57 protein-coding genes (2 of these 57 cut by a window edge) are annotated in these 55,668 nt (G+C 59.9%); 23 read left to right on the forward strand and 34 right to left on the reverse strand.

Going from position 1 to position 55,668, the window contains the following annotated elements; all coding sequences use genetic code 11:
• Window positions 1-867, reverse strand: partial view of a catalase gene (locus CYG48_RS19145; protein ID WP_282571529.1) — the 5' portion only. 864 nt of this gene lie to the left of the window's left edge; the window shows 867 of its 1,731 coding nt (coding positions 1-867); it begins with the start codon at window positions 865-867; its stop codon lies beyond the left edge, outside the window.
• 217 nt (window positions 868-1,084) lie between these two features.
• Between CYG48_RS19145 and CYG48_RS19150 the strand changes: the two genes are divergently transcribed.
• The gene (locus tag CYG48_RS19150; protein ID WP_118852130.1) at window positions 1,085-1,981 is read left to right on the forward strand and encodes a DMT family transporter; all 897 of its coding nucleotides are present in this window, start codon (window positions 1,085-1,087) and stop codon (window positions 1,979-1,981) included.
• A 64-nt stretch (window positions 1,982-2,045) separates the two neighbouring features.
• On the opposite strand, the gene bdcA is transcribed toward CYG48_RS19150, so the two are convergent.
• Window positions 2,046-2,759, reverse strand: coding sequence for an SDR family oxidoreductase (gene bdcA / locus CYG48_RS19155; RefSeq protein WP_118852131.1), 714 nt, complete (start codon window positions 2,757-2,759; stop codon window positions 2,046-2,048).
• A gap of 75 nt (window positions 2,760-2,834) precedes the next feature.
• On the opposite strand from bdcA, the gene CYG48_RS19160 reads away from it, so the two are divergent.
• The 3 genes from CYG48_RS19160 to CYG48_RS19170 all read left to right on the forward strand — a co-directional run bounded on the left by CYG48_RS19160 (window position 2,835) and on the right by CYG48_RS19170 (window position 5,514).
• Window positions 2,835-3,428, forward strand: a complete 594-nt coding sequence (locus CYG48_RS19160; protein ID WP_118852132.1) for a TetR/AcrR family transcriptional regulator — start codon at window positions 2,835-2,837, stop codon at window positions 3,426-3,428.
• 229 nt (window positions 3,429-3,657) lie between these two features.
• On the forward strand, window positions 3,658-4,557 hold the full coding sequence (locus tag CYG48_RS19165) for a BKACE family enzyme (RefSeq protein ID WP_118852133.1): 900 nt from the start codon (window positions 3,658-3,660) through the stop codon (window positions 4,555-4,557).
• 45 nt (window positions 4,558-4,602) lie between these two features.
• Window positions 4,603-5,514, forward strand: coding sequence for a hypothetical protein (locus CYG48_RS19170; RefSeq protein ID WP_118852134.1), 912 nt, complete (start codon window positions 4,603-4,605; stop codon window positions 5,512-5,514).
• A 77-nt stretch (window positions 5,515-5,591) separates the two neighbouring features.
• On the opposite strand, the gene CYG48_RS19175 is transcribed toward CYG48_RS19170, so the two are convergent.
• From CYG48_RS19175 to CYG48_RS19215, 9 genes are all read right to left on the reverse strand, one after another.
• Window positions 5,592-6,569 carry a Bug family tripartite tricarboxylate transporter substrate binding protein gene (locus CYG48_RS19175; protein ID WP_118852135.1) on the reverse strand — a complete coding sequence of 326 codons (978 nt, stop codon included), beginning with the start codon at window positions 6,567-6,569 and terminating at the stop codon, window positions 5,592-5,594.
• A gap of 113 nt (window positions 6,570-6,682) precedes the next feature.
• Complete coding sequence (locus CYG48_RS19180) at window positions 6,683-7,306, reverse strand: nuclear transport factor 2 family protein (protein WP_118852136.1); 624 nt, start codon at window positions 7,304-7,306, stop codon at window positions 6,683-6,685.
• A gap of 56 nt (window positions 7,307-7,362) precedes the next feature.
• Window positions 7,363-8,868, reverse strand: coding sequence for a tripartite tricarboxylate transporter permease (locus tag CYG48_RS19185; RefSeq protein ID WP_118852137.1), 1,506 nt, complete (start codon window positions 8,866-8,868; stop codon window positions 7,363-7,365).
• Window positions 8,869-8,886: 18 nt separating this feature from the next.
• The gene (locus CYG48_RS19190; protein WP_118852138.1) at window positions 8,887-9,336 is read right to left on the reverse strand and encodes a tripartite tricarboxylate transporter TctB family protein; all 450 of its coding nucleotides are present in this window, start codon (window positions 9,334-9,336) and stop codon (window positions 8,887-8,889) included.
• Window positions 9,337-9,435: 99 nt separating this feature from the next.
• Window positions 9,436-10,860 carry an aldehyde dehydrogenase family protein gene (locus CYG48_RS19195; protein ID WP_118852139.1) on the reverse strand — a complete coding sequence of 475 codons (1,425 nt, stop codon included), beginning with the start codon at window positions 10,858-10,860 and terminating at the stop codon, window positions 9,436-9,438.
• 126 nt (window positions 10,861-10,986) lie between these two features.
• Window positions 10,987-11,748: an SDR family NAD(P)-dependent oxidoreductase gene (locus tag CYG48_RS19200; RefSeq protein WP_245450609.1), complete on the reverse strand. Its 762-nt coding sequence runs from the start codon at window positions 11,746-11,748 to the stop codon at window positions 10,987-10,989.
• 38 nt (window positions 11,749-11,786) lie between these two features.
• A complete protein-coding gene (locus CYG48_RS19205) occupies window positions 11,787-12,560 on the reverse strand; it encodes an HpcH/HpaI aldolase family protein (protein WP_118852140.1) in 774 nt (257 codons plus the stop codon).
• 7 nt (window positions 12,561-12,567) lie between these two features.
• Entirely contained in the window at window positions 12,568-13,599 is a 1,032-nt protein-coding gene (locus CYG48_RS19210) for an NAD(P)H-quinone oxidoreductase (RefSeq protein ID WP_118852141.1), read from the reverse strand.
• A gap of 21 nt (window positions 13,600-13,620) precedes the next feature.
• On the reverse strand, window positions 13,621-14,568 hold the full coding sequence (locus tag CYG48_RS19215; RefSeq protein ID WP_118852142.1) for a DUF6282 family protein: 948 nt from the start codon (window positions 14,566-14,568) through the stop codon (window positions 13,621-13,623).
• Between the two features lie 116 nt (window positions 14,569-14,684).
• On the opposite strand from CYG48_RS19215, the gene CYG48_RS19220 reads away from it, so the two are divergent.
• Window positions 14,685-15,497 (forward strand): helix-turn-helix domain-containing protein, encoded by an 813-nt coding sequence (locus tag CYG48_RS19220; protein ID WP_118852143.1) that lies wholly within the window; start codon window positions 14,685-14,687, stop codon window positions 15,495-15,497.
• 41 nt (window positions 15,498-15,538) lie between these two features.
• Here the strand turns inward: CYG48_RS19220 and CYG48_RS19225 are convergent, their stop codons facing one another.
• Entirely contained in the window at window positions 15,539-16,243 is a 705-nt protein-coding gene (locus CYG48_RS19225; protein ID WP_118852144.1) for a hypothetical protein, read from the reverse strand.
• Window positions 16,244-16,445: 202 nt separating this feature from the next.
• Here CYG48_RS19225 and CYG48_RS19230 point away from each other — a divergent pair, with 202 nt between their 5' ends.
• The 7 genes from CYG48_RS19230 (at window position 16,446) to CYG48_RS19260 (ending at window position 24,740) form a co-directional block, all read left to right on the forward strand.
• On the forward strand, window positions 16,446-17,837 hold the full coding sequence (locus tag CYG48_RS19230) for an FAD-binding oxidoreductase (RefSeq protein WP_118852145.1): 1,392 nt from the start codon (window positions 16,446-16,448) through the stop codon (window positions 17,835-17,837).
• Between the two features lie 236 nt (window positions 17,838-18,073).
• Window positions 18,074-19,681, forward strand: a complete 1,608-nt coding sequence (locus CYG48_RS19235) for an ABC transporter substrate-binding protein (protein WP_118852146.1) — start codon at window positions 18,074-18,076, stop codon at window positions 19,679-19,681.
• Entirely contained in the window at window positions 19,681-20,835 is a 1,155-nt protein-coding gene (gene argE / locus CYG48_RS19240) for an acetylornithine deacetylase (protein WP_118852147.1), read from the forward strand. Before CYG48_RS19235 ends, argE begins: the two co-directional genes overlap by 1 nt.
• 8 nt (window positions 20,836-20,843) lie before the next feature.
• The gene (locus CYG48_RS19245; protein WP_118852148.1) at window positions 20,844-21,815 is read left to right on the forward strand and encodes an ABC transporter permease; all 972 of its coding nucleotides are present in this window, start codon (window positions 20,844-20,846) and stop codon (window positions 21,813-21,815) included.
• Entirely contained in the window at window positions 21,812-22,756 is a 945-nt protein-coding gene (locus CYG48_RS19250; protein ID WP_118852149.1) for an ABC transporter permease, read from the forward strand. The genes CYG48_RS19245 and CYG48_RS19250 overlap by 4 nt, the downstream gene beginning before the upstream one ends.
• Window positions 22,753-23,733 (forward strand): ABC transporter ATP-binding protein, encoded by a 981-nt coding sequence (locus tag CYG48_RS19255; protein ID WP_118852150.1) that lies wholly within the window; start codon window positions 22,753-22,755, stop codon window positions 23,731-23,733. The genes CYG48_RS19250 and CYG48_RS19255 overlap by 4 nt, the downstream gene beginning before the upstream one ends.
• Window positions 23,730-24,740, forward strand: a complete 1,011-nt coding sequence (locus CYG48_RS19260) for an ABC transporter ATP-binding protein (protein ID WP_118852151.1) — start codon at window positions 23,730-23,732, stop codon at window positions 24,738-24,740. The genes CYG48_RS19255 and CYG48_RS19260 overlap by 4 nt, the downstream gene beginning before the upstream one ends.
• A gap of 109 nt (window positions 24,741-24,849) precedes the next feature.
• Here CYG48_RS19260 and CYG48_RS19265 read toward each other — a convergent pair whose 3' ends face one another.
• Window positions 24,850-26,019: a pyridoxal phosphate-dependent aminotransferase gene (locus CYG48_RS19265; RefSeq protein ID WP_118852152.1), complete on the reverse strand. Its 1,170-nt coding sequence runs from the start codon at window positions 26,017-26,019 to the stop codon at window positions 24,850-24,852.
• A 57-nt stretch (window positions 26,020-26,076) separates the two neighbouring features.
• On the opposite strand from CYG48_RS19265, the gene CYG48_RS19270 reads away from it, so the two are divergent.
• Window positions 26,077-26,970: an alpha/beta hydrolase gene (locus CYG48_RS19270; RefSeq protein ID WP_150132738.1), complete on the forward strand. Its 894-nt coding sequence runs from the start codon at window positions 26,077-26,079 to the stop codon at window positions 26,968-26,970.
• A gap of 43 nt (window positions 26,971-27,013) precedes the next feature.
• On the opposite strand, the gene CYG48_RS19275 is transcribed toward CYG48_RS19270, so the two are convergent.
• From CYG48_RS19275 to CYG48_RS19295, 5 genes are all read right to left on the reverse strand, one after another.
• Window positions 27,014-28,282 carry an ABC transporter substrate-binding protein gene (locus CYG48_RS19275; RefSeq protein WP_118852154.1) on the reverse strand — a complete coding sequence of 423 codons (1,269 nt, stop codon included), beginning with the start codon at window positions 28,280-28,282 and terminating at the stop codon, window positions 27,014-27,016.
• Between the two features lie 131 nt (window positions 28,283-28,413).
• On the reverse strand, window positions 28,414-29,358 hold the full coding sequence (locus tag CYG48_RS19280) for a branched-chain amino acid ABC transporter permease (protein WP_118852155.1): 945 nt from the start codon (window positions 29,356-29,358) through the stop codon (window positions 28,414-28,416).
• Window positions 29,355-30,260: a branched-chain amino acid ABC transporter permease gene (locus CYG48_RS19285; protein ID WP_118852156.1), complete on the reverse strand. Its 906-nt coding sequence runs from the start codon at window positions 30,258-30,260 to the stop codon at window positions 29,355-29,357. The genes CYG48_RS19280 and CYG48_RS19285 overlap by 4 nt, the downstream gene beginning before the upstream one ends.
• Window positions 30,260-30,991 carry an ABC transporter ATP-binding protein gene (locus tag CYG48_RS19290; RefSeq protein WP_118852157.1) on the reverse strand — a complete coding sequence of 244 codons (732 nt, stop codon included), beginning with the start codon at window positions 30,989-30,991 and terminating at the stop codon, window positions 30,260-30,262. The genes CYG48_RS19285 and CYG48_RS19290 overlap by 1 nt, the downstream gene beginning before the upstream one ends.
• Window positions 30,988-31,791: an ABC transporter ATP-binding protein gene (locus CYG48_RS19295; protein WP_118852158.1), complete on the reverse strand. Its 804-nt coding sequence runs from the start codon at window positions 31,789-31,791 to the stop codon at window positions 30,988-30,990. Before CYG48_RS19295 ends, CYG48_RS19290 begins: the two co-directional genes overlap by 4 nt.
• Before the next feature lie 77 nt (window positions 31,792-31,868).
• Between CYG48_RS19295 and CYG48_RS19300 the strand changes: the two genes are divergently transcribed.
• On the forward strand, window positions 31,869-32,270 hold the full coding sequence (locus tag CYG48_RS19300) for a RidA family protein (protein ID WP_118852159.1): 402 nt from the start codon (window positions 31,869-31,871) through the stop codon (window positions 32,268-32,270).
• A 35-nt stretch (window positions 32,271-32,305) separates the two neighbouring features.
• On the opposite strand, the gene CYG48_RS19305 is transcribed toward CYG48_RS19300, so the two are convergent.
• Window positions 32,306-32,962 (reverse strand): GntR family transcriptional regulator, encoded by a 657-nt coding sequence (locus CYG48_RS19305; RefSeq protein WP_118852160.1) that lies wholly within the window; start codon window positions 32,960-32,962, stop codon window positions 32,306-32,308.
• 105 nt (window positions 32,963-33,067) lie between these two features.
• On the opposite strand from CYG48_RS19305, the gene CYG48_RS19310 reads away from it, so the two are divergent.
• Complete coding sequence (locus CYG48_RS19310) at window positions 33,068-34,030, forward strand: dihydrodipicolinate synthase family protein (protein WP_118852161.1); 963 nt, start codon at window positions 33,068-33,070, stop codon at window positions 34,028-34,030.
• 54 nt (window positions 34,031-34,084) lie between these two features.
• Here CYG48_RS19310 and CYG48_RS19315 read toward each other — a convergent pair whose 3' ends face one another.
• Window positions 34,085-34,444, reverse strand: coding sequence for a hypothetical protein (locus CYG48_RS19315; RefSeq protein ID WP_118852162.1), 360 nt, complete (start codon window positions 34,442-34,444; stop codon window positions 34,085-34,087).
• 260 nt (window positions 34,445-34,704) lie between these two features.
• On the opposite strand from CYG48_RS19315, the gene CYG48_RS19320 reads away from it, so the two are divergent.
• Window positions 34,705-35,988 carry an NAD(P)/FAD-dependent oxidoreductase gene (locus tag CYG48_RS19320; protein WP_118852163.1) on the forward strand — a complete coding sequence of 428 codons (1,284 nt, stop codon included), beginning with the start codon at window positions 34,705-34,707 and terminating at the stop codon, window positions 35,986-35,988.
• A gap of 9 nt (window positions 35,989-35,997) precedes the next feature.
• Here CYG48_RS19320 and CYG48_RS19325 read toward each other — a convergent pair whose 3' ends face one another.
• The 3 genes from CYG48_RS19325 to CYG48_RS19335 all read right to left on the reverse strand — a co-directional run bounded on the left by CYG48_RS19325 (window position 35,998) and on the right by CYG48_RS19335 (window position 38,691).
• The gene (locus tag CYG48_RS19325; RefSeq protein ID WP_199925367.1) at window positions 35,998-36,360 is read right to left on the reverse strand and encodes a hypothetical protein; all 363 of its coding nucleotides are present in this window, start codon (window positions 36,358-36,360) and stop codon (window positions 35,998-36,000) included.
• A gap of 314 nt (window positions 36,361-36,674) precedes the next feature.
• Window positions 36,675-37,433, reverse strand: coding sequence for an SDR family NAD(P)-dependent oxidoreductase (locus CYG48_RS19330; protein WP_118852165.1), 759 nt, complete (start codon window positions 37,431-37,433; stop codon window positions 36,675-36,677).
• 31 nt (window positions 37,434-37,464) lie between these two features.
• Complete coding sequence (locus CYG48_RS19335; protein WP_118852166.1) at window positions 37,465-38,691, reverse strand: ROK family transcriptional regulator; 1,227 nt, start codon at window positions 38,689-38,691, stop codon at window positions 37,465-37,467.
• Window positions 38,692-38,881: 190 nt separating this feature from the next.
• Between CYG48_RS19335 and xylF the strand changes: the two genes are divergently transcribed.
• From xylF to CYG48_RS19360, 5 genes are all read left to right on the forward strand, one after another.
• On the forward strand, window positions 38,882-39,922 hold the full coding sequence (gene xylF, locus CYG48_RS19340; RefSeq protein ID WP_118852167.1) for a D-xylose ABC transporter substrate-binding protein: 1,041 nt from the start codon (window positions 38,882-38,884) through the stop codon (window positions 39,920-39,922).
• A gap of 147 nt (window positions 39,923-40,069) precedes the next feature.
• A complete protein-coding gene (locus tag CYG48_RS19345) occupies window positions 40,070-41,389 on the forward strand; it encodes a sugar ABC transporter permease (RefSeq protein ID WP_118852168.1) in 1,320 nt (439 codons plus the stop codon).
• A 25-nt stretch (window positions 41,390-41,414) separates the two neighbouring features.
• Window positions 41,415-42,200: an ATP-binding cassette domain-containing protein gene (locus tag CYG48_RS19350; RefSeq protein ID WP_118852169.1), complete on the forward strand. Its 786-nt coding sequence runs from the start codon at window positions 41,415-41,417 to the stop codon at window positions 42,198-42,200.
• Window positions 42,201-42,248: 48 nt separating this feature from the next.
• Window positions 42,249-42,611 carry a hypothetical protein gene (locus tag CYG48_RS19355; RefSeq protein ID WP_118852170.1) on the forward strand — a complete coding sequence of 121 codons (363 nt, stop codon included), beginning with the start codon at window positions 42,249-42,251 and terminating at the stop codon, window positions 42,609-42,611.
• 1 nt (window position 42,612) lies between these two features.
• Window positions 42,613-43,119: a 2'-5' RNA ligase family protein gene (locus CYG48_RS19360; protein ID WP_118852171.1), complete on the forward strand. Its 507-nt coding sequence runs from the start codon at window positions 42,613-42,615 to the stop codon at window positions 43,117-43,119.
• Here the strand turns inward: CYG48_RS19360 and CYG48_RS19365 are convergent.
• The 4 genes from CYG48_RS19365 to dctP form a co-directional block, all read right to left on the reverse strand.
• Window positions 43,116-43,556: a type II 3-dehydroquinate dehydratase gene (locus CYG48_RS19365; RefSeq protein WP_118852172.1), complete on the reverse strand. Its 441-nt coding sequence runs from the start codon at window positions 43,554-43,556 to the stop codon at window positions 43,116-43,118. The genes CYG48_RS19360 and CYG48_RS19365 overlap by 4 nt on opposite strands.
• A 4-nt stretch (window positions 43,557-43,560) precedes the next feature.
• Window positions 43,561-44,862 carry a TRAP transporter large permease gene (locus CYG48_RS19370; RefSeq protein WP_118852173.1) on the reverse strand — a complete coding sequence of 434 codons (1,302 nt, stop codon included), beginning with the start codon at window positions 44,860-44,862 and terminating at the stop codon, window positions 43,561-43,563.
• Entirely contained in the window at window positions 44,859-45,311 is a 453-nt protein-coding gene (locus CYG48_RS19375; protein WP_445304352.1) for a TRAP transporter small permease, read from the reverse strand. The genes CYG48_RS19370 and CYG48_RS19375 overlap by 4 nt, the downstream gene beginning before the upstream one ends.
• Window positions 45,312-45,469: 158 nt before the next feature.
• The gene (gene dctP, locus CYG48_RS19380; protein WP_118852175.1) at window positions 45,470-46,456 is read right to left on the reverse strand and encodes a TRAP transporter substrate-binding protein DctP; all 987 of its coding nucleotides are present in this window, start codon (window positions 46,454-46,456) and stop codon (window positions 45,470-45,472) included.
• Window positions 46,457-46,664: 208 nt separating this feature from the next.
• Between dctP and CYG48_RS19385 the strand changes: the two genes are divergently transcribed.
• Window positions 46,665-47,327 (forward strand): GntR family transcriptional regulator, encoded by a 663-nt coding sequence (locus CYG48_RS19385; protein WP_445304353.1) that lies wholly within the window; start codon window positions 46,665-46,667, stop codon window positions 47,325-47,327.
• Between the two features lie 23 nt (window positions 47,328-47,350).
• Here CYG48_RS19385 and CYG48_RS19390 read toward each other — a convergent pair whose 3' ends face one another.
• Both CYG48_RS19390 and CYG48_RS19395 read right to left on the reverse strand, forming a co-directional pair.
• A complete protein-coding gene (locus tag CYG48_RS19390) occupies window positions 47,351-49,243 on the reverse strand; it encodes a bifunctional sugar phosphate isomerase/epimerase/4-hydroxyphenylpyruvate dioxygenase family protein (protein ID WP_118852177.1) in 1,893 nt (630 codons plus the stop codon).
• 15 nt (window positions 49,244-49,258) lie between these two features.
• A complete protein-coding gene (locus CYG48_RS19395; RefSeq protein WP_199925306.1) occupies window positions 49,259-50,116 on the reverse strand; it encodes a shikimate dehydrogenase in 858 nt (285 codons plus the stop codon).
• Window positions 50,117-50,323: 207 nt separating this feature from the next.
• Between CYG48_RS19395 and CYG48_RS19400 the strand changes: the two genes are divergently transcribed.
• Window positions 50,324-50,962 (forward strand): TetR family transcriptional regulator, encoded by a 639-nt coding sequence (locus tag CYG48_RS19400; RefSeq protein ID WP_118852179.1) that lies wholly within the window; start codon window positions 50,324-50,326, stop codon window positions 50,960-50,962.
• A gap of 23 nt (window positions 50,963-50,985) precedes the next feature.
• Here the strand turns inward: CYG48_RS19400 and CYG48_RS19405 are convergent, their stop codons facing one another.
• From CYG48_RS19405 to pcaG, 5 genes are all read right to left on the reverse strand, one after another.
• On the reverse strand, window positions 50,986-51,861 hold the full coding sequence (locus tag CYG48_RS19405) for a hypothetical protein (RefSeq protein ID WP_118852858.1): 876 nt from the start codon (window positions 51,859-51,861) through the stop codon (window positions 50,986-50,988).
• A 35-nt stretch (window positions 51,862-51,896) separates the two neighbouring features.
• Window positions 51,897-52,493, reverse strand: a complete 597-nt coding sequence (locus CYG48_RS19410) for an alpha/beta hydrolase (protein WP_118852180.1) — start codon at window positions 52,491-52,493, stop codon at window positions 51,897-51,899.
• A gap of 319 nt (window positions 52,494-52,812) precedes the next feature.
• Window positions 52,813-54,042 (reverse strand): vWA domain-containing protein, encoded by a 1,230-nt coding sequence (locus CYG48_RS19415; protein WP_118852181.1) that lies wholly within the window; start codon window positions 54,040-54,042, stop codon window positions 52,813-52,815.
• A 250-nt stretch (window positions 54,043-54,292) separates the two neighbouring features.
• Window positions 54,293-55,363, reverse strand: coding sequence for a 3-carboxy-cis,cis-muconate cycloisomerase (locus CYG48_RS19420; RefSeq protein ID WP_118852182.1), 1,071 nt, complete (start codon window positions 55,361-55,363; stop codon window positions 54,293-54,295).
• Between the two features lie 21 nt (window positions 55,364-55,384).
• Window positions 55,385-55,668 carry the 3' end of a protocatechuate 3,4-dioxygenase subunit alpha gene (gene pcaG, locus CYG48_RS19425; protein ID WP_118852183.1) on the reverse strand. 334 nt of this gene lie beyond the right edge of the window, so only the last 284 of its 618 coding nucleotides appear in the window; its start codon lies beyond the right edge, outside the window — the gene reads right to left on this strand; its stop codon occupies window positions 55,385-55,387.

Here is a 55,668-nt window from a genome sequence, read left to right on the forward strand (position 1 = left end):
ATGGTCGTGGTCTTCCATGATCTGCACATACATATCCCACTGCGGATACTCGCCGCGCTCGATCGAGGTAAAAAGGTCCTTCGATGCCGACCCGAAATCCTGCCCCTGAACCTTGGCCGCCTCCTCCGCAGTGAGGCTGGCGATGCCGCAGCGCGGGTGGAAATGGTACTTCACGAGCACCGTGTCGCCCTGTGCATTCACCATCTTGTAGGTGTTGACTCCAAAACCTTCCATGTGACGGTAACTCGCCGGAATGCCGCGCGGCGAGAACAGGTGGGTCAGCATATGCATGGATTCCGGGGTCTGCGACATGAAGTCGAAGATGCGGTTCGGCTCCTGCCGGAAGGTCACCGGGTCAGGCTTCAGGGAATGAATGACATCCGGGAACTTGATGGCATCACGGATAAAGAAGATCGCCAGGTTGTTGCCGACCAAGTCCCAATTTCCGTCTTGGGTATAAAACTTGACGGCAAAACCGCGGGGATCGCGAGCGACTTCAGAGGAGTCGCGACCGCCGATCACGGTCGAGAACCGAATTGCGAGCGGCGTCCTTTTGCCCGCCTGCTGGAACAGCTTGGCGCGAGTATACCTAGAGGCCGGCTCGTCGCCGATCTTGCCGGTCGCCTCGAACTCACCGTAACAGACGAAACCGCGCGCATGCACGACGCGCTCGGGAATGCGTTCGCGGTCGAAGTGGGTGATCTTTTCGAGGAACTGGTAGTTCTCCAACGTAGCCGGGCCGCGGGAACCCACGGTGCGCTGCGACTGGTTGTTGGTGATCGGGTGGCCCTGTCGGTTGGTCAGGATGCGGTCGCTGGTGCTTTCATGCATACCATTGCCGCCATGTGACATGTTCTTGTCGTCCATCGTCTTCCGTCCTCTGTGTGTTCCGGATATGAGGCGCGGTGCGTGCGCGCAAACTACCCCGGCAGTGAACTTTTCGCGGCCTAATAGGTTCCCTCTTCTGTCGTCTGGCGATCATGTGGGGTCCGACGAAGAAGAGCACATTGCCCTGGCCACTGGTCATGGCCATGTACGCATCCCGCCCATGTATGACCGCTTCGACCGTCACTCCAGAGATCGTATGACCGATACCATTGCCGTTTCCACCGCTGCCCGTCGCCATCCTCTTCTCTGGCCGCTGCTCGCTACGCTCATGATCATCGGATGGAGCTCCGGCTTCGTCGGGATCCGGTACGCCAACCAGCAAACGAGCGTTATGCTGCTGCTTTTCTGGCGAACCTTGATCTCGGGCCTGATCCTGCTCCCGTTCGCATTGACGATCGGGCCAAGGATTTCACTGCGGGCAATCCGCGACCAGGCACTGTTCGGCGTCATGGCCGTCTTCATCTATCTCGGCGGGTTCGCACTTGCGATCGAGCAACGGGTGCCGACAGGGCTTGTGGCGCTGATCGCAGACCTTCTGCCACTCGCAATCGTGGCGCTTTCGCAACCGGTGCTGGGCGAGACGCTTTCTGCGAAACAGTGGCTGGGCACATTGATCGCCGTGATCGGCGTCCTGATCGTGTCGTTCGACAGCCTCGCGGTCGGTACCGCTCCGCTTTGGGCTTACGGGTTGACCGTCGTGTCGATGCTGGTTTTCGCCGTGGCTTCGGTTCTGCACAGGAAGCGTCGGGCGACGAGCATGCCGGTGCACCAAGGCTTGTGCATCCATTCGCTGACCGGGTCCGTTCTGTTTGGAATATGTGCGTGGACGCAAGGAACGCTCGCGCCACCGATGACGCGCGAGTTCCTGATCGGCATGATGTGGCTGGTACTGATCGCGACCTTCCTTGCCTATGCCGTTTATTACACGAGCCTGCGGCTGTTCCCGGTGGCGAAGGTCAGTGCCGCGATTTACCTGAGTCCGCCGGTGACAATGCTGTGGGCCTGGATGCTGTTTTCCGAGCCGCTGACGGTGGCGATGTTCGTAGGGCTTGGTGTGACACTGGTCGGCGTCTGGATGACGTCACGCAACTGATCCCGAAGGGCTTGTGTGCGCATTAAAGTGCGAGAGGAGCACAGGACTCCCCTCACCGTTTGGGCTAGGCGCCGAACGCACCATCGATCGTATGCATCGCGCCGGTGACGAAGCCTGCTTCGGGTCCGGCAAGCCAGGCCACCATTCCGGCCACTTCTTCCGGGCGACCGTGGCGCTTGATTGCCATGAAGCTGTGCATCAGATCCTTCATCGGGCCATTTTCGGGATTGGCATCCGTATCGATCGGGCCGGGCTGCACGACATTGATGGTGATTCCGCGCGGCCCGAAGTCGCGCCCGAGCCCTCGCGCCAAGCCTTGCAGCGCCGACTTGCTGACGGCATAGGACGCCATGCCTGGAACCGGCATCCGGTCACCGTTGACGGAGCCGATGACGATGATACGGCCACCTTCCGGCATCTGCTTCGCAGCTTCAACGGAGGCATGATAGGGCGTTTGGATGTTGATCTGGAAAAGCCGGTCGATCGTATCCGGATCCTGCTCAAGTGCGTCACCGAAGATGGCGATCCCCGAATTGACGACGAGGATGTCGAGCGGTCCAACCTCACGTACAAGATTGAGCACCGCGTTGCGATCCGCACTATCAGCGCGGACCGCGGTGCTGCCCGTGTCACGTGCCAGCTGTTCTGCAGCTTCCTGCGATGCGCCGTAGGTGAAGGTTACCTTTGCGCCCTCGGCCGTAAACCTTTTGACAATGGCCGCTCCAATGCCGCGGCTGCCACCGAGCACCAATACCGATTTTCCTTGATAAGATGTCATTGTGCTTTTCCTTGAAAATTAACTTAGCGAACGATACATAAATATCGCCCCATCCATTCGTCAAGGCTTTATGTAATGTCGACTACAAAAAATGTGCGTACGCGTGGCCGCCCCCGCCGTTTCGATCCTGATGAAGCGGTGGCAACGGCAAAGCATCTGTTTCATGCGCGCGGATTTGATGCTCTGGGTGTTGCTGAAATCACGTCGGCTCTCGGGATCAACCCACCGAGCTTCTATGCCGCATTCGGCAGCAAGATGGGCCTCTATAACCGGGTTCTGGACCGGTATGCTCAGACGGATGCCATTCCGCTTGCCGAGATCATGCGGCCGGACCGCCCCGTGGCCGACGCGCTTACAGCCGTTCTCGAAGACGCTGCCCGCCGTTATGCGGCTGACCCGGTAGCGACCGGATGCTTGGTCATCGAAGGCACGCGTTGCGATGACGAGGAGGCACGGGCAGCAGCCTGCGCTTTCCACGATGCTGCCGGTGAAATGATCCGCGCCTATGTCGCCGAACGATACCCTGACGATGCCCAACGCATTGCAGACTTTGTATGCTCAACGACGGCTGGTCTGTCAGCCATGGCGCGCAACGGGCTTGACCTAGAGAGGCTCCTGGTTGTGGCACGACTTGCTGGAAAAACGCTGGCGCAAGAGCTCCCGTCGTAGACGTAGCAGACAGCAATCACAACACGGGCGGGTTCGTGCGGTGATTGAAGCCTGCAGGACCACCGCCGATGTCGTGGAGCAGGATGTCTCCCTGTTGCCGCAAGAGGGCTGCAAGCTCCTGTCAGGAGCCGCTGCGGCATTTCTGTCAGTGAAACGCTAGCCAATATCCTTTGCGCCGAGCTGTCGCAGATGCGAGCCAGAGACGGACAATGACAGCCGTCTTGGAAGCATGGAGACAGATTTGGCTAACCCGACGATCATCAGCTGCGCCGTGACCGGCAATATCACCAGCGTCGATTCAACGCCTTATCTGCCGATCACCCCGGAGCAGATTGCCAGTTCCTGCCTTGAGGCTGTGCGCGCCGGTGCAGCCATTGTTCACATCCACGTTCGGCATCCGGATGGCCGGCCAAGCATGGAATTGAAGCACTATCGCGAGGTGATGGATCGTCTGAGGGCGGCCGATGAGGATGTCATCATCAATCTCACCACCGGCCCCGGAGGTCGTTTTGTGCCGGGCGAGCACGAGCCGAGCGTTGCTGGGCCTGGTACTACCTTGTTGCCACCTGAGCGACGCGTCGAGCATATTGCAGCACTTCGTCCGGAAATCTGCAGCCTCGACTTCAACACGATGTATTCCGGCACCTCAGTGGTCATCAACACGCCCCGCAATCTCGGGATCATGGCCGACATCATCCGCGAAGCAGGCGTCCTACCGGAACTTGAAGTCTTCGATACCGGCGATATCCAGCTTGCAAACCAGTTCATCCATGAGGGCCGTCTCGACGCTCCGGCTCTTTTCCAGATCGTGCTCGGTGTACGATATGGCGCGATCGCGACGCCTGAAACCCTCGCCTACATGAAGTCCCTGCTGCCGGCCGGATCACATTGGGCAGCCTTCGGCATCGGCCGGTGGGAGTTCCCAATGCTGGCGCAGGCCTGGCTTCTGGGCGGGCATGTGCGCGTGGGGCTGGAGGATAACATCTACCTGGAAAAAGGCGTGCTTGCCAAAAGCAATGCCGAGCTTGTCCAGAAGGCCGCGCGGATCATCCGGGAGCTCGGCGGCACAATCGCTACGCCTGGGCAAGCGCGCGAAATCCTGAAGCTGAAGAAGCAGTTGCCTCAGTGAGCGCGGCGCTGCCGGCTGCAATTCCAAACTGAAGGGGAGGATCCTATGTACGACCAGAGTGACCCGAGAGCCAGCCTGGCGCAGCCAGCTGCGCCAAAGCAGTCCCACGTCCACGAAAGCTATTTCGGCTCGCAGCTCAGCCTTTATTACGGGACTGAGCCACAGGTCTCAGACGAGAACGGCAAGACATGGATCAGCCGCGGCCAGAACTTCGTGATCGTCTATAGCGAGGCACAGCAGGGCGGCGTTTTCTCCCGCAGTGCCCAATCGGATGAATATGCTCTCATCATTCCCGACGTTGATACCCAGGTCGCGATCACCACGAAGGATGGCACCACGATCGTCCCCGGCTACTCCGTCGCGTTTATCCCGCCCGGTGACACCAGCATCCGCATGCTGACCGACGGCAACATCGTCAGGCTGTTCACACCGAAGTCCGAGGACTTGGCGAGTGCGGCCTCAAATGCGGACGCATTCGCGGAACCGCATCCCAATGTGCCACCGTTTGAGCCGTGGCCGGAGCCGCCAGGCGGATTGAGGCTCAAGTGGTACACGCTGGATGTGCCTGACGATCCATCACGGTTTGGCAGAATCTATCGCTGCACGACCTTCATGATCAACTACCTGACGCCGCGCGTCGGACCGCGCGCACGTGACAAGGTCTCGCCGCATCATCATGACGATTTCGAGCAGTGTTCGCTGGCTCTCAGCGGCGCCTTCACGCACCACCTGCGTTGGCCGTGGACGACGAACATGCACATCTGGCGGGAGGACGAACACCTTTATTGCGGGTCACCTTCGGTCTGCGTGATCCCGCCGCCGTCGATCCATACAACCACGGCTGAATCGGCCGGCGTGAACCAGCTTGTCGACATCTTCGCGCCGCCGCGCATGGATTTCTCATCAAAGCCGGGTTGGGTTCTCAACGAGGGTGACTACCCGATGCCGAAGATCTAGGGCTGCAGATCACGTGCACATGAAAAAGCCCCCGGTCACCTGGGGGCTTTTGCCATTCAAGTTGAAGGCTGCTCTACTCAGGTCGGCTGGACGAGGCCCGCTTCAACGAGGGGACGGATGGACTCGATTTCCTGCTGGATGCTCGCCCGCATCTCATCCGGCGTATTGGCAACCGGCGACAAACCGAGCGACTTCAACTTCTCCTTCGTCGCCGGCATGTCGGTCCACTCCTTAATGGCTCCGTGGATCGCCTCGACGATCTCCGCCGGCATGTCCTTCGGGCCGACCGCGCCGAACCATAGCGTCTGGTTGTAGTCCTTGAACCCCTGCTCCGCGACGGTCGGGACATCAGGCATTTCGCTTGCACGCGTGAGCGAGGTCACGGCGAGACCGCGGATCTTTGCGTCGCGCACATGCGGCAAATAATTCGACGGCGCGTCGAGCGCGTAGTGGATATGGCCGCCCAGCAGATCCGTGAGCAGCGGTGGCGAACCCTTGTAGGGAATGTGGTTGATTTCGACGCCCGCCATCTGGCCGATGATCGCGGCCGCGATGTGGCCCTTCGTGCCTGCGCCGGGGTTGCCGATATTTACCTTGCCCGGATTTTCCTTGGCATAGGCAATGAGTTCCGGAAGCGACTGGGCCGGCGCATTGGCGCTTGCCGTCATCAGGGCGGGACTCTCCGCGACGATGGTGATTGGCGTGAAATCCACCTGGGGATCGTAGGCGAGGTTCTTCTGGACAACCTTGTTTGCAGCAATCGGCGCGCTGCCACTCACCATGATGGTGTAGCCATCGGGCGCGGCGCGCGCCAGCCGACCGCCTGCCAGTGCTCCGGCCGCGCCAGCATGGTTCTCGACGACGAACTGCTGGCCGAACTTTGCGGACAGCACATCCGCCACCAGCCGCGTGATGATGTCGCTTGTGCCACCTGGTGGGTAGGCAGATATCACCACGCCGGATTTACTTGGCCATTTGTCGGCCGCCCAACTTGTGCCGCTGGCTACCAGCAAGGATGCCGTGCCGCCAAGCACCATGAACCCGCGTCTCTTCATGTCTTCCTCCCACTCATGATCGAGCCTGGATCTGACGTTACGGCACCGCACCCAGTTACAAAACAAGGCGCTGCTGACGTTTCGTCCGATGGAACGTCACGGCCGTATGCTTTTCACTCGGCACCTGCCAACCAGCGTTCCTCATCGGCGTGAAAGGCGGCAAGTTCATCCGGACGATCGTCACCCAGAAGATCAGGGTTCACCTTCACCCCGCGAACACTCTGGATATAGGTAAGGAACTTGTAGGACGGCCGCATTGCCGAAAGCCTCTCCCAATCGATCGGAAGCGTTTCGGACGGGTTCACCGGTTTCATGACGTCCCGCTCGAAGAAGACATGGAAGGACAGGAGCTTCCAAACGCCCTCCTCCCTTACCGCGCGGGAAAAGAAGCGGCAGAAGACATGGAAGTCCACCTCAACGTCCCCTAGCTTGGCGCGGTTGAAGATCATCGCGGGGCTTTCCACCGTCGCCCGGCCTCGCATGACCTGGGCAAAGGCCGGAAACACCCAGTGTTTGCTGTTACCGGTGTTGCCCATCCATTTGCGCGTCGCCTCCACATATGCATCCCCGCCATGGCCGTCATACCAACTGGTTCGCACATAGGCATCACGATGGAAACACTGCGCCATCACGTCGAAGCGGCGCTGATCACGTGCGAAACGCTCGCGGCGCACGAGGTCGAAAAGCTCTTCCCGGTCGAGATGTTCCCGCAGGCGAGCGTCGAGTTCCTGTGCCATGTTTCCTCCTGATCTATTGGCTGTTGATGGTGCGAATTGCAGGAAGCAGACGGTTCTCAATCCGCTTCCTGCAGCCCTTCCTCGCGCACCTTGCGGAAACGGGGCGATATGATCGACAGAAGCAGCAGTGCTGCCACGATCAACGTCCCGAGGCTGAGCGGGCTTGTGAAGAACACGCTGGCGTCACCATGCGAGATCAAAAGTGCCCGCCGCAGGTATTCCTCCGCCATCGGTCCGAGGATCATCGCCAGGATGAGCGGCGCAGGTTCGGCACCAACCTTGCGGAAAAAATACCCGAGCACACCGAACAGAGCCATCATGTAGACGTCGAAGACGCTGTTGTTGATGCTGTAGACGCCGATCGCCACGAAGACGCAGATCATCGGGAACAGGTAATGATACGGCACCGAGATAAGCTTCGCCCACATGCCGACGAGCGGCAGGTTCAGGAACAGCAGCATCAGGTTGCCAAGCCACATGGAGACCACGAGGCCCCAGAACAGCGACGGCTGCTGTGTCAGTATTTCGGGCCCCGGCTGGACTCCCTGGACAACGAGCGCGCCGATCATCAAGGCCATCGTGGCGGTACCCGGCAGTCCAAGCGTCAGCATGGGGATGAAGCAGGTCTGTGCCGCGGCGTTGTTGGCCGCCTCTGGCGCCGCGACGCCCTCGATTGCACCCTTGCCGAACTCTTCGGGATGTCTCGAAACCTTCTTTTCCAATGCGTAGGCTGAGAATGATGCAAGCAGGACACCCGCTCCCGGCAGAACCCCAAGCAACACCCCAATGCCTGTGCCGCGCAGCACCGGCGCGGTCATGCGTTTCCAGTCCTCGCGGGTGGGAAAAAGGCTGCTGACCTTTGCGACACCGGCCGCGCGGCTACGTTCGTCCTCAAGGTTTGCAAGGACATCGCCCAGACCGAAGATGCCCGTTGCAACCACGACAAAATCCAGGCCATCCAGCAGATGCGGTGTGCCGAAGGTGAAGCGCGCGGCACCGGAGTTAACGTCGGTGCCGATCATTCCGAGGAGGACGCCAAATAATGCCATGCCGAAGGCTGTGAGTAATGAGCCGCTCGCAAGCACCATGGAGGTGATGAGGCCAAGCACGATTAGCGAAAAATATTCGGCGGGACCGAATGTGAGCGCAAGGCTCGCGAGCAACGGGGCTGAGACGACGATGAAAAGCGTACCAACCGTGCCGGCAAAGAAGCTCCCCAGGGCCGCTGCCGCCAACGCCCGGCCAGCCTTCCCTTGCTTGGCCATCGCGTGGCCATCCAGCGTCGTCACGACCGACGAAGCCTCGCCCGGTAGGTTCATCAGGATGGCGGTTGTGGATCCGCCATATTGCGAGCCGTAGAAGATGCCGGCAAGCATGATCAGCGCGGTGTCCACCGGCAGCCCGAAGGTGAAGGGCAAGAGCATCGAGATCGTCGCGATCGGCCCCAGTCCAGGCAGGACGCCAACGGCGGTGCCAAGAAGCACCCCGAGGAAGCAATAGACGAAGTTGGTGAACGTCGTAGCGGTCGAGAAGCCCAGCAGAAGTCCGTCAAAAATATCCATTTCGAGAACCACCAAGCCTTATTTGAACAGGGTGCCAAGCACCGGGATCGGCAAGCCAATCAACTGAATGAAAAGCGCCGTACAGAGCGTGGCAAATACGAGGGCGCCGAGCGCCGACTTCCATTCCCGGCGGAACTTGACGCTGGTCGCGGCGCAGAGGACGAGAAGCAGCAGCACTGCTAGGAAGAACCCAAGGGGCTCGATCGCCAGGCCGAAGGCCACTGCAGCGGCCGGTACCATGACCACCGCCTTCCACTTGACGGCTGATAGGAGTTCACCGGGTGACGAAATCGAGCGGACGAGGACGCCAATGCCCGTCAGCACCAAAAGGCCGGATACGCCGACCGGGAAAAAACCCGGTCCCATCCGTCCGGCCGTCCCGAGCGGATACTGGATAGAGATCCAGAGCGCGACGATGCCGGTGATGGCAAAGAATAGCCCAAGTATGCTGTCTTGACCGATCTTCATCGGTTGTCCTCCCGAAACTGCAGATCCGTCTCGCCGCGACGGCGAAGGTGATCCGAGATAGTGTGCCCGGCTCCTCCGCCTGGGCCGCCGGCAGCCGCCTTACGCGGGATAGCCGAGAATGGCCTTCACCTCGAGATATTCTTCGAAGCCGAACAGACCGAATTCGCGCCCGTTGCCGGACTGCTTGTAGCCGCCGAAAGGCAGGCTCCGATCAAAACCCGCGCCATTGAGATAAACCCGTCCGGCACGTATGCGGTTGGCGACCTGGCGCGCCCGGTCAGGATCCCTCGACTGCACAAACCCTGCCAAACCGAAAGGCGTGTCATTGGCTATCGCGACCGCCTCCTCTTCCGTGTCGTAGTTCAGGATGGACAGGACGGGACCGAAGATCTCTTCGCGGGCAATCGTCATCTCAGGCGTCACATCGCCGAACACCGTCGGACGCACATAATAGCCGAGGTTGAGTTCTGCGGGACGACCCGGACCGCCGGCAACGAGCGTTGCGCCCTCTTTGATCCCAATTTGAATCAGGTTCTGGACCTTTTCGAACTGCTGCTGGCTGACCAACGGCCCCATCATCGATTTCGGATCCATCGGATCACCAAGGCGAATTGTCTCGACCGCCTTGCGGGCTGCCTCGAACGCCTGTTCGCGCTTCGAGCGATGAACCAGCATGCGCGTCGGTGATTGGCAATTCTGCCCGGCATTGGTGTAGCAGGCATGCACGCCAGCCTGGACCGACGCCTCAAGATCTGCATCCATGAGGATGATGTTGGCGGACTTTCCGCCAAGCTCCTGCGCCACCCTCTTGACTGTATCGGCTGCCAGCTTGGCAACCCTTACACCTGCGGCTGTCGAACCGGTAAAGGAAACCATGTCGATCTCCGGGTGGCTTGCAATCGCTTCGCCAACCGTCGGTCCGTCGCCATTGACGAGGTTGAAGACGCCAGGCGGAAGCCCCGCATCGTCGATAATCTCGGCAAGCAGCATCGAACTCAACGGCGCAATCTCGCTTGGCTTCAGGACCACGGTGCACCCTGCGGCAAGCGCTGGCGCAACTTTCGAGGCAACCTGGTTCAGGGGCCAGTTCCAGGGCGTGATGAAGCCACAAACGCCAATCGGCTCACGGCGCACGATGCCGACGCCCATGCGGTGCTCGAACTCGTAACTCGACAGCACGCGAACCACTTCTTCAAAGTGAAACAGAGCGACGGTCGCCTGTCGTTCGGTGGAGAAGGTAATGGGTGAACCCATTTCCAGCGTCATGAGCCTTGCCAGTTCCGGCAGATGCGCTCGGAACCCGCGGATGATCTTGTCGAGGTACCCCAGCCGCTCATCGACGCTGCTTTCGCTATAGGTTGCGAAGGCACGGCGCGCTGCCCTTGCTGCCCGGTCGACGTCCTCACGTGTTCCGAGGCTGATGCGCGCGAAGCTTTCCTCGGTCGCGGGATTGGTAACGCCGATCGTTAAAGGCACTGCCGGATCGACCCACTGCCCATCGATGTAAAATTGCAGCTTGTCCATGGTCCGTCCATCAAACATGGTCGCAAAGAATAGAGTGGCTCAAAGCATTGCCGGACAAGAAGCCGCTGGCAACGGCTTGTCGCGGTCGTTTCGCCAGACGACGATGGGCTTGGCGAGCAGCATTGCTCACAGATGCCTGCCTTCATCCACAGGGACGATGAGACCGGTTGAACTGGTCAAATTGACGATACATGCGATCACCGCCCGCGCCACGTCATCCGGCGTTGTCACCCGTTGCAGCGGCAGCTTCTCAGCTGTTCTTTCCAACTGTTCACGCGTGCGGTTTGGCACGAAGTTCGTATCGACGCCCGCCGGAGAAACCGAAAAAACCCGCACTTTCGGCGCCAGCACCTTTGCAAGCGCTATCGTTAGCGAGTCTAGTCCACCCTTGGCTGCGAGGTAGGCGAGGCTGCTGCCCATCCCTGTTCGCGCCGCGATAGAGGAGAGGTTCACGATCGCGGCGTTCTCTCCCTGGTCGAGCAGCGGACGGAAGGCGCGGATTACTGCGAACGGTCCGCGAAGGTTCAGCGTAACGGTGCGGTCGAAGATCTCGTCGCTGAGGCCATCGAGATCTCCCGTCGGAACTGGCGTTGTAGCCCCGCCGCAATTGATAAGTGCATCAATGCGGCCGAAACGCTCTTTCACGGTAATGGCTGCCTCGGCAATCGAGGGTGGATCATCGAGCGAGATGCGCAGGGCGACATGACCGCTGCCGGCCAAGCTGCGCAGCACATCGTTGGCGGAATCAAGCCGGCTGTTGTAGCCCACGATAACCGTTGCCCCGATCTGGGCAAGACGCGCCGCAGTCGCTCGGCCGATCCCACTGCTTCCTCCGGTGACAACGGCAACCTTCGGGACAGGGAGCACGGGGATATCTATCGCAACCAATGTTCTCTCCGATCGTCTCTCGAGCCCCAAGGGTTCCGTCAGTCCGAGAAATCGTTGATGGTTTTCGCCGCAGCCGATCGGATGAAGCCGTGATCGCTCGACAACAGCATCGCGCTCGCACCGATCTCCTTGACGAACTCTAAATCGTCCTTGCTTGTCGGCAGCATCAGGAGCGGAACACCAGCGTCGCGGGCTGCGGCCGCCACCGTCCTGCTGATCTCGGCGACCTTGCTCGCGGCGTCCGGATCATTTCCGAATGACGCGGTCAGGTCGCCGCGACCGATGAACAGCGCGTCGACGCCATCGACACGCGCAATGTCAGCGGCATGCTCAACCGCGTCCTGGTCCTCGATCATCACGATACAAGCAACCTGGCTGTCCTGCGCTGCCATGTGTTGCGTACCGCCAACACTGCCCCATGAACTGGCGCGGGTAAGGCCCGCGAACCCACGCTGACCGCCTGCATAGCGGCAGCTTTGCGCAACCGCCTTTGCCTTCTGGACCGAATTGACGTGCGGCACCATGATGCCCATCGCCCCGCAATCAAGTGCAGACAGAATCGCCGATGGGCTGAACTCGGGAATGCGGACAAGAGGCGCGATGTTCGAGGCACGCGCCGCAAGTATCATCAGATCGGTGATCCCCCGGTCGAGCGGCGCATGCTCCTGGTCGATCACCACGAAATCGTAACCAAGCGGGCCGAGCATCTCGACCACCTGAGTGGTCGGCAGCTTGAGGAAGGTGCCGAGCATCCGCTCCCGCGCAAGAAGACGGTCCCTAAACGTGGTGAAGCTTGGGCGTTCGTTCGTCATCAGTGTCTCACGTCAACTGGAGGGCCGGCAGAGGTTCGGGCACGGTGGCTGCCATGGTCGGATCAACGACCAGCACAACCTTGCCGATCTGCCGGTTGTCATCGAGAATGGCGTGCGCGTCCCTCACCTGATGGAACTCGACCGCCTGGTGGATATACGTCTTGATGCGGCCATCTTCGATCAGCGGCCAGACCTGAGCGATAAGTTCACGCGCGAGCCGACCCTTGTATTCCGCAGGCCGAGGTCGAAGCGTCGAACCCGTGATCGTAAGCCGACGACGGACCAGTGATCTGATATTGACCTCGGCCGTCTCACCATCATGGCTGGCGATGAAGACCAGGCGGCCATCCGGCTTCAGTAGGTCGAGCTGACGCTGCGTTCTCGGACCGGCCTGCCCGTCCAGGACAACGTCGACTCCCAAGCCGCGGGTCTGATCGCGTATATCGTCATCCCAGGCGCCTCGGTAATCGAAAGCCGTCGTTGCTCCAACCGAGAGGCAGATCTCGCGCTTCTGCGGCGTGCCTGCGGTTGCGAACACGATCGCGCGCCGCAGATGCCGGGCGATCTGGATGCCGGCCATTCCGACGCCGCTGGCGCCCCCCTGGATCAGCAGCGTTTCGCCTTCCGTCACCCGGGCAAGCCAAATCAGGTTGTTCCAGGCGGTGAAGAAGACTTCGGGAAGCGATGCCCCTTCAATGAAGCTGAGCCCGCGTGGGATCGGCATGCATTGCACCGCTGGCGCAAGGCAGAACTCGGCATAACCACCGCCGTTCACCAAGGCACAGATAGGAGTGCCGACCTGCAAGGTCTCCACGCCCTCTCCGACTTCCTCGACGATGCCTGCGACGTCGAGACCGGGTATGTCGGAGGCACCCGGCGGCGGCGGATAAAGTCCGCGCCGCTGCTGGACATCCGGCCGATTTACGCCCGACGCAATCACCCGTACCAGTACCTCTCCGGGGCCAGGACGAGGCCGTTGCCTATCAACGACCTTAAGAACCTCCGGACCGCCCGGCTTTTCGATCTCAATGACTATCACCAGCTCACATCCGCCCCTGTATCACTCGGCCAAGCCTACCAGACGGGCAGGATTGTCAGCCACCATTGTGCGCACTTCTGCTTCGGTAAAGCCGAGCGCAAGGCAGAGCTTGATCGCCTGCCGCATGCCTTCAACCGGTGACGGATTATCCACCTGCCCAAGGTCAGACCCGATCGACGAATGTTCGACGCCGGCCGCCAGGATATGCTCCTTCAGTTCCTGGGGCGTGTACACGTTGAAGCGGCTGTCGACATACATGCCAGCTGATTGCTCAACGAGTGCCCCCATGTTCGCCAAGTCGCGGATATCGTCATAGGTAAAATGCAGGCCGTACATCGGATGATTGATCAGCAGGCGCTTCACGCCACGCTTTTTAGCTTCCTCAAACAGCCGCCAGATCTCCCAGACGTGTAGGTGGCCCGACGAAAGGATGGCATCGAATTCCGCGATCGAGTCGAGGATCTGCTTCACCTCGTCCAGGATGTTACCATAGGCATCGATCGGGCTGAGCAGGGGAGAACTCTTCAGCGCAACGTTCGACGCGAGCCGCACCTTCCGATGAGCGCTCCTAACGTGGTTGGCAGCCTGGGCCGTCGGCATCCAGATGAGCTTTGCGCCCATCTTCAACTGCGCATCGACCACGAACGGGTTGAAACCGCCTGTCGAATTGTTGAGCACAAGGCCGCTATACATAGATATGCCGCGATCACCCAGCACCCGCTCCATCAGCGGGATGAACGGTGCCACCGAATAATGATGGTCCTTGAACAAGAGGCCGCGCATGCCCGCTGCGGCTGCTTCTTCCGCCGCCTGCAGGTGATCGATTTGTCGTGGCATGGTCGAGGGGCCTGAATGCACATGGAGATCAAGCGCGCCGCGCAAGATGCTGGCGGCCAATGCTTCATCAACGCCAGCGATCAGCCTGCGCACCTCCTCCCGATTACGTTTGGTATCGTCTGCCGTCGCCATGAATCGTCCTCCCTGTATCTAAGGCAGCCGTAGACCTTGACTTGGTGCGCCGACAACTTATCGTCGGAAGCGTTTCGCGGGCCGAAATGTCCTGCGGGCGTCTGGGAGGAGGACCCATGACCATTCGAGCCATCGAGCGCGCTATGAACGTGCTCCAGGAATTGAACCAGCAACCGATCAACACGATTGCGCAACTTCACGCGCGCACAAAGCTGCCCAAGCCTACCCTCGTGCGAATCTTACGCACGCTCGAAGAAGCGGGTTACGTGGAAAACGACACCCGCCAGGGCGGATATCAGGTGAGCGCGCTCGTCACGTCCCTTAGTTCGGGATTCCATAAAGGGCCGCTGGTAGTCGAGGCCGGGAGGGCGTGGGCGATCGCCATCACCCGCAAGCACAAATGGCCGGTTGCGATCGGTCTGCCGGAATATCACGACATCGTCGTGCGCTTCAGCACTGTGCCGGACAGCCTGGTGTCGCCGTTCCACAGCACGGTGAACAAGCGTCTTTCCATGCTCAGCCGTGGAATGGGGCTCGCTTATCTCGCCTTCCTCGAGCCCGAGGACCGGGATGTAATGATCGACATTCTGCAGAAGTCAGATGATCCCGAGAACGCGCTCAGCCATCACCGCGAGGAGCTCCTGCGCGTACTAAATCACGTGCGTAAGAACGGTTACGCGACGCGCTCTCCAACCGTCGAACCAAGGAACTCGGACACCATTGCGGTTCCGATCATCGCCAAGAATGGGCGGGTACTGGCGAGCCTCGGTCTCACCTACTTCAAATCCGCTTTTGCCTCCGACCAAGAGGCGCGCGAACGTTACGTCCCGATCCTCAAGTCCGCAGCGGTCGCGATCTCCGAAGACCTGAACCGTTTATCGAGCAGCATGGCGATCGAGGAGACCTCGCCCGAACTGGAGATCTGCTAGAGACTATGGTGCGAGCCGCATCGCGTCTCGCACCCGAAGATTCAGGGAGCGATGATCCGCGTCTCCATCGGGAAATGCGAGTTTCCGCCCTCGAATGGCGGGAAAGTCTTGAAGTCTTCACGCATTGCCACCCGAGCCGGGGACTGCAATGCGGCCTGTAGCGCGGCAGGATTATCGAACATCACCCGGTTGCGCTGCATGTGGTTGACCCGCTCCCACGGCAGAAAGCCACACCAGTCGATCCGCGAAAGAACTTCGATCTTGCGTATGCCAGGGAAGGTCCGCATCACCTGCGGGTGGTGAGTGACGTAATGGTGCATCCAGATGTTCAGGTCCTGCGCTGGCCCCTGGTAATGCACCACATAGGAGCACGGGTTACCATTCCTTTCGACGTCAAGCGCCGCGTCGTCTACCGGAAAGTGCCGGACATACATGGCCTGCTGGGTTGCCTTCGCGCCGCGGATGCTTGAGAGCACGCCGGAAGCAGCGAGCTGCTGCAGGTGGCCAGCCGGCGCCATCGCATCTTCCAATTCCGAAAGCTCATCAAAGTGCAGTTGCATGCCGAACACCGGCGACCGCTCATCCTTGTTATACATGTCCTTGGTGACTTCCGGCGTGTACAGATTTGCAGACGTCAGGCCAGGCGTTAGCCGCACGATTTCGGCAACGGTCTCCACGTCTTCCTTGCTGACAGCAAGCTCCGTGTCCCCGGTATTATTGAAGAAGGCAAGATAGGCAAAGCGCATACTAGACCCCTCGTTGTGTCGGATACGCAAGCGCTTGCGGCATCCGATGGGCATGTTTTGCGTCAGTATCCGGCCGCCCAGCGAAAAAGACAAGTTTAGTCTTAAAACTTTCCTTGAGGGTCTCAAGAGGAGTTGCACCCGGGGTCGAGGCGTATAGAAATGGATGGAGAGCCATTCGATATGCCGTGCCGATGGAGCAGACATGCAGGATCATTTTGCTGAAGCACTGACGGCCGAATTCGGCCAGGATGTCTTATTCGGTCACGATATCCCGCGCCGCTTTTACAACGACTGGGCAGGCCTTCCGCCTGTGGCTCCACGGGCGCTTGTGAGGCCGCGGACGACGAAGCAGGTCTCCGCGGTGATGCGTATTTGCAGCGAGTTCAGAGTTCCCGTCACGCCTCAAGGTGGGCTGACCGGACTAAATGGCGGTGCAAGGCCGATCGAAGGCGGCGTCGCGCTTTCGCTCGACCGCATGAACGAGATCGAGGAGATCGACACCGTCATGGCGACGATGACGCTGCAGGCCGGTGTTGTGCTCGGTGTCGCGCAGCGGGCTGCCGAAGACGCAGGACTGTTCCTGGGGCTCGACCTCGGAGCCCGGGACTCCTGCATGATCGGCGGCAATCTCTCGACCAATGCCGGCGGCAACCGCGTGATCCGCTTCGGCATGGCACGCGAGCATGTGCTGGGGATCGAAGTCGTGCTCCCGAACGGCACGATCGTTACCTCCCTCAACAAGATGCTGAAGAACAATGCCGGCTACGACCTTAAGCAACTCTTCATTGGCTCCGAAGGCACGCTTGGCATCATCACCCGTGCAGTCTTGCGGCTGCAGGCAAAACCCGCAGAGCTTGCCAGCGCCTTTTGCGGCTGCCCGGACTTCGCCTCGCTGCTCTCGCTGCTGAAAAGCGCGCGCCAGCGTATGGGCTCTGCCCTGACCTCGTTCGAGGTGATGTGGCCGAGCTTCTACGATTTCATGACCTCGGGCCTGCCGCACCTGCGTCGCGCGCTCAACGATCGGCACGGAATCTATGTGCTGATCGAAACGGCTGGCCGGGATGCGGCGGAAAATCGCCTGCTGCTAGAGCAGGTGCTGTCGGAAGCGCTTGAATCCGGCGCTGTAACGGATGCTGTTCTGCCCTCGTCCGAACGGGAGACGCGCGACCTATGGGCGGTGCGCGACAGCGTTTCCGAATATGGTAAGCTCATGGGTCCGCTCACTGCATTCGACGTAGGCTTGCCGACAAGCAAGGCAGGCAAGGCAGTTGAACAGATCGAAGCGGCAATCAGGGCACGGTGGCCAGATGGAATTGCTTTGTGTTACGGCCATATCGGCGATAGCAACCTGCATATCGTCTGCAACATCCCCTCCGCAGGCGACGAGCAGCCGCACGAGGCGATCACCAAGCTCGTCTTCGGCTTTGTCGCCGAGCACGGCGGCACAATCTCTGCAGAACACGGCATCGGACTTCTGAAGAAGCCCTATCTCAAACTCTCGCGTTCGCCTGAAGAACTTGAGCTGATGGCGCGTATCAAGCGCGCGTTGGATCCAGATAACATTCTGAACACCGGCAAGGTGCTTTCGATCTAGCGAACCGCCCCCACCCGGGGTGCCGACTCAATTCGGCCATCTCCGGTAGCTTGGCAAAACTTCTTGCTCGTTTGATCAAACACGCTTGCATGTTTTCCCAAAGCGCATATTGTCTCCTCAAGCCTCAAAGAAGGCACCGCATAAAGGGAACTTCGAACTGCACTTGAAGAAGGGCAGTTCACGCCGGTCCGGAACATGGATTCGGCTTTCGTGCACTTGCCGACAGCTGGGAGATCATGATGTCGCTGCTCTTTTCCAAACTAAAACGTCAATTGATGCTCGGCGTGTTCACGGCTGCGATCGCCGCGCCGTTCGCGGGAAGCGCCGCGCATGCCGCCGACTTCAAGTTCGCCGGCCCGCTGGACGCGTACACGCTTGATCCGCACGCGGTCTCCAACACGCTGATCTTCGCGGTCCTGGCCAATGTGTATGAGCCGCTCGTGCGACGCGATGCGGAGCAGAAGCTCGAGCCGGCGCTGGCAACCGACTGGAAGCAGATCGACGACACAACTTGGGAGTTCAACCTCCGCAAGGACGTGAAGTTCTCGAACGGCAATCCTTTCACGGCCGATGACGTCCTATTTTCGCTCACACGCGGCCAGGCTGGCGGCATCAAGGCAAACCTGAATTCAATTGCGTCTGTCGAAAAGGTCGATGACTTCAAGGTCCGCTTCACGACACGCGCTGTGAACCCCATCCTGCCGAACCAACTGACGAACTGGTTCATCATGGACAAGGAATGGGCCGAAGCGAATAATGCCGTGCAGCCTGGCGCTGCCAACAACGCAACCGAGACCTTTGCGAACCGCAACGCGATGGGCACCGGCCCTTATGTCATCAAAGAACGCGATCCTGGCGTCAAAACTGTCTTCGCGAGCAACCCAAACTGGTGGGACAAGAAGACGGGCAATATCGACAACGCCACCTTCTTTGTGATCGCCAACCCCTCGACTCGCGTCTCCGCGCTGATCTCCGGCGAAGTCGACATGATCGATGGCGTTCCTCCGCAAGATGCAGACCGTATCGAGAAGGATCCGAAGCTCCATGTAAAGGCAGGGCCAGACCTGCGTACCATCTACATTCAGCCGGATGTTGCGCGTGACAGCCTGATTTTCGGCAGCGAAAAGGCAAAGAATCCATTCAAGGAGCTGAAGGTTCGCCAGGCGATGGAAATCGCTGTGGACAGCGGTGCCATCCAGAAACGCATCATGCGCAACTTCTCTGTCCCCGTTGGCCTACCAATCGGCAAGGAGGTGAACGGCTTTGACGAAACGCTGGGCGCCCCGGTCAAGCCGGATCTCGACAAGGCGAAGGCCTTGATGAAGGAAGCAGGTTACGAAGACGGCTTCTCCGTCACGCTCGACTGCACCAACGACCGCTTCATGAACGACGAGGCGACATGTCTTGCGGTGGCGGCGTCTCTGGCGCGCATCAATATCAAGGTTGAGCCGCGGGCTCAGCCAACGGCGAAATGGGCAACCCAGGTCAACCCGCCGGAATACAATACCAGCCTTGCCATGCTCGGCTATTCGCCGAACACTTATGACGCCCACATCTTCCTGACCTCGATCGCAGCGACGCGCGATCCAAAAAGCGGGCTCGGCGCCTTCAACATCGGTGGCTATTCCAACCCGGAGGTCGACAAGCTTATCGATGCCATCGGCAAGGAAACCGACCAGGAGAAGCGCTCAGGCCTGATCAAGGACGCTTTCAGGCTGATCAAGGCCGATGCAGCCTTCATCCCTCTCCACCAGTTGAACATTCTATGGGGCGTGAAAGACAACGTCACGGTCGTCCAGCCGGCTGACCTTGCCTACCCTCTGCGCTATTTCACGGTGAAGTAATGACGATTGCAGCAGACGTTACCAAGCAGCTCGCAAGCCTCGTCTCCTTCCCAACCGTCAGCGCTGTGTCGAACCTGGAGCTCCTCGATTATGTCGAGGAGCAGACGGCCCGGTACGGCGGGCGCGCGCGACGCTTCCTGAGCCCGGAAGGCGACAAGGCCAACCTCCTGGTCTCGATTGGGCCAGAAGCACCCGGCGGCATCATCTTCAGCGGACATACCGATGTGGTACCGACTGAAGGCCAGGCGTGGACGGGTGATCCTTGGACACTTCGCGAGCAGAACGACAAGCTGATCGGCCGTGGCGCGACCGACATGAAAGGCTTCCTCGCCTGCTGCCTGGCGGCCCTGCCGGGTATCACAGCCAAGAAGCTGACCAAACCCATCCACCTCGCATTCTCCTATGATGAAGAAGTTGGCTGCACGGGCGTGGGGTCCATGGCGGAATGGGTTGGGCAGAGCGACCTGAAGCCGCGGCTGGCGGTTATCGGCGAAGCCACGAGCATGGACATGATCGCTGCCCACAAGGGCGGAATGATCGGCTGGTGCCGGATCAAGGGCAAGCCAGGTCATTCTTCGCAGCCGGATCGTTACGTGAATGCGGTGATGGCTGCCGGCGACATGATCGCCGAGATCAACCGCATCCGCGAAGACATGCGCAACGGTCCGACATTCGAAGGGCTCGATCCACCTTATTCCACTATCCAGGTCAACCTCATCAAGGGCGGCCTGCACGGGAACATCGTTTCGGAGAGCTGCGAGTTCTTCTGGGAGATGCGGCTTGTGCCCGGCGAAAGCGATCACGCCGTGCTGGAGCGGATGAAACGATTTGCTTTCGAAAAACTAGAGCCGGCAATGAAGGCGGTGAATCCAGAGTGCGGCGTCATATTCGACGTGCAGGCGCGCATCCCTGGCTTGAAGCCGAATGATGATCCGGCGCTTGCGCGGGAACTTCTGGCACTGCTCGGGCGCAAGGAGCCTCGCTACGTCCCCTACGGTACCGAGGCCGGAATCTTCCAGCTCGCTGGCGTTCCCTCGGTTGTAATCGGTCCCGGCGACATCGCCGATGCACATCAGCCGGATGAATCTGTGGCTATTTCCGAACTCGAGAAATGCGTCGCCTTCCTCCACCAGCTTGGTGATACCTGCTGCTGAGGTTCTGAATGCTGAACTACGTCGCATCGCGGGTCGTCCAGACCGCCTTCGTCCTGCTGGTGATCAGCTTCATCGCTTTCCTGCTGGTCGCCAATATCGGCGACCCATTGGCGGCGCTGCTGTCTGCCGATGCGACGGTGACCGAACGTGCGGAGCTGGTGGCGAGGCTCGGCCTGGACCAGCCTTTGTTAGCGCGTTTCCTGCACTTCCTGGGCAACCTGCTCCAGGGCGATTTCGGCCTGTCTTACCGAACGCAGGACCCTGTTTCGCAGCTGATCCTCGAGCGCATGCCGGCAACGATCGAACTTGCCTTCGTCAGCCTGCTGATCACCATTGCGGTTGGGGTCCCGGCAGGCATCTATTGCGGGGTTAACCCGAACTCCTACTTCGGCCGCTTCATCATGCTGATCTCAACGGCGGGGATCACGCTGCCGAACTTCGTGGTGGGCCTGCTGCTAATTGCAGTTTTTTCGGTTCAACTCGGATTGCTGCCGTCGTTCGGGCGCGGTGACGTGGTGCAAATCGGCTTCTGGAGCACCGGCCTCCTGTCCGTCTCCGGCTGGCGGGCGATCCTTCTGCCGGCAGCGACGCTCTCTACCTTCCAGGTCGCCTTCATCATCCGCATGTTGCGCACGCAGTTGATGGAGGTTGGGCAAAGCGAGCATATTCGCTTTGCGCGCGCCCGCGGGCTTTCCGAGGCGCGGATCTGGTATGTCTACGCCATCAAGAACACGCTCCTGCCGGTGATTACCATGCTCGGTTTGCAGCTTGGCAATATCATCGCCTTCTCGGTCGTGACCGAGAACGTCTTCGCCTGGCCGGGCCTCGGCTCGCTCTTCCTGCAGTCGATCCAGGCGGCGGATATTCCCGTCATCGCCATCTACCTGATCTTCGTCGGCGTTGTCTTCATGGTCATCAACCTGGTTGTGGAACTGCTGTATCCGGTGGTCGATGCCCGCGTTCTAAGGAGGCAGTCATGACGTCTGTCGTCAACACACCGTCAGCTGTCCGGCCGCGCCGCAGCCGCCTCTCGAAGCTTTTTCACGCCGTATGTTACGCACCCGGTGCAACGGTTTGCGCAATCGTCATTCTCCTGATGTTCGTTTACGCCTTCGTCACGCCCCTCTTTTCCCAGAACCCGTTCGAGTTTGCCGGCATGTCAGTGCTCGACTCCTTCATCCCGCCGATGTGGATGGAGGAAGGCATGAGCGACTTCCCTCTAGGCACGGACGATCAGGGCCGGAACCTACTGACGGCGATGGCCTACGGTATGCGCACCTCGATCGTCGTCGGCATCTTGTCGGTGGTGATCGGCCTCGTGCTGGGCGGCGGACTCGGTCTCATTGCTGGATTCGTTGGCGGCAAGGTGGATGCGTTCATCATGCGTGTGGCAGATGTCCAGCTTGCCTATCCGGCACTCCTCCTCGCCATGATCATCGACGGCGCAGCGCGTGCGGCTCTCGGTGCGGAGCGCAACGTCACGACCGCCATCACCATTGTGGTTCTATCGATCGGCATCGCCTTTTGGGTGCAGTATGCGCGCACGATCCGATCTTCTGTCATGATCGAGCGGGACCAGGATTATGTGTCTGCGGCACGCATTACTGGCCGCAGCAATCTCTCCATCATCGCACTGCACATCCTGCCGAACGTGATGGCGCCGGTGCTGGTCATCGCCACGATCAACCTCGGCATCGCGATCATTACCGAAGCGACGTTGAGCTTCCTCGGTATCGGGATTCCCGTCACAACGCCTTCGCTCGGCACCTTGATCCGCAACGGAAACAACTTTCTGCAGTCCGGAGAATGGTGGATTTCGGTCTGGCCTTGCCTCGTGCTCGTCCTGTTTGTCGTTTCGGTCAACATCCTCGGAGACCATCTGCGGGACGTATACAATCCGCGCCTCAGGGGCCGCTCATGACAACACCTTTGCTTGACGTTCGCGATCTGACCGTCACCATCAATCGTGACGGTCGCCCGATCACAGCCCTCGACAAGGTCTCGTTCTCCGTTAACCCGGGTGAAGTCCTGGGCGTGGTTGGAGAATCCGGCGCCGGCAAGTCGATCACTGGAGCGGCGATCATCGATCTTCTCGTTCCTCCGTTGAAGCGCACCGGTGGCACGATCAGTCTGAACGGCGACCGGCTAGACCAGCTTTCGCCAAAAGAAATGCGGCGCGTGCGCGGCGGCAAGATCGGCTTCATCTTCCAGGACCCGATGACAAGCCTCAATCCGGTCATAACCATCGGCCGGCAGCTCTGTGACGCGATCGAGACGCACCTGAGGCTCGGCGGAAACGAAACCAAACGCCGTGCCCTCGACTGGATCGCCCGCGTTGGCTTGCCGAACCCCGACGTCCAGTTCAAGCGTTACCCGCACCAGCTTTCCGGCGGAATGAGGCAACGCATCGTCATCGCGCTGGCGCTTTGCGCCAACCCCTCGCTTGTGATTGCCGACGAACCGACAACGGCATTGGACGTATCGGTCCAGGCGCATATCCTGCAGTTGATGCGCGACCTGCATCGGGAGAGCGAGGTCAGCATGATGCTGATTACGCATGATTTGGGAGTCATCGCGAAGATGGCGGACCGGGTCGCTGTGCTCTACGCGGGGCGCGTTGCGGAGATCAGCCCGGTCGCTGAACTGTTTGCCAATCCAAGTCATCCTTATACGCGCGGGCTCATCCGCGCGACGCCTATGCCGACAGCTGATGGTGGCGTGCAACTGGACCAGATCCCTGGAGCGATGCCGGGGCTGGGTGCCGTTCCACCCGGCTGCGCCTTCAACCCCAGATGTTCCCGCGCGCAGTCTGACTGCCGATCGGTCGTGCCGCCGCTCGTGACGCAGGAAAGCTCTGCTTTCTCCTGTTTTCATCCTTTGGAAAGGGACGTGGCATGACCAGCCAGACCCCATTCCTAGTTCTTGACCATGTCAGTAAGGTCTACCGCCGCAACCAGAGCCTGATCGAACGGATCCGGAAGATGGAAGAGGGCGGCACCAAGGCCGTGAGCGATGTCAGCCTGGTGATTTCCGAGGGCGAAACCGTCGGTCTGGTTGGAGAAAGCGGCTGCGGAAAATCGACGCTGGCCCGGCTCGTCTCGGGGCTGATGGCGCCGACGCAAGGCGACATCGTCTTTCGCAAGGACCCGGCAGGAAAGACGCCGCGTCTGCAGATGATCTTCCAGGATCCATACTCGTCCCTTAACGGCCGCTGGACGATCGAAGACATCATCGCCGAGCCGATCAAGGTCCACAGGCTGCGCCGTGGCAGGGCAGCAATTCGCGCCCGGGTTGACGAACTACTGGTGCAAGTGGGTCTCTCTCCGACGGATGCGGAAAAGTATCCGCAGGAGTTTTCAGGTGGGCAACGCCAGCGTATCAGCATTGCGCGCGCACTGGCCGGCGAACCGCAGTTCTTGATCCTCGATGAACCGACATCCGCGCTGGACGTCTCGGTTCAGGCCCAGATCTTGAACCTGTTGCGCGACCTGCAAAAGAACCTCGGCCTGACGAGCCTGTTCATCACGCATAACCTCTCGGTCGTGCGGATCATGGCCGATCGCATCGGCGTCATGTATCTCGGCGAACTTGTCGAGGAGGCATCGGCCGAACAGCTTTTTCGCAAGCCGAAACACCCCTACACGCGACTTCTGATCGACGCTGCCCCGAACATGGATACGAGCGATCGGTCCTTGCACCCGATCGCCGGCGAACTACCCAATCCGGCCTTCCCGCCGGCCGGCTGTCGCTTCCATACGCGCTGTCCGTTCGCACAAGATGTGTGCCGCACGGCAGCACCGCCTCGAAAAGCTACGCCAGAGGGCGGCATGTTCCGCTGCCATTTCGATCTCGACCTGTCGAAGGAAGTTAAGACCCCGCCGCTTGCGAAAGTAAAGACAGCCTGATCCTGCCGTCATAATCCGCCGACTCTACCAAGCATAATAAAACGGCCGAAGGAGGTTTCAGCCCCTCCGGCAGTGATCGATGTCCGCGGTGAGCAGGGAACGAACCCGGTTACAACTGATTGAAGAAGGACGACAGGCGTGTCATCGCCTCGTCGATCCGCTCGATGCTTTCCGAGCCGAAGCAGACGCGGAGATGGCCTTCGCCGAGGTTGCCGTAGAAGCTGCCAGCCTCGACGACCACCCCGGTTTTTTCAAGAATGAGGTCTGCCGCTTCTTGCGACTTCAAGCCGGTGCCACTGATGTCAGGGAACGCATAGATCGTGCCCTCAGGCCGCGCGCAGGTGACGCCCGGCATCTGGTTGAGGCGCGACACCACAAGATCGCGCTTCTTCAGGTCATCGTTGACCATGTACTCGAGCGTCGAGGCAGGCCCGGTGACCGCAGCAAGCGCACCATGCTGGATGAAGGTATTGACGTGCGTGACCTCCGTCGCGGTCACCTTCAGCAGACCGGGGATCAGGCTCGCGTCCGCGGCAATGTAGCCAAGGCGCCACCCATCCATCGCGTAGGCCTTGGTGAAGGCGTACATGCTGACCGTGCGCTCTTTCATGCCCGGCAGCGACGCGATGCTGACATGTTCTGCACCATCGAAAAGAATGTGCTCATACACCTCGTCGGAGAGCACGACGAGATCATGCTTGATCGCGAGATCTGCAACAATCTGCAGTTCGTCGCGTGAATAGACACGACCCGTCGGGTTGACTGGGTTCACGAGCACAATCATGCGCGTTGCAGGCGTGATGCGAGCCTCGATCAAGTCCTTGCGGATCTGGAAGCCGCTTTCCTTGTCGAGCGGCGCAATCACGGCCTTGCCGCCCGCCATCTCGATCTTGCCCAGATGCTGGGGGTAGTATGGTTCAAGAAGGATCGCCTCATCACCGTCGTCGATGAGCGCCATGAAAGCGGCGAACGACGCCTGCGTCAGGCCGTTGGTGACGATGATTTCGCCCGCCGTGACGTCCATGCCATTATAGTCACGGAGCTTGGCAGCTAGAGCTTCGCGCAGTTGCGGCAGGCCCTGCAGATCGCTGTAATGCACTTCGCCCCGGCGAAGCGCTGCAATGGTCGCTTCTTTGATATGGTCCGGTGTGTCGTGGAATGGCCGGCCCAGCTCAAGATGGATGAGGTCACGCCCCTCCCCCGCCATGGCGGCGGCCTTGGCATACATGCCGAAGCTCTTTTTCGATGTCTGGGTGATGCGGCGTGCTAAACGGACCATAAGGGTTCCTCATCTGTTTTTTATTGCTGCGACTGCATCTTGAGCATTTGATCAATATTGCGCATCGCGTATGATTGGTTGGCGAAAAGCCAGGAGAATTCAATGCTTCGTGATATGGATGCCCAATTCAGCCTCGACAGTGTTTCCAATCTGGAGACCGTTTTCGAACAACGACAGGCGGCGGCGGATGCTGCGCTTGCTCGTTTTGCTGTTCACCGGAAGCTCCCCTATGGTGATGGCCCCGGACGGACCCTCAACATCTTCCCCGCCGAGGGCGCCGATGATCCTGCGCCGGTTCAATTCTTCATCCACGGCGGATTCTGGCGTTCGCTCGACGCGGATCTCTTCAGCTTCCTGGCACGAGGCTTCGTGCCGTTCGGCGCGATGCTGGTTGTGATCGATTACCCGCTGATGCCGCAAACCCGGCTGTCTGAACTGGTGGAGGCTTGCCGCCAAGCGCTGGTCTGGACGCACGCCAACTGTGCAAACTACGGCGGCGACCCGTCCCGCATCTTCATTTCCGGCAACTCGGCCGGCGGCCATCTTGTCGCCGAACTCGCCGATCGTCCGCTGTTGCTCCGGTCGGGCCTTGCCGAAGACGCCATCAAGGGTGTCACTGCAGTCAGCGGAATATACGACATCGAGCCGGTCACCCGATCTTTCCAGGATGACTTCCTGAGCCTGACGCCCGAAGAAGTCTCTGCCTTCAGCCCGCTGCGCCGCCCATATGATCTGGCAGCACCGATGATCGTCACCTTGGGCGGCGACGAAACGGAGGAGTTCCACCGTCAGTCCGAATTGTTCGCTCGCCACTGCCATCAGGAGAAATACCCGGTTTCGCTAGAGATAGCGCCTCGAACCAATCACATAACCGTACTCACCGAGGCACTGGCAGAGCCGGAAAACGAACTCAATCGATCGGTCCGCCGTCAGATGGGACTTCTCGCTTGAGGGAACTGGCGCGGCGGCAATTACCGCCGCGCCCGGAAGAGTTTCACTTGTCGAGTTCTGCGATCGCGTCCGCGACGCGCATCTTGTCCCACGTCTCGACGGTGGTCAGCTTGCCATCCGCAACGCCCCAGATGAGGTAAGGGCCGGTCACGTCGCCGTTCGCGTCGAACGAGATCGGGCCGGTTGCACCTTCGTAGCGGATCGGCTTGCCGGCCTTGATCAGTTCCTTGGCCTTCTTGAAACCTTCCGGACCCGGATAGATCACTTCGCCATCGCCCTGCGTGATCTCGCGGATGTTGTCGCGGATCGCAGTGCCATCCGGCTTGCCAGCCTTTTCCATGGCGAGCAGCGCGACGGCTGCGGCGTCATACATCGTGTGCAGGCCTGGGCCGTTCGGAGCCTGGCCGAACTTCGCCTCCCAAGCCTTGTTGAAGGCTTCAACCGAAGGACCTTCGGTCTGGGCGTTGTCGATACCAACCGCATTGGTCAGGAACTTCGCACCAACCGACTTAACAAATTCGTCGGCACGTAGCGCGTTGCTGAGCAGCAGGTTCTGCGTGCCACCGAAGGAGATCCATTCGCGCAGCGCCGTTGCACCGTCAGCCGGGAATGCAATGAGGAAGAGTGAGTCCGGATCACCCTGCATGGCGGAGTTGACTTCGGCGCGGTAGGAAGCCTGTTCCTGGTTGTACGCCGTCATGCTGGTGACGGTGCCGCCGAGCTTCTCAAACGAGGCCTTGAACGAACGTGCAAGGGAAACGCCATAGTCAGAGTTAACGTAGATCACGGCGATCTTCTTGTAATCCTTGGCCTTCGCGATGTTGGCCATTACCACGCCCTGCGGACGGTCGGTAGGCAGCGTGCGGAACCAATAGCCGTCGGTGCCGCCTTCCTGGGCAAGCTGGGTGAAGCTCGGAGCCGACGAGCAGCAGGAGATTTGCACGACCTTGCCCGGCACCGTCACCGAGGTCAGGATCGGCATCGTCACACCCGACTGGATGGCACCGAGAACGATCGGCGCCTTCTCGATTTCAACCAACGTCTTGGCTGCGTCGACGCCAACGTTCGGCGAACCCTGGTCGTCGCGAAGAACGTATTTGGCGGTGCAGCCAGCAACACCGCCGGCTTCGTTGAACTGGTCAACGGCGAGCTGGCCGGCGTCGCCGATGGCCTTGCCGATGGCGGCGATCGAGCCGGTGATCGACAGCACGGCGCCGACGGGGATTTCGCAGGAAGCGGTTTGGGCAGCGGCCGGCATGGCGCCTGCCATCAGGCCGAGACCGAAGACACTCGATAGAAGCATTTTCTTCATGGTTGCTGTTCCCTTGCTTTTATAAAGCGGTTGATGATGCTGGTATTCTTCTTGAAGGTTGAGGGTCGGCGCAGGGCAGTTGTCTCTGAGGGAAAGAAGGGCTGCGTCTGCGGGCCGACCGGTGGCACGTGTCAGGACACGTGCCGGGAGACTGACTGGGCTTCCCCAATCAGACCGCGCGGACGGAAGAGCAGTGTCAGCACGATCAGCAGGCCGATGATGATGACCTGGATCGCGCCCCCCTGGCTCTGGTACTCCACCGGCAGCAGTCGGCTGATTGCAAAGCCGCTCATGGTCCAGAGCGCCCAGACACCGACGGCTCCGACAATCGCGCCGCGGTTGTTGCCGCTGCCTCCGACAATCAGCATCGCCCAGATCTGGAAGGTCAGGATCGGCAGGAAGTCCATCGGGCTGACATAACCGATGAAGCCGACGTAAAGACCACCAGCGAGCCCCATCAGGGTAGAGCCGAGGACGAAGGCCTGCAGGCGGACCATCGCCGGGTTCTTGCCAAGCGACGCCGCGGCTGTTTCATCTTCGCGGATTGCCTTCAGCAGCCGGCCCCATGGAGAATGCAGTGCTGCCTGAAGCCCGAAGTAAACAACGGCGGCAACGGTGGCGACGAGGCCAAGGTAGAAGAGGTTATAGGCGCCCGGAGATCCGAAGGTTGCAAACAGCGGTCGCGGGATGCCGGTGAGACCCTGCGCGCCGCCTGTCAGGGTGTCGAAGTTGAGCGCCACCAGCTGGATGCTGATCGCGATGCCGAACGTCGAGATCGCCAGATATTCCTCGCGCAATCTCAATGTCGCGAGACCGACGACAAGAGCCGCCAGTGTTGACAGGATCATGCCGCCGATGACGCCGACAGGGAACGGTAGCCCAAAGCCGCCGATGAGTTCAGCACGGTCGGGCCCTGTGAGCACTGCCGTACCGTAAGCGCCAATCGCGAAGAAGCCTACAACACCGGCGTTGAAGAGGCCGGTGAAGCCCCATTGCAGGTTCAACCCCATCACGACGATCGAATAGGTCAGCGCGACGATGAGAAAGAAAACCAGGTAAGCGATGTAACCGCTCATTTCGCACCTCCGCGCATTCCGCCAAACAGACCGCTCGGCCGAACATAAAGAACCGCCAGCAGGATGATGAAAGGAACCGCCATCTTGTAACCAGCCGGGATGAAGAGAACCGAGAACGACTCCGCCAGGCCGACAATCAGTCCGCCGACGACGGCACCGAAGACATTGCCGACGCCACCAAGGATCGCGGCGGCAAACAGCGGCAGGAGCAGTTGGAAGCCGATTTCCGGACGAAGCTGAACAGTCATGCCGTAGAGAACGCCGGCAACGGCGGCGAGAGCGGCGCCAATGATCCAGGTCCAGCGCACGACCGTGCGGGTATCGATACCGTTGATCCGGACCAGGTCAGGGTTCTCCGCCAGAGCACGCATGGAGAGACCAAGCCGCGTCCTCTGCAGGAAGAAATGCAGCGCGATCACGATTACCAGCGTCAGGCCGAGCGTGAAGAGGTGGTCCGGCATGACGCGCAGCCCGGGCATCAGCCGAACGGCAATCTGCAACTCATCCGAATAATATTCAGCGCTGCCGCCGAAGATCAGCAGGATCACCATGCGCACCAGCAGGGACACACCGAATGAGGAGAACACTACGGTCATGTGGTTGGTGTGGCTGCGGAGCGGCCGGAACACGAGGTAGTCTACGACCAACGCCAGCGCTGCGGTCAGGACCGCGGCAACAAGCGTCGCCAGGATCAGCGGGAGACCGAAGGAGAAGGGCCCGATCGGGCCGGCGAAGACCCCAGTGATGGCGAGGACGCCGAGCGCCATGTAGGCGCCCCAGGTGATTAGTTCCGCATGCGCGAAATTTGCGAAGCGGAGAATGCCCATGGTGAGCGTGAGACCGATTGCGCCAAGCGCGATGATCGATCCGGTAAGGATACCGTCTGCGAGAGCCTGCAGCATTAACGTTTACGCCCCCCAGCGCCGAGATAGATGGTGGCGACCTGGCTGTCGCCTGCAAGTTCGGATGATGGTCCGTCGATACGGTTACGACCTTCGGCCAGCACATAGGTGCGGTCGGAGATGGCGAGCGCCGCCTTGACGTTTTGTTCGACCATCAGAATAGCAACTCCGGTGGAAACAAGAGACTTTAGGCGCTCGAACACTTCGCTCACCATCAGCGGAGAAAGGCCAGCGCTCGGTTCGTCCAGCATCAAAAGTCGAGGCTCGGTCAGCAGCGCACGCGCCACGGCGAGCGTCTGCCTTTGTCCGCCAGACAGCACCTTGGCCTTGTGGCTACGGTACTTCTGGAGCACCGGAAAATTGTCGTAGGCCATGGCGATGCGCCGCGCACCTTCCGCCTTGGAAAGCGTTGAAGCCCCAAGCTTCAGGTTCTCGTCGATCGTCAGCGTTGTGAAGACGTTTGCCGTCTGTGGCACGTAGGCGATCGAAGCGGTCGCCAACTTGTGGGTCAGCAGGTTCGTGACGTTCGACCCGGCAACACTGACCGTACCGGACGAGATTGGCACGAGCCCGGCGATTGCCTTCACGAGCGTGGATTTACCCGCGCCGTTCGGACCGATGATGGTCACCATTTCGGCTTCCGATACGGAGACGGAGACACCGTGAAGGATCGGGAGGTCCGGGCGATAGCCTGCGGTGATGTCAGAGACTTGTAGAAGCGCGGTCGTCATGCGGCTGCACCTCCCAGATAGGCTTCGACAACCGTCTTGTCGGCGCGGACGTCTTCCGGCAGGCCCTCGGCGATGACCTTGCCTGCCGCCATGACCACGACCTTGTCACACAAGGACATGATGAAATCCATGTTGTGTTCGATGACCAGAAAGGTCATGCCCCTCTGATTGAGCTCGACGATGCGATCCACGATCGTGTCGAGAAGCGCGGGATTGACACCAGCGCCAGGCTCGTCGAGCAGGATGATCGCCGGATCCGCCATCAGCGCGCGGGCGAGCTCCACAAGCTTCTGCTGGCCGCCAGAAATGGCACCCGCAAGCTGCCGCTCAACCTTGGTCAGACCGCAGAATTCGATGATGGCGCGCGCCTTCTCAAGGTTCTTCCTCTCTTCCCTGGCAACAGCGCCGGGGCGCAGCCAAGTATTCCAGAAGCGTTCGCCAAGCTGGGCTGAGGGAACGAGCATGACGTTCTCAAGTACGGTCATGCCGCCGAACGGGCGCGGGATCTGAAATGTGCGCGCAAGGCCTTTTGAGAATACCTTGTGCGGCGGAAGGCCGTCGATCCGTTGGTCGTCCAGACGGATCTCGCCACTGTCAACACCAAGCTCACCGGCGACAGCGTTGAACAGCGTCGTCTTGCCCGCGCCATTGGGGCCGATAAGGCCGGTTATCTTGCCCGGTTCGACGCTGAAGCTTACACCATCTACAGCGCGCACGGCGTTGAAGCTTCGCACTGCATTTCGGATGTCGAGGCGACCGGATCTCCTCTTGCCGCCAGGCGACAAGGCGTCAATGCTCATACTGTTCCTCTTTTTATGTTCCTTGACTGCAGACACTAAAGCTGATCTTTTGATCAAACAAGATGCATGGAGAAAAAATGTCGGATAAAACGCGGTGGACGATCAGCTCCGGTTCTAGGTTCGAGGAAATGGCCGGGTACTCCCGGGCCGTCGTGGAGGACCCGTGGGTGTTCGTGTCAGGCACCGCCGGATATGATTTTGCAGGCGGCGGCACGATCTCGAGCGATCCTGCCGAGCAGACCCGCCAATGTCTGAAGACGATCGCAGCGACGCTTGAGAAGGCTGGCTCGTCACTTTCGGATATCGTGCGCGTTCGCGTCTATGTCGCCAGCCGCGAAGATGTGATGGCGGTCTCCAAGGTGCTTGGCGAGACCTTCTCCGACCCGCGCCCCACCAACACGACCATCGTCTGCGGCTTTGCCATGGAAGAAATGAAGGTCGAGCTTGAGGTGACGGCGCTCAAGCAGAAGTCCGCCTGATCTAGCGGGCTGCTTGCGCTGAGGCACAACGTGCCTCAGCTACCATTGAGCACCTTCAGTAGGTCCGTCCTGACGGACCCAATATGAAGTTTAAGAAGTTCCGCTGCCTCATCGGAACGGCGGGCCTTGATCAGGCGGATCATCTCAGCATGTTCTGACATCGCCTTTTCCATGGCCGCCTGGCTTGATAGCTGGAGGCGGGTATAACGGTCGCTGGTCTGCAGCAGGGACGCGACAATCTGCTGGCTCTTCGGCATCGTTGCGCGATGGTAAATCGCCATATGCAGTTCGGCATTCAGGCGGCCGTAATTGTCCCTTTGCCCCGTTGCAATTGCCTTGACGTAATTGTCTTGGCGCACATCAAGCGCGGAAAGATCAGCTTCATCGAGAAGCGGAGCAGACGCCAGCAGCAGACGCGGCTCGAGAATCATGCGGAGATCGAAGACGTCATCGATATCCTCGCGCGAAATCTCCGAGACCACCGCTCCCCGCTGCGGCAGGATCTTGACCAACCCCTCGGCCTCGAGTTGCAAAAGCACTTCACGCACCGGGATGCGGCTCACGCCATAAGCCTCTGCAAGCGCATCCTGCCTCAGCTGCGACCCGCTGGCGTATTGCCCGGACAGGATGGCTTGGCGGATCTCATCCAGAAGCGCCCCGGACAACGTCTTGTGCTTCAGTTTCGTCACCATCTTCCAACTTCCAAAGCGCCAGAAACCGCTTGACTCCCAAAATGTATAAAATCTACATTATACGTCTACTGCCGCAATGACAACGCTTAAGCTTGAGGACGAGAGATGAAAGCAAGTATCTTTTCAGGAGTTGTTCCGGCGCTGATGACGCCCTGCACTGCCGATCGGAAGCCGGACTTCGACGCGCTCGTCACCAAGGCCAAGGAACTCATCGCAGCCGGCATGTCGGCCGTCGTTTATTGCGGCTCAATGGGGGACTGGCCGCTCCTGACTGATGCGCAGCGCATGGAGGGCGTAGAGCGGCTGGGCCAGGCCCGCATCCCCGTCATCGTGGGCACCGGCGCCATCAACTCGGCCTCCGCAGTGGCACTCGCAGCACACGCCCAAAAAGTTGGCGCACAAGGCTTGATGGTCATTCCCCGCGTTCTGTCGCGCGGCTCCGTCATTTCGGCACAAAAGGCCCATTTCAAAGCGATCCTTTCCGCAGCGCCCGATCTGCCCGCCGTCATCTACAACAGTCCGTATTACGGCTTTGCCACCCGCGCTGACCTTTTCTTTGCGCTTCGGGCGGAGCACCCGAACCTCGTAGGTTTCAAGGAATTCGGCGGACCGGCAGACATGCGTTATGCGGCCGAACACATCACCAGCCGGGACGATGACGTCAGCCTGATGATCGGCGTCGATACCGCAGTCTATCACGGCTATGTCAATTGCGGGGCTACCGGTGCCATCACCGGCATCGGCAACGTGCTGCCAAAGGAAGTGCTGCACCTCTGCAACCTGGCGAAGGGCGCTGCCGGCGGCGATGCCGATGCACGGCTGCGGGCAAAGGAGTTAGAAGAAGCACTCGGTGTGCTGTCCTCCTTCGATGAAGGTCCGGATCTAGTTCTCTACTTCAAGCACATGATGGTGCTGAAGGGTAACCCGGAATACGCCCTCAACTTTGTCGAGACGGATGTCCTGAGCGACAGTCAGCGCGGCTATGTCGAAGCGCAGTTGAAGCTCTTCGATACCTGGTATGCCGACTGGAGCAAGTTGCCCGGAGCGGTGCAGAAATATAAGGCTTGACGCACCGCTAAAGCTCTCGCGGCGCGGCGCCTGCAGGTCACTGCCGCGCCCACCTCACGAGACGAGCATGTGAGCAAACAGCCCGACAACCAGGCCCGACACAAACAGCGCTCCACCCACCACATATAATGGCGATTCCGGAGCGCTGCGTTGACCGGGATCGACTGCGCCTGAAGTCTCAGCCTCCTTGGCCGCAACCAAGGGAGCCTTCAGTTCCTCCGCGGGGAGATCGGGAGTAACAGGCTTCGCCGGTTTCGGCCTATTTACCTTGATCTGATGAACCGAGCTCTCGTCGAACTTCACCGTGAAGTTGATGCTGCGCGCATTCTGCAAAGTGTCAGCCACCTGCCGTGCCGCAGCCACCTCATCATTTGCCTCCACAAGCGAGGTCTGCGTCACAAGATAATAAGGCATCTGCTCTCCGTCCCTGACGGCGCATAATGCCGTTGCGGCTTCGCTTGTCTAGAGTCGACGACAGAAGATAACCAGAGATTTGCGGCCTCACGCGCTCTTTGCCAACCTGGACTTAATTTTGGACAAACGGACCCGTCCTGGTCCCTTACATCACAAGACAACCTCCCCCACCCTCTCACAAAGTTCCATTTGATCAAAAGATCTCGCTCAGCTATGTCTGGGATTGACGTATCGCGTGTTGGCGCGTGAAGGATATTTCGATGCAAGCTCACCGACAGAAGACGCTTTGGACCCTGACTGCCAATCCGGCACCGGCTCTTGAATCCGCTTCCATTCCGACAACGGCGGATGTCGTCATCATCGGCGCCGGCTTTACCGGACTTACCGCCGCACGTGAAATCGCCAAGAGCGGCAAGACTGTAGTGGTGCTTGAGGCGAGTTATATTGGCGCGGGTGCGACGGGCGTGAACGCCGGTTTCGTCGTTCCGAACTTCGCAAAGGCGGATCCGGCAACAGTCTACCAGAAGCTGCCCCGCAACAAGGCGGATGCGCTTCTGAGGCTGGTTGGCGAGGGGGCGGACGCCGTGTTCTCCACCATCCGCGAAGAGCAGATATCCTGCGACGCCAACCAAGTCGGCTGGCTGCAGCCGGCCTATGGCACGGCAACGGCCGATCTCCTGCGCAAACGTACGGCGGACTGGCAGGCTCTCGGTCGCCCTGTCAGGTTTCTATCGCCCCAGGAAGTCGAGCAGCAAACCAGCTTGTCGATCTACTCCGGAGGACTTCTGGATGAGTCGGGCGGCACCATCCATCCGTTGAACTATGCGATGGGCCTCGCCCGGGCGGTGAAGCGCCACGGCGGTGTGATCCGCGAAGGCGCCGAGGTGCGAGATGTTCGTCAAACCAGTGGCGGCTGGACAGTCATCTTCACCGGCGGCGTCATCCAGGCTGGTGCGGTCCTTCTTTGCACCAACGCATTTACGACCGGTGCCGCGGGTCGGCTCGGTCGCACGACTGTGCCCCTGCGCGTTTACCAGGTCGCAACGCGTCCGCTGCCGCGCGAGACGGTCGAGCGCATCTCGCCAAACCGCCGCCCCGTTGGTGACACACGCTCCAACCTGTTCACCTATCGCCTGGACCGCGACAACCGGCTGATCAGCGGCGGCATGGCCGTTATTCCAGTCGGTGCCTTCAAGCGGATTGGGAAGGCGGTGGTGGATCGCCTGGTATCCGAACTGAGACTGGAACAGCATCCGGGCGTGGAAATCGTCTGGACCGGCGTGGCAGCCATGACGCCGGACTTCCTGCCGCGCCTCCACGAGTTTGGTCCTGGCTTCTTCGGCGGCATCGGCTGCAACGGCCGGGGCATCGCGATGACGGCACAGCTCGGTCGTGTCCTGGCGCGCGCCGCACTCGGCGAGCCGCTCGAAACACTTCCCGTTCCCACAGTCAAAGCCCGACCGCTACCCTTCCACGCCTTCACGCCGATCGTCGCATCCGCCGCGCTCGCGCATGCACGCTTCAAGGACTGGATGATGAAGTAAGCCTTTTCGTCAGGCCGGAGCGGCTTCCCGCACATCATCCAGAAGGAAATGCACCACCACATGCTTGGTCACCGGCAGCTTGACCGGATCTGCGGTTTCGCCCTTTGATTCATCGTCTGCCGGATGCCACTGATGATAAAGCGGGTTGTTGACGATCATGGTGATTGCCTTGCCGGCAAACCTGCCTCCAAGCCTAAAGCGTGTATCAGCCAGGGGCCAGATCCGCTCGTAATCCTGCTGGAGCAACCGCACCCTGAGCGCCTGTCGCCGCGTTACCGGGTTGGCTGAACCACTCGCTTCGGGAGCGTGAGGAACATCGATCGTCACCTCTTCAGCATGATCCAGTATGAAGTTGAACTCCTCCGGCCACATCCGTCTCATGAAATGCTCCTCCCAAGCTGGTTCATTAGCCGGTTTCAATGTAGCGGGTTCAACGCCGGGTGCAACTTACTTCGGCACCGGCACGCGCGGGTCGAGCAATGCGCAGGTCACATAGCTGCACTGCACAATAAATGTTTTCCTTCTGGTCAAAAAAGGAGCACAAGGCCCTCAGCAGATGCACATCAGCGGTTTCCTCCCAGTGCCGCTATCTGCTGTTCCCCTCTGGAGGTTCTTTAACCTTCACACTTTATGGGCTCCGGGCAACCGTGAGCCCTTTTTTTTACCTTCCCGTCCGTCGTCGGGCTCTAGTACGGCCACGGCGCCTGAGTGAACAGGCCGCCATCCACCCAGATCGTCTGTCCGGTGATGAAGGACGCAGCGGGGGTTGCCAGAAACAGAACAGGTCCTGCGATATCTTCTGGCGTGCCGACGCGACGGAGTGGAGTAATCGCACTCCAGGTCTGCGGATAGTCGGGCGCTTCCTCCAGAGTGCGTTCGGTAACGATCGCGCCCGGCGCGATGCAATTGACGGTGATGCCGTAGGGACCAAGTTCGGCGGCGGAGACCTTTGTGAACTGCTCGATCCCGCCTTTGGACGCGGTGTAGTCAACAAGCTTCGGAAACGCCAGCTTGTTGCATCCAGAGCCGATATTGACGATCGCCCCTCTCTTGTTTTCCGCGATCATCAAACGGGCCGCCACTTGTGTGTTGAGGAAACAGCCCTTGAGATTGGTTCTGATGACGCGGTCCCAGGACGCTTCATCGAGTTCCAGCAGCGAAGACCATGTCTGCACACCGGCGTTGTTCACAAGCACATCGGGAGCGGCGCCGAACCAGGACGTCACCCTTTCGAAGAAGGCGTTAACTTCCTTGGCCAAGCCGACATCACATTCAAGCCCCAGCGCGTGACCACCTTCTTCTTCCACCTCGTGAACAACATCGGCTGCAGCGGCGCCGGTGGCGAGATAACTGAACGCCACTGAATATCCCGATGATGCAAATGCCTTGACGAGGCGGCGACCTATTCCTGTACTCCCGCCCGTGATCACTGCGAGCCTGTTCATCTGCCCTCCTCCTTTCGAAAGCAATATTGTCTCACAAAGATCCGGCCTTGCGACGTTCGCGCGAGCCGGAAACGGTTTGGTCGAGAAGCGAGAAGGCGTAGCTGAGGTGTCCCTCGAACAGCAGCGACTGCTCGTCGGTCATCACCCTCAGTTCAGGCATCCCGCCGAGCCGAACCGAATGACTTTCGGCCAACCCCTCGCGCAGGCCCTCCTCAAGCAGATCGTAATATCGAACGCCGGGCCCGGTGATCACCACCGGCATGTGTCCATGAAGGCTGAGCAAGCGCGACAGGCCATTGCCGATCGCGACGCCGGCCTGCCGGAAAGCGAACTTGGCGTTGCGGTTGGCTTGTCGAGCATGCCCCGCGATCTTGTCGATCTCGTTGAGCGGCACGAACTTCGCCGGCACCGTGTCGATCGGCACCTCGAAGGCCGTCCGCAGGATTGCATAGAACCCCGCATAGGCCTCGACACAGCCTCTTGAGCCACAACGGCAGACGGCGCCATTCGGCACGTGCAACATGTGACCAAAGTTCGGAGCGCTGACCTCCCGGCCACCGGTCGCGCCCGCGCGGCCAATGCCGAGCCCGATGCTATGGCCAAGCGACAGCGCCGCAACCGCAGCCCCGCCGCTCGCTGGCGTCCGCGTCTCGCGCTCCAGCAGTGCACTCGCGACAAGCAGGGTCTCGTTGTTGAGGATGACCTTTGCCGACCAATCCTTTGCCAGAGCTTGCGCGAAATCGATCGCATCAGATCCATAGACAGGCGACCAGGTCAGCACCGGCTCCGTGCGATGCACGAGGCCCTTGCTGCTGATCGAAACAAGCATGACGTTGTCGGCACTGATGCGGGAACGCTGCAGAACCCTGTTAATCGCTGTCGACAAGGAGGCAACAAAGGCGCTCGGCCCACCCTGCTCCCGCGGCTCGCTGAAGCGGTCCAGCAAAGTGCCGGCGTAATCTACCAGCGAGTACTGCACGGCATCAGACGAGATGCTGATGGTGATGACATAACCGCAACTGCGCCGCGGACTGAACAACACCCTCGGGCGCCCGCGGCCACTTGGGGGCTGTTGTTCGATCTTCTCGATAATGCCGCCGGCTTCGAGTTCATTGGTGATGGCGGAGATGGTCCCGGATGCGAGGCCTGTCGCGTCCGCGATCTCGGTATGGGCAATCGGACCACGGCGACGGAGTGCCGATAGCACCAGCGCGCTGTTCTGCTGACGAACCAACTCAGTGCTAGACTTCGCCAGCATCCTGCCTGCTGTGCCTCCGATTCACCATCTCGATAAGGCACCGGATTGTGCCCCACAAGCCCTGATTGACAGCGTTATAAATCTCTGACATTTATTTTCTCGACTGTCGAGAAAAAGCTTCTCACAGCTAACTTGGCGCGGGGGAGAGCGCGGAGGCTGAGGCCCCATCGCCGTCAATCGGGAGGACATTATGAGATCATTTGTGAAGCTGATGGCCGGCGCGGCCATGCTTGTTTCCATGCATACGGCATCAATGGCAGCCGACACGGTCGTCGGTGTGTCTTGGTCAAACTTCCAGGAAGAGCGCTGGAAGACGGATGAAGCTGCGATCAAGAAGGCCCTTGACGCCGCCGGCGCGAAGTACATTTCGGCTGACGCCCAGTCGTCCGCTGCCAAGCAACTGACGGACGTTGAATCGCTTATCTCGCAGGGCGCAAACGCGCTGATCATCCTGGCGCAGGATTCCAGCGCCATCGGTCCGGCTGTTGAGAAGGCGGCTGCGGAAGGCATCCCGGTGGTCGGTTACGACCGCTTGATCGAAAATCCGGCCGCCTTCTACATCACCTTCGACAACAAGGAAGTGGGCCGCCTGCAGGCGCAGGGTGTCTACAAGGTCAAGCCGGAAGGCAACTACGTCTTCATCAAGGGCTCGTCATCGGACCCCAATGCCGACTTCCTGTTCTCGGGCCAGATGGAAGTCCTGAAAGAAGCCATCGACTCCGGCAAGATCAAAAATGTCGGCGAAGCCTACACCGACGGCTGGAAGCCTGAGAACGCTCAGAAGAACATGGAGCAGTTCCTCACCAAGAACAACAACAAGATCGACGCGGTCGTGGCATCCAACGACGGTACGGCTGGTGGTGCGATTGCGGCACTCGACGCCCAGGGCCTCGCTGGTTCGGTTCCGGTTTCCGGACAGGACGCCGACAAGGCAGCGCTCAACCGCGTGGCACTCGGCACGCAGACGGTTTCCGTCTGGAAGGACAGCCGCGAGCTTGGCAAGAACGCTGCCGAAATCGCGCTCGCGCTCGCCGGCGGCAAGAAGATGACAGAGATCGAGGGGGTCGAAACCTTCGACGGTGGTCCGAACAAGGTCCAGATGCAGTCGGTCTTCCTGAAGCCGCTTGCAATCACGAGGGACAACCTCAACCTCGTGATCGACGCTGGCTGGATCAGCAAAGCTGAAGCCTGCCAGGGCGTCAAGGCCGGTTCTGTCGCCGCCTGCGACTAAGCGCCAGCCTAACCCACCAGCGTCGCTGCTCCCGCATCGGCGCTGGTTTTGGCTTTCGATGACGATATCTGCAGCGCTGCTGCGGCGTTACCGAGGTGGTTCATAAGCGAACCGGATGCCTCGACACATGGTAGGGAACGGCAACTCATGGCCGATACGATACAATCTACGACCAGTTCCGATGCATCCGCCGGACAGCCAACCGGCAGTGTAATCCGCCGCTTTTTCCGCGCGACCGAGATCGACACCCGTATGCTCGGCATGGTCGGCGCACTGCTGATCATCTGGGTCGGCTTTCACGTCCTGACGGGTGGTCTGTTTCTGACCCCACGCAACCTGTGGAACCTCTCCGTGCAGACAGCATCGGTCGCGGTCATGGCGACGGGCATGGTGCTCGTCATTGTCACCCGCAACATTGATCTGTCGGTCGGGTCGATCCTCGGCTTCACCGGCATGGTGATGGGGGTGATGCAGGCGCGTTTCCTACCCGAGATCTTAGGCTTCAACCACCCGGCGATCTGGATCCTCGCGCTTCTCACGGGGTTGGTCATCGGTGGCTTGATCGGCACGCTACACGGCGTGATCATTGCATTCCTTGGCGTGCCTTCGTTCATCGTCACGCTCGGCGGCCTGCTTGTATGGCGTGGCGCGACCTGGTTCGTCACGAGCGGCCAGACAGTTGCACCAATGGACCCAAATTTCAGGCTGATGGGTGGCGGCACGGAAGGATCGATCGGCGCAACGTGGAGCTGGATCGTCGGCCTTCTGGCATGCGTCGCCATCGTGGTGGCCATTGTGAATGCTCGTCGCCAACGCAAACGCTTCCATTTCCCGCGTCGGCCGGTCTGGGCTGAATACGTGCTGGCTAGCCTGGGGTGCGCCGTCGTTCTGGGCGCCGTTGCAGTGGCCAACCAGTATTACTGGCCGATCAATATCGCCCGCCGTTATGCCGAAGCCAACAACATCGAATGGCCGGAAGGCGGCCTGCTGATCTCGCAGGGCATTGCAGTGCCCGTCCTCATGGCCATCGCCGTCGGCGTCGTCATGACCTTCATCGCCACGCGCCTTCGTTTTGGCCGCTATGTCTTCGCGATTGGCGGCAACCCTGAAGCCGCGGAACTTGCCGGCATCAAGACCCGCTGGGTGACGGTGAAGATATTCGCCCTCATGGGTGTGCTCTGCGCCATTGCTGCAGCCATCTCGACCGCACGCCTCAATGCGGCCACCAACGCGCAAGGCGAGCTCGACGAGCTCTACACCATCGCGGCAGCCGTTATTGGCGGGACCTCGCTTTCCGGTGGCATGGGTTCGATCGCTGGTGCCATGCTCGGCGCGCTTGTCATGCAGTCGCTCCAGTCAGGCATGGTCCTGCTCGGCATCGACACGCCCTTCCAGCGTATCGTGGTCGGGGCGGTGCTCGTCACCGCCGTCTGGCTCGACACCGTCTATCGCGCCCGGTCCAAGTGACCGGCGGAATCACAGGAGTTTCATCGTGACGGACCACACCACTCCGCTCGTGGAAATGAAGAACATTTCCATCTCCTTCGGCGGGCTACACGCTGTGGAGAGCGCCTCCGTCGATCTTTATCCCGGTGAAGTTGTGGCCCTTCTCGGCCACAACGGCGCGGGCAAGTCGACGCTGATCAAGATCCTTTCCGGCGCCTACAAGCGCGACGAGGGCGAAATACTGATCAATGGCGAGCCAGCCGACATCCGCAACCCGCGTGACGCGAAGAAGTATGGCATCGAGACAATCTACCAGACGCTTGCCGTTGCCGATAATGTCGACGCCGCTGCCAATCTCTACCTCGGCCGCGAGTTGCAGACGAAGTGGGGCACGCTGGACGATGTCGCCATGGAGGCCAATACTCGCGAGGTGATGGGGCGCTTGAACCCCAACTTCAAGCGCTTCAAGGAACCCGTAAAGGCATTGTCCGGCGGCCAGCGGCAGTCGGTGGCAATTGCACGAGCGATCCTCTTCGATGCGCGCATCCTCATCATGGACGAACCGACGGCCGCACTCGGACCGCAGGAAACCGCACAGGTGGGCGATCTCATCAAGCAGTTGAAGCGCGAAGGCATCGGCATCTTCCTGATCAGCCACGACATCCACGATGTGTTCGATCTCGCTGACCGGGTCTTCGTGATGAAGAATGGCAAGGTTGTCGGTCATGCACGCACGCAAGATGTCACCAAGGACGAGGTGCTCGGCATGATCATCCTCGGCAAGGTACCGCCTGGCGCAACCGCAGGTCCGGGCGCGATGGCGGTTGCCTGAGGCCGACGCACTGGAACTTCCCTCCAAGTCTCGCCATTGAGGTCTACAATGGCAGCTGAATATCCGAATACGCCTGATGGTCGGTATTTCATCGTTCGCGGACGTCTCTGGCGCCGAAGCAATCCGGCGCTCACCGAGAAGGAGCGTGAGCACCTCGTGAAAGAACTGATGTCCGCGCGCCGCGCGGTTCGCGATGCGAAACACGATGAGCACGCTATGGCACAAGCTCGCAAGGACGTCGACAAGGTGAAAGTCGCGTTAGGTGAACGCGGGCCAGTCTGGTGGAGTGACGGCGTCCCAGATCTCAACCGGCATCTGGTGAAGAACACGCCCTATGCGGCCTGGTTTAACGGTTTGCTCAAAAGCAGCGACACCCCGCAGAACCACGAGGCGAAGGGTAAACCCTCGTAACATGAAGACCCGTCAGCCGCTCATCCTGGCGGCCCAAATAGAAGACGGCGACCTTGAGCCGTTCGACGTGTTACGGCGGGCACATTTTCCGGCGGAACGGAATTTCCTGCGCGCGCACCTGACAATGTTTCATCGACTGCCGGGCGAGCATCTGGAGCGGATCATCGGAGCACTACATAACGTTGCCTCGAACGCTTCGCCGATCTCAGCCGAGGTAGCAGGGATCCGCCATCTTGGCCAAGGCGTGGCCTTCACGATCGAGAGCGCCGACCTGTACAAGGTCCACGCGGAACTGAGATCGATTTTCCTGCCCTGGCTCGGCGGACAGGACCTGCAGAAGTGGCGACCGCACATCACGATCCAGAACAAGGTTTCCCGGCAATCGGCGGATGCGCTTTACCGCACATTGTCTGAAGGCTTCGAGCCAAGCCAGATCACCATCATCGGCCTCGATCTCTGGCACTATATGAATGGCCCGTGGAAGCACGAAGCCACCATTATGTTCTAGCGTTTGTTTTCCTGGATCAGCAGTTCCAGAGCGCCGACCGCAATTGGATAACCCGTCGCTCCCAATCCGGCCATCACCGTTGTTGCGGTCATTGAAACGTAGGACCGATGATAGATCGGCTCGCGACGGTGCACATTGCTGATGTGGAATTCGATGATCGGTCCCCTGAACATCTTCAGCGCATCGAGGAGCGCCAGCGACGTGAACGTGAACGCGGCCGGATTGATGATGATGCCGGCCCCCTCGTCGATCGCCTCATGCACCCAGTCGATCAGCTTTTCTTCGCTGTTCGTCTGCCGGAACTCCACCGGCCTCTCGCCCGCCGCCTCACGGCACCAAGCCTCGACTTCAGCGAGCGTCGTGGTGCCGTAGATTTCAGGTTCACGCTTTCCGAGCCTGTTCAGGTTCGGGCCGTTCAGGATGTAGATCGGTTTCATGAGATTATCCCTGGTAGCCGAGCAGGCGCGGCAGCCACAGCACAAAGTCGGGCATGAAGGTGATGATGATCAGGGACACCACCATCCACAGGATGAATGGCATCGCATCGCGGATGATGTCCTTGACCGGCGCACCCGAGATATTGGTCATGATGAAAAGAAGTAGTCCATACGGCGGCGTCACCAAGCCGAGCATGATGTTCACCACGACCACCACACCGAAATGCACCATGTCGATTCCAAGCGCCTGAGCCGTCGGAATGAAGACCGGCACGATGATCAGCAGGATTGCCGTGCCCTCTAGTACGCAGCCGAGAAGCAGCAACAGCACGTTCACGAGAATGAGGAAGCTCTTCGGGGTAAGGTCCCAACTGGTCAACATCACCTTGATCGTCTCTGGAATATTCTCGATCGTCACGACGTAGTTGAACACCAGCGAACCGGCGATCAGCAGACCGATCGAGGCCGACGACTTGGCGCTGAGCAACGTCGAGTCGTAGAAGGCTCCCCAGGAAATGCTGCGGTAGACAACAAGCGAGATGACCAGGGCATAAGCGGCCGCAAGCGCTGCCGCTTCCGTTGGCGTGGTGATGCCGGTGTAGATGCATCCGAGCAGCACGACGGGCATCATCAAGGCCGGGAATGCGCGCAAGGTGATGCGCGGAATCTCGCGAAGTGCCACCGGTTCTTCAACCGGAAAGTTCTTCCGGTGCGCGGTGATGGCCACCTGCACCATCTGCAGCGCCGCCATCAGGAGCCCCGGCACCATACCCGCAATGAAAAGGTAGCCGATCGAGGCATCCGAAACGAGCGCATAGATCACCATCGGGATCGACGGCGGGATGATTGGGCCGACAACGGAGGTCACGGCGGTTAACGCGGCAGCGTAGCTCGGCGTGTAACGACCGTTCTTCGTCATCATTGCCTGCATCATGCGGCCGCTACCAGCCGCGTCAGCGACCGCCGATCCGGACATGCCTGCAAATACGATGCTCTGCACGATGTTGACATGCGCAAGCCCGCCGCGGAAGCGGCCGACGAGCACGTTGCAGAAGGCGAGCAGCCGCTCGGTCATTGAGCCGATATTCATGAACTCTGCGGCGAGGATAAAAAGCGGCACCGACAGGATCACGTAGTTGGAATACATTCCGTTCAGGAACTGCTCAGCGACGGTGCCCATGTCTGCACCTGCAAGATACAGGTAGAGAATGGAGCCCGCCATCATGGACAGCCCGATCGGCAGGCCTAGAAACGCCAGTGCCGTAATGATGACGAGGGCGATCGAAAAGGGGCTGGTCAGGTTCATACGCCGGAGCCTGCTTTTGTAGGATCGAAAGCTTCCGGTGCCTTGCCTCGAACAGCAAGGACCGCGAGCCACATGTAGCGCACGATCATCGCGATCGCGAAGACGACATAAATCGAGTAGAGGTAGTCGAAGCGGATCTTCAGGTAAGCAGTGCTTTCGACCTTCATGAAGGTCACGTAGTCGATGACCCCGGGCAGGGAGACCCCGAACAGCGCCACGAGCGCGCCCGCGCAGATCAATTGCATTACCCGGCGTGCATTGTTGCTGGCACTTGCCCAGAAGAAGTCAAAGCGGATCTCTTCGACCTCGCGGATGACGAAGGCCGATCCGAAAAGGACGATCCAGATCCAGAGGACAACGCTGAGCTCATTGGTCCAGCCGATCGACAGGTTCAGCATGTAGCGGAACACGATCTGCAAAACAAAGACCACAAACATCGCGAGCAACATCAGCGCGAGAACGTTCTCCGCTCTCCGCCTTAGCCAGGCGCCCGTTTTTGAAAGCCTGTGCTTCATCGCCACCCCTCCCCCATGGTTTCCAATGAACAGGCCGGGCGGTTACCGCACCGGCCTGTTCTGCAGCATTCAAAGCTCTCGTTTAAACACGATCAGATGGCCGCGACCTTTTCCAGGATCCCCTGCGGCCAAGACTTTGCCAGATCCGAAGCCAGGTACTTCTCCTGAGCGAACTTGCGGAAGGCGTCGACATCCGGCTCGTAGACGTCGAGGCCGGCTGCCTTGAACTCCTCGACTAGCGTCTTTTCCTGTGCCAGGTGCTGGTCTTCGCTCCACTTCATCGCCTTGTCGGCAGCGGCCTGCAATTCCTTCTGCTGTTCCGGGCTCATGTCCTTCCAGATCTTGCTGGAGATCGTCAAAAGGTCGTAACCGATGAGGTGCGACGTCAGGACGATCTGCGACATGACTTCGTAGAACTTCATGTTCTTGACGTTTGGCAGCGGATTGTCCTGCCCGTCGATGGCGCCGGTCTGCAGGCCGGTATAAACTTCGGCATAGGCCATCGGCGTCGGGTTGGCGCCGATCGCGCTTCCCAGGAACTGCCAGGCATCGCCACCCGGCATGCGCAGCTTGATACCTGCCATGTCGGCCGGAGTGGTGATTTTCTTGTTTGGCTTCAAGCCGACCTGACGCGCGCCGAAATAGGTCGGGCCAAGGATCGTCACGCCGAGCTTCTCATCGGCCATCTTCTTGAATTCGGCACCCGTCTCGCTCTGGAAGAACTTCGTGACGTGCTGTGCATCGCGGAACAGGTAGGCCGAGGTTAGAACGGACCACTCGGGAATCTGGTTGGAGATATCCTGCGGCGCGATGTTGCCCATCTGCAGGTTGCCACGCTGGATGGCCACAAGTTCGGTGCCCTGTTTGAAGAGGTTACCACCGTAATAGGGCTCCAACTTGAATGAGCCGCTGATGTCCTCAGCCAACATTTTCGTCATCTGTGCGCGGATGTCCTGCTCGGAGAACACTGCGGAGAATTTCAGCACAGGCTTATCCTGCGCCAGGGCCGGCAGCGAGAACGCAGCCGTCGTTGCAAGCGTGGCACCAAGTAAGCCACGACGGGTGATATTGGTCGTCATCGGGTTCTTCCTCCTCCTAGCCGGCGCTTTGAGCACTCGGCATCCTCCAATAAGCTTCCTCAAGCTCGATTTAGTGTACGAAATAGTCCGTTTATGTCAACGCCGGACTTTTCATCATCCTAGTAACGACAAGAAAAATGGTCAACGACGATTTACCCCATGGATTTCATTTCATATGATATTACTCGTTACATCGGAGGCAGTGATAGTGAGCGAAGTGTCCGCGACCGTCGCAGAAGCGGTGTTGAGCTTAATACGGCAGGACATCATTTCCGGTGCACTGCCTCCAGGTTCCAAGATCAAGCTGGAGCAGGCACGCGCGCGTTATTCCGCCAGCGTATCGACGCTTCGGGAAATCTTGAACAGACTGGTCGCCGACGGCCTCGTTGTTGCAGAAGGACAGCGGGGCTTCGAAGTAAGCCCGGTCTCAAAGAAGAACCTGATCGAACTTGGCGACCTGCGCCTTCTCCTTGAGGGTCACGCCATTTCGCTCTCGTTCGAAGCTGGCGACTTGGACTGGGAGGCCCGAGTGGTCGCCGCCCATCACAAGCTCTGGGCCATTGAGCGCCAGCTTCTCGAGGGTGACGGAACACGGACGGCAGACTGGGTGCGCTACGACTGGGAGTTCCACCAAGCGTTGGTCTCCGCCTGCCAATCGCAGACACTCATAGCAACCCTGTCGTCCGTCTTCGACCGCTTTCTTCGTTACCATCTCCTGGCCGAAAGCTTTCGGGGAAAACCAGTGGTCGATGACCACCGGCTTCTGTTCGAACTCGCTATGAAACGAGATGTTGCCGGAGCGCAGAACATGCTGGCCCGCCACATCCGCAACGGGACCGAACACGTCATCAAGAGCGGACGCATCCGCTAGACGAACACCGCTTTAGACTCAGCCTACTCCCTTGGCAGGCCGCCGGGGCGCATTTGCTTTTTCAGAGCCGCGATACGGAAGATCGCGTTCGGTGCGCCGTAGCCGTGATAGCCGCGGCGTTCGACGATTTCGAAGAAGAAGCCTTCACCGAAGGTGCTGCTGTAGAGCTGGAAATACTCGCCGTGCTCATCCTGATCGTAAAGGATGTTTTCCGCTTTGAGCCGTTCCGTCAGCTCGGGATCTAGCCCGAACCGCGCTTCAACGTCGCCATAATAGTTAGGCGAGATCGGCAGCGGCCGGAAACCGTTCTGGCGCAGCGCGGCAGCGGTCGCGAAAATGTCCTTGGTCTCGAACGCGAGATGCTGCACGCCCGAGCCAAAGGTTTCTGCAATGAAGTGGCCGGCAAGCGTGCGGCGGTTCTCGGCGCCGTTCAATGTCAGGCGCAGATCGCCGCTATCGTTCTCGACCACTTGGCTTCTCACCACACCCGAGGGGTCGATGATGTCGACCATGGGCGTCTTATGCGCTTCAAAAATCGAGGTGTAGAACAACAGCCAGGTGAGCATCTCGTCGTAAGAAACGGTCTGCGCGATATGGTCGACCCGCTCCAGGTTTGCAGGGACGAGGACCGCGGCTTCGTCCTCGAGGGGAATGAAATCGATCTCGGAGAAGCGACCAAGGTCGCTTCTCGTATCGATCAGGTAGATCAGCCCGCCGCCGACACCATGGATGGCGGGGATATCGACCTCCCCCTCCCCGACCGGCTGCCTGAAGGGCTCTGCACCGAGCGCCACCGCACGAGCCAGCGCATCCTGGGCGTTCTCGACCTCCAGCGCCATGGCATAGGCGGATGTGCCGTGAACGGCGAAGGATGTGTTGGCGAATCCCTTCTCTTCGGTGTTCACCAACAGGCGGATGTCGCCTTGGCTGTACAGTGCCACTTTCTTGCTGCGATGGATCTTGGTCTTCCGGAAACCCAGTGTCTTGAGGATCGCGATGAGGTTGGCCGCGTCTGTCTCGTCTGCCGTGAACTCGACGAAACCAACGCCCTTCACCTTGGCGCGGTCCGGCATCGGTGGGACGTTGAGCCTTTTGGAATTGGGCAGACGGCGCACCTGGTCCCCGAGATAGATCAGGGAGCGGTGACCATCCGCCGCGATCGACCGGGTCGAACCGCCGCGGAACTGGTCGTTGAAGATCTCAAGCGAGAAATAGCCATCATAGCCAGTTTCTGCGATTGCGGCTGTAAAGGCCGTCACCGGCAGATCCCCCTCGCCGGGCATGTTGCGGAAGTGCCGGGACCAATACAGGAGATCCATGTCGATGAGCGGCGCATCCGCCAGTTGAACGATGAAGATCTTGTCTTTCGGGACTGATCGGATCGAGTTGATGTCGATCTTGCGCGACAGCGTGTGAAAGCTGTCGAGGATCAGGCCGATATTCGGATGGTCGGCGCGACGCACGATCTCCCAGGCATCACGGTGATCGTTGATGTGGCGTCCCCAGGCCAGAGCCTCGTAGCCGACACGCAGGCCACGCTTCGCCGCCCGTTCCCCAAGCTCGCGAAAATCATCCGCGGCGCGATCTATGCCGCCAAGCGAGACGGGCGAAACATTGGAGCAGACGAGTACAAGGTCGGTGCCCAGTTCCTGCATCACATCGAACTTGCGTTCGGCGCGATCAAAGGTCCGTTGCCGGTGCGAGGGCGGCATGCCCTCGAAATCCCGGAACGGCTGGAAGAGCGTGATCTCAAGCCCGAAGTCGCGCACCATCTTGCCGACGTCACGCGGGCTGCCGTCGAAGGCGAGAAAGTCATTCTCGAAGATTTCGACCCCGTCAAAGCCCGCCTTGGCTATCGCTTCCAGCTTCTCCGGCAATTCACCGCTGATGGATACGGTGGCAATGGAGGTCTTCATGGTGCTTGCCTACCTTCAGCTCGTCAGCGTCTTGAAATGGTCCAGCATGCGTTGTTCATCCGGCTCGCGCCCCGTGAAAAGCCGAAAGGCTCCCACAGCCTGGAACACGGCCATGCCGCCGCCGTTCAACACGCGACACCCGATGCGGGACGCTTCCTTCAGAAGCTCGGTTTCCAACGGGAAATAGACGATCTCCGCGACCCAATGCGCCGGCTGCAGAAGATGGGCGGGCAGAGGAAGGCCAGGATAGTTCTCCATTCCCGTAGGCGTGGCGTGGATGAGACCGCAGGTATCCTCCATCGCCTCCTCGGCCTGAGCGCAGGTGACAACCTGAGCCTGCGGGAAGAGGGCCGTCATTTTTTCAGCCAGCTGCTCGGCCCGCTCCATTTCGCGATCGATCACCATGAGCTTTTGCAGCCCCAGGGACAGGATCGCGTAGGCTGTTGCCACACCGGCACCGCCTGCACCCAACTGAACAGCCGAGCGGAGATCCGCACCGGGCAGGCCGCGCTTGAAGCTCTGGGCGAAACCCCACCAATCGGTATTGTGTCCGATGCGCTTGCCCTGTTTGAAGACAACAGTATTCACCGCGCCAAGCGAACGCGCGTCGTCCGAGAGTTCGTCCAGGAATGGGATCACCGCCTGCTTGCATGGATGGGTGATGTTAACCCCGGCCAGTCCTCTGGCTTCGGATTCTGCCAACAGCTTCGGCAACTGGTCGACCGAAACCTGAAGTTCGTTCAGGTCGATCAGCTGATACTCGTAGCCAAGGCCTTGAGACGCGCCTTCGCGCATGTGCATGGCGGGCGTGAGAGACGCCTGGATGCCTGAACCGATCAGGCCGGCCTTTAGATTTCGTAGAAACGTATCCATCCACATCGAGCGGCGACATCCGGGACATTGCCCAGGCTCGCTGCTTCTCCTCCATGATCGTGGCAGCGGCCGATGAGGTAATGAACGAACTGGTTCGTGTCAATATTGTCAGCGGCGCCCGTTGAATTCCCTGTTTCACCTGAACTATGAACGCTAATGCATCCGGCGCAACTGCGCTGCCATTCGCGTTCTTGGAAAGTGTCCATCATGCCGGCACCGAAAGCCGAAAGCCGAAGAAACGACCCCGACAAGACGAAGGAGGATATTCTCCGCGTTGCAACGGAAGAGTTCTCCGCGCTGGGACTGGCCGGCGGCCGGGTTGATGCGATTGCGGAGCGCACGAAAACTTCCAAGCGGATGATCTATTACTATTTCGGCAGCAAGAAAGGACTTTACCTCGCCGTCCTCGAAAAGGCCTACCGCGAGATCCGCTCCCTTGAGGCAGACCTCGAGCTTTCGGGAATGGCACCGGAAGAGGCCCTGAGGACGCTGATCGCCAGCACCTTTGACCACGATGAAGCCAATCCCGATTTCGTCCGTCTCGTCAGCATTGAGAACATTCATCAGGCGGCACATATGAAGCGGTCGACGGAGATCCGCGACCTCAACATCTCGATCATCGAGACCTTGGCAAACATCCTGAAGCGCGGCAGCAGTGAAGGCCTGTTTCGCGAAGACGTCGATCCCATTGACGTCCATATGATGATCAGTGCCTTCTGTTTCTTCCGCGTTTCGAACCGCTATACGTTCGGCACGATCTTCAGGCGCGACCTTTCGGCACCGGAGCATTACGAGCGGCACAAGACGATGATCTGCGACGCGGTGCTCGCTTATCTGCGTCGCTGATCCGAAGTACGCCGTTTCGCACCTTAAGGCGCCGCTTTCTTCTCGCGCCGACGCTCGCGCGATCTGGCCGCACGCCGCGCGTCACGAAGTTCCTCCAGCGTTGGCTGCCACCAGCCACGTTCACGCTCCTCAGCGGCGGGCGCTGCGCGCGCGGGCCATGTGTGGACCAGTTCTTCAAGCGTGGCGAAGCGCCAGCCTGCCCAGATGTGTTCCGCGCCCGCGTTAGGGTGGCGCTCGGCGATCTCTTCCGGGTCTACCAGTTCGCCTGTTACTTCCGTGATGACTATGATGCCGTAAGCCGCAGTCGCCACCGGTCTTTCCAGTGGCGGCAGGTGGTTACTCGGCAGAGGAATCCGGCGGCGGCGCCGCTCCAGCGACTTCTGTTTCGATCTTGCCTCCTCTTCCGTACCCTTGCGCGCCTGCGCACGTTTCCGCCGCTCTTCCGGTTCGTTTCGCTTGGCCGCCGCTTCTATCGCTTCCCATCGGCGCTGAAGGTCGTCATAGAATGCGAAAGGCACCTCCCAGCACTTGTCCTCGCCATTCCAGCGTGCAAACGGGATCTGCCTGAGCTCCTCGACCACGGTTCTGGAGAACGGCGTCCTGATCCGAAAACCACGGTCAGATACCGAGAGATAAGAACTGAGGATCGGTTCGAACTCGTAGGCGTCGCGTCCACGCTCGTCATCGAAAGGCGCCTTGCGACTCGCTTCTGCTGCAAGCCAGCGGTCAATCCGACGCCGTGCTGTCTTTCCCGGAACCGTCCAAGCCTGCAGCGCGTCGCTCCAGCGGGCGCGGGGAAACGTCTCACGAAACCGCGCAACACTCATCCGGTCGAATGGAAACGCCACCGTTTCCACCGAATGCGGGTGTTCTTCTTCGGCATCCTCTTCATCAGCCATGGTCGTCAAACGAACGGCCATCGATGCAGTTTCCTTCAGCCGAGGCTTGTTTGCAGGAAATGAAGCGCCCTCTCCGCCCCTGCCGGCGCAATCGTGTGTCCGACAGCTGGCATGATTTCCAGATCAACCGCAAAGCCAGCGCGCTTGAGCTGTCCTGCCGCCATAGACGACGCCATTGAAGGGATCGTTCGGTCATCCTTCCCATGAACAAGCAACACCTTTGTCTGCTTGCTCTGGTGTGAGATAGGCATCGGTGCGAGAAGGCCCGCAAAGGAAACCAGCGCGCCAACCTGCCATCGCCCGGTTGCGACAGCGTCGAGCGCGACAATCGCACCCTGGGACACGCCGACAAAGGCGACGCGGGCGTGGCGATCGTTAAAGTCATGCCTCTTGATGATCTCAGCCAGGGTTCGGTCAAAGCCATCACGAGCGCAGCGTATGTTGTCGGCTGCCATCGGATTGGCATCTACGCGAAACCACTGGTGCCCGTAAGGATGACTGAACGGCGCGTCCGGTGCCTCAAACCTCGCTCCCGTAAGCCTCTCACGCCAGTCCGTTGCCAGCGGCATCAGCTGTGCGCCCGACGCTCCTATTCCGTGGAAGAAAATGATGAGGCTGCTTGAGGCTGACATATCGGTCCTGCATGGTGGCTAAATACAAGCCGAGGGCGCTCGACCCACCACGGGGAGCGCCCTCAAACCCCACGCACGAGATCAACGCGCGGGGAGAGGTCGCGCGAATGTCATGCTCTTGTGGGGCGGCTTGATTTAGATGGTGCTTATGGGACCTGATCACAAGACCGGGTGACACGATCCCTCGACGTCCGGGAGCGGTTTTTCCCCGGCGATCGCCAAGACGTCGGGGAAATGGCGGGCGGCTCCACGCCACAAAGCTTCTTCGCGTCATCCACGGCACATGAATGCGCAATGACGCCGTTCAATCCCTTCGACGTCAGTTTGTCAGGCGCGTGCCTGTTTTGGCAGCCTTGCGGGCGATGTCGCCGAAGCTTTTCACCAGCGCCGTCATATCGTTGGGCTGGTAATAGTAATCCGCGCTCGTGGCACAGGAGCTCAGCAACGACTGCCCTTTGGAGGGCGCCATGAAGGCAATGGTATAAACGTTGATGCCGTCGTTCTTCGCCTGATTGCAAAGATTGCGCACCTTGGTGTCGATGCTTGAGTTCCACTTGTTGCTGTTACCGGTCATCTCACCGTCCGTCATGAGAACGATGAAGCGCTCGAAGCTGGTGTTGTTCTTCTTGGAATGCTCGGTCACCTCTTTGGGATTTGCCTTTTTCAAGGCGTTGAAGGCGTTGGTCATGGCACCCGTTGCGTCAGTACCGCCGGCAGGAACATCGGGAAGATTGCCGACATAGGACGCCGCTGATGCAGTTCCCCACTTTACCGTCTGTTCGGGTTTCGTGGTGTCGTTGTAAGAAACCGCGCCGATGCGGATCAACTCGCTCTGCGGATCGACGGCCTTCAACTGGCTGAACATGCCTGCCGCAGCCGCCTTCAGCGACGCCATCTTGCTCAGGTAGTTATTCACGGTGCGGGTGCAGGTCTTATAAAAGAACAAGGTGCTGCAGTCATAGGACTCCTGCCTCGTTGGCTGCGCAGGGTTGATGGTGCTCGTCAGCTCCTTCATCGAGCCCGACTCATCGAGAGCGAGATACATGGACAAGGCATTGCCTTCCCGTCCGCTCTGGCTGTCGCCCGTCACGCTGATCTGCAACGTCTTGAAGCCGAGCGCTCGGCTCAACCCGTTCAGAGACAGCGGGTAGGTCATCGTCATCCTGACGTTGAAGGTCTGGCCGTTCCCCGAACTGTTCGTCGTAGTGGCACCTACCGTCAGGCCGTTGAGCAAGGCCGCTTCCCTTGCCGCCTTTTCTTCCGGCGTTTCATTGGGCGGCGCGGTGACCTGGTCAGCATGGGAGGTGAAATACCGTTTGGCGAAAGCCTGAGCTTCCGCATCCGTCATGTCCTTGTCACTCATGGCAGAGGCGGTGGCGAGCGCTGCCGCATCCACGAGCGCCTGGAGTTCGGTCTTTTTCTCCAGCGCATTTGTGAAATCGATGGCCATGCCGGCCGTGCCCAAGAGCACCGGCATCAGCAGAGCGGTGGTAATGGCAAAATTACCCGCGCGGTCTCTCACGAGCCGCGTCAATTCTGGCAGGATCATCCTGGCCCCCTAACACATGTTCAAATCATTCGAACAGCATGGGGGTAACACGACGGGTTGTAGGGATTCCTAACGCCGAGGATCGCATTTTAACGAATGCAGATCTTCTTCAGACAAACAGGATTAGAAGCTGGTTGTTACTGTCGCATTTCCCAAGTCGATACATCGCCCGCTTCAATATGGGACAGCGGTTACATGGCATGACCGAATCTGTCAGCAGCCTGCTCAAGCAGGTTGCTACAGACCAGCCTTATGCCCGCCCTATGGACTTGATGTTCCCGACGAGTTCCATCGCGAGTCGCAATGAGGCCCCGGTTGCCATCACCATCGGCGGCAGGAGCAGCCATTCCAGCGTCCAGGCGGCACCCGAACGCTCCTGCTCGTGCACCATCGACTGCTGCATGCCAGATACCTGCACCGCATTGAACCGCGCCAGCGCAACGAGCGCCTCGGCAGTGACCGGGTTCTGTTTATGGGCCATCGCCGACGAACCGCCGCCGCCAGCGAGCGCTATTTCCCCGCCCATCTCTGCCAGAAGCGCGACGTCCTGGCCAAACTTGCCAAGCGTTCCGGTGATCAGGGTCAGCACGCCTGCTAAGTCGACCAAGCGGTCTCGCTGGCTTTGCCACTGCAGCGCGTCGGTCAGTTGAAGCTCCTTGGCAAGCGCTTCGCGGACTGCTGCCGCCTTGTCACCGAGCCTTTCGAGCGTGCCGGCAGCGCCACCGAACTGCACCGGCAGCCCGGTTTCGACGATGGTCGCCAGCCGGTCACGATGACGGGTGAGCGGTTCTGACCAAGCCCGCAAGCGGTCAGAGACGCGGATCTCTATTGCGGCCTGCATGCGGGTGTGGCCCATCAAGGCACGGGAGCCATACTTGGCATCGACTTCCGCGAACTGTGCCTCCACCGACAGCAGTCGATCGATGAATATATTGCAGGCGCGCTTCAACCGCAGAACCAGAGCCGTATCAATAACGTCCTGGCTGGTCGCGCCGAAATGGACGTGTCTTGCAGCATCTGCGCTGCCAGCCTGCTTCTCCACGGCTGCACGCAACTGCTTGACCAGATCCGCCACGACGACCCCATCCCGACCCGTGCCCATGCGCAGTTGCGCCATGTCCGGTTCGAATACCCGCGAGGCTTCAGTAATGAGTTCGGCGGCCTCACCGGGAATGAGGCCACAGGCCGCTTGTGCGCGGGCGAGACTGGCTTCGAAGGCCAGCATCGCATCTATCTCGGCTTTTACTGAAAACACCTCTGCGGTCTCTCCGTCGCCAACGAGACCTGAAAGGTAGGGGTGTTGGAAAGCCGATACGCTCATGCCCGCGCTCTTATGTCCGCGTCAGATGTCAAAGAAGATCGTTTCGTTCTCACCCTGGATGTGGATGTTGAACGTCACGGTGTCCCCTTCCCGCTTGCCGATCAAGGTCGGCACGCGAACGCGATGCTCGATGCGCGCCAGGATCGGATCTTCCGCATTCGCCTCTTCTTCGTCAGAGAAGTACATGCGCGTGTTCAGGCCGAGGTTAATGCCGCGAGCGACAATCCAGAAGCTGACGTGCGGCGCCATCAGGCGACCATCGCGGAACGGCACCCGGCCGGGCTTGATGGTCTCGAACACGAACT

Origin of the sequence: Neorhizobium sp. SOG26 (genome assembly GCF_003491345.1) — a bacterium.
Lineage (GTDB): Bacteria > Pseudomonadota > Alphaproteobacteria > Rhizobiales > Rhizobiaceae > Neorhizobium > Neorhizobium turbinariae.

Coding starts and splice junctions, on each gene's coding strand:
- CYG48_RS19365 (WP_118852172.1), bottom strand. CDS start 43,556: ATGAAACCGATCTACATCCTGAACGGCCCGAACCTGAACAGGCTCGGA.
- CYG48_RS19260 (WP_118852151.1), top strand. CDS start 23,730: ATGACCAGCCAGACCCCATTCCTAGTTCTTGACCATGTCAGTAAGGTC.
- CYG48_RS19390 (WP_118852177.1), bottom strand. CDS start 49,243: ATGAAGACCTCCATTGCCACCGTATCCATCAGCGGTGAATTGCCGGAG.
- CYG48_RS19250 (WP_118852149.1), top strand. CDS start 21,812: ATGACGTCTGTCGTCAACACACCGTCAGCTGTCCGGCCGCGCCGCAGC.
- CYG48_RS19310 (WP_118852161.1), top strand. CDS start 33,068: ATGAAAGCAAGTATCTTTTCAGGAGTTGTTCCGGCGCTGATGACGCCC.
- CYG48_RS19290 (WP_118852157.1), bottom strand. CDS start 30,991: ATGACGACCGCGCTTCTACAAGTCTCTGACATCACCGCAGGCTATCGC.
- CYG48_RS19150 (WP_118852130.1), top strand. CDS start 1,085: ATGACCGATACCATTGCCGTTTCCACCGCTGCCCGTCGCCATCCTCTT.
- bdcA (WP_118852131.1), bottom strand. CDS start 2,759: ATGACATCTTATCAAGGAAAATCGGTATTGGTGCTCGGTGGCAGCCGC.
- CYG48_RS19235 (WP_118852146.1), top strand. CDS start 18,074: ATGATGTCGCTGCTCTTTTCCAAACTAAAACGTCAATTGATGCTCGGC.
- CYG48_RS19220 (WP_118852143.1), top strand. CDS start 14,685: ATGACCATTCGAGCCATCGAGCGCGCTATGAACGTGCTCCAGGAATTG.
- CYG48_RS19170 (WP_118852134.1), top strand. CDS start 4,603: ATGTACGACCAGAGTGACCCGAGAGCCAGCCTGGCGCAGCCAGCTGCG.
- CYG48_RS19360 (WP_118852171.1), top strand. CDS start 42,613: ATGAAGACCCGTCAGCCGCTCATCCTGGCGGCCCAAATAGAAGACGGC.
- CYG48_RS19335 (WP_118852166.1), bottom strand. CDS start 38,691: ATGCTGGCGAAGTCTAGCACTGAGTTGGTTCGTCAGCAGAACAGCGCG.
- CYG48_RS19225 (WP_118852144.1), bottom strand. CDS start 16,243: ATGCGCTTTGCCTATCTTGCCTTCTTCAATAATACCGGGGACACGGAG.
- CYG48_RS19265 (WP_118852152.1), bottom strand. CDS start 26,019: ATGGTCCGTTTAGCACGCCGCATCACCCAGACATCGAAAAAGAGCTTC.
- CYG48_RS19245 (WP_118852148.1), top strand. CDS start 20,844: ATGCTGAACTACGTCGCATCGCGGGTCGTCCAGACCGCCTTCGTCCTG.
- xylF (WP_118852167.1), top strand. CDS start 38,882: ATGAGATCATTTGTGAAGCTGATGGCCGGCGCGGCCATGCTTGTTTCC.
- CYG48_RS19165 (WP_118852133.1), top strand. CDS start 3,658: ATGGAGACAGATTTGGCTAACCCGACGATCATCAGCTGCGCCGTGACC.
- CYG48_RS19375 (WP_445304352.1), bottom strand. CDS start 45,311: ATGTTGCTCGCGATGTTTGTGGTCTTTGTTTTGCAGATCGTGTTCCGC.
- CYG48_RS19405 (WP_118852858.1), bottom strand. CDS start 51,861: ATGGCTGATGAAGAGGATGCCGAAGAAGAACACCCGCATTCGGTGGAA.
- CYG48_RS19255 (WP_118852150.1), top strand. CDS start 22,753: ATGACAACACCTTTGCTTGACGTTCGCGATCTGACCGTCACCATCAAT.
- CYG48_RS19320 (WP_118852163.1), top strand. CDS start 34,705: ATGCAAGCTCACCGACAGAAGACGCTTTGGACCCTGACTGCCAATCCG.
- CYG48_RS19415 (WP_118852181.1), bottom strand. CDS start 54,042: ATGATCCTGCCAGAATTGACGCGGCTCGTGAGAGACCGCGCGGGTAAT.
- CYG48_RS19205 (WP_118852140.1), bottom strand. CDS start 12,560: ATGACGAACGAACGCCCAAGCTTCACCACGTTTAGGGACCGTCTTCTT.
- CYG48_RS19355 (WP_118852170.1), top strand. CDS start 42,249: ATGGCAGCTGAATATCCGAATACGCCTGATGGTCGGTATTTCATCGTT.
- argE (WP_118852147.1), top strand. CDS start 19,681: ATGACGATTGCAGCAGACGTTACCAAGCAGCTCGCAAGCCTCGTCTCC.
- CYG48_RS19180 (WP_118852136.1), bottom strand. CDS start 7,306: ATGGCACAGGAACTCGACGCTCGCCTGCGGGAACATCTCGACCGGGAA.
- CYG48_RS19195 (WP_118852139.1), bottom strand. CDS start 10,860: ATGGACAAGCTGCAATTTTACATCGATGGGCAGTGGGTCGATCCGGCA.
- CYG48_RS19330 (WP_118852165.1), bottom strand. CDS start 37,433: ATGAACAGGCTCGCAGTGATCACGGGCGGGAGTACAGGAATAGGTCGC.
- CYG48_RS19315 (WP_118852162.1), bottom strand. CDS start 34,444: ATGCCTTATTATCTTGTGACGCAGACCTCGCTTGTGGAGGCAAATGAT.
- CYG48_RS19400 (WP_118852179.1), top strand. CDS start 50,324: ATGCCGGCACCGAAAGCCGAAAGCCGAAGAAACGACCCCGACAAGACG.
- CYG48_RS19345 (WP_118852168.1), top strand. CDS start 40,070: ATGGCCGATACGATACAATCTACGACCAGTTCCGATGCATCCGCCGGA.
- CYG48_RS19420 (WP_118852182.1), bottom strand. CDS start 55,363: ATGAGCGTATCGGCTTTCCAACACCCCTACCTTTCAGGTCTCGTTGGC.
- CYG48_RS19190 (WP_118852138.1), bottom strand. CDS start 9,336: ATGAAGATCGGTCAAGACAGCATACTTGGGCTATTCTTTGCCATCACC.
- CYG48_RS19175 (WP_118852135.1), bottom strand. CDS start 6,569: ATGAAGAGACGCGGGTTCATGGTGCTTGGCGGCACGGCATCCTTGCTG.
- CYG48_RS19395 (WP_199925306.1), bottom strand. CDS start 50,116: ATGGATACGTTTCTACGAAATCTAAAGGCCGGCCTGATCGGTTCAGGC.
- CYG48_RS19305 (WP_118852160.1), bottom strand. CDS start 32,962: ATGGTGACGAAACTGAAGCACAAGACGTTGTCCGGGGCGCTTCTGGAT.
- CYG48_RS19215 (WP_118852142.1), bottom strand. CDS start 14,568: ATGGCGACGGCAGACGATACCAAACGTAATCGGGAGGAGGTGCGCAGG.
- CYG48_RS19295 (WP_118852158.1), bottom strand. CDS start 31,791: ATGAGCATTGACGCCTTGTCGCCTGGCGGCAAGAGGAGATCCGGTCGC.
- CYG48_RS19325 (WP_199925367.1), bottom strand. CDS start 36,360: ATGTGGCCGGAGGAGTTCAACTTCATACTGGATCATGCTGAAGAGGTG.
- dctP (WP_118852175.1), bottom strand. CDS start 46,456: ATGACGACCAATATCACCCGTCGTGGCTTACTTGGTGCCACGCTTGCA.
- CYG48_RS19410 (WP_118852180.1), bottom strand. CDS start 52,493: ATGTCAGCCTCAAGCAGCCTCATCATTTTCTTCCACGGAATAGGAGCG.
- CYG48_RS19300 (WP_118852159.1), top strand. CDS start 31,869: ATGTCGGATAAAACGCGGTGGACGATCAGCTCCGGTTCTAGGTTCGAG.
- CYG48_RS19285 (WP_118852156.1), bottom strand. CDS start 30,260: ATGCTGCAGGCTCTCGCAGACGGTATCCTTACCGGATCGATCATCGCG.
- CYG48_RS19160 (WP_118852132.1), top strand. CDS start 2,835: ATGTCGACTACAAAAAATGTGCGTACGCGTGGCCGCCCCCGCCGTTTC.
- CYG48_RS19230 (WP_118852145.1), top strand. CDS start 16,446: ATGCAGGATCATTTTGCTGAAGCACTGACGGCCGAATTCGGCCAGGAT.
- CYG48_RS19280 (WP_118852155.1), bottom strand. CDS start 29,358: ATGAGCGGTTACATCGCTTACCTGGTTTTCTTTCTCATCGTCGCGCTG.
- CYG48_RS19185 (WP_118852137.1), bottom strand. CDS start 8,868: ATGGATATTTTTGACGGACTTCTGCTGGGCTTCTCGACCGCTACGACG.
- CYG48_RS19275 (WP_118852154.1), bottom strand. CDS start 28,282: ATGAAGAAAATGCTTCTATCGAGTGTCTTCGGTCTCGGCCTGATGGCA.
- CYG48_RS19370 (WP_118852173.1), bottom strand. CDS start 44,862: ATGAACCTGACCAGCCCCTTTTCGATCGCCCTCGTCATCATTACGGCA.